The sequence below is a fragment of the Variovorax boronicumulans genome (genome assembly GCF_029892485.1).
Taxonomy (GTDB): Bacteria; Pseudomonadota; Gammaproteobacteria; order Burkholderiales; family Burkholderiaceae_C; genus Variovorax; species Variovorax boronicumulans_B.
The window spans coordinates 54483-98607 of record NZ_JARXVG010000018.1 but is presented as its reverse complement, the minus strand read 5'-3'; the positions used below and the strand labels follow the sequence as shown (position 1 = coordinate 98607).

At 68.4% G+C, this 44125-nt stretch carries 39 protein-coding genes (1 of these 39 running past the window's edge); 18 read left to right on the top strand and 21 right to left on the bottom strand.

The genetic code is table 11. The features are described 5' to 3' along the window. Positions 1-410: 410 nt before the first annotated feature. From M2282_RS28855 to M2282_RS28830, 6 genes are all read right to left on the bottom strand, one after another. The gene (locus tag M2282_RS28855) at positions 411-1541 is read right to left on the bottom strand and encodes a zinc-binding dehydrogenase (RefSeq protein ID WP_280812213.1); all 1131 of its coding nucleotides are present in this window, start codon (positions 1539-1541) and stop codon (positions 411-413) included. A gap of 90 nt (positions 1542-1631) precedes the next feature. After that, a complete protein-coding gene (locus M2282_RS28850) occupies positions 1632-2174 on the bottom strand; it encodes a dual specificity protein phosphatase family protein (RefSeq protein WP_280812212.1) in 543 nt (180 codons plus the stop codon). Continuing rightward, the gene (locus M2282_RS28845) at positions 2171-2665 is read right to left on the bottom strand and encodes a hypothetical protein (RefSeq protein WP_280812211.1); all 495 of its coding nucleotides are present in this window, start codon (positions 2663-2665) and stop codon (positions 2171-2173) included. The genes M2282_RS28850 and M2282_RS28845 overlap by 4 nt, the downstream gene beginning before the upstream one ends. Further along, the gene (locus M2282_RS28840) at positions 2662-3804 is read right to left on the bottom strand and encodes an MGDG synthase family glycosyltransferase (protein WP_280812210.1); all 1143 of its coding nucleotides are present in this window, start codon (positions 3802-3804) and stop codon (positions 2662-2664) included. The genes M2282_RS28845 and M2282_RS28840 overlap by 4 nt, the downstream gene beginning before the upstream one ends. 330 nt (positions 3805-4134) lie before the next feature. Further along, positions 4135-5580: a nicotinate phosphoribosyltransferase gene (locus M2282_RS28835; RefSeq protein ID WP_280812209.1), complete on the bottom strand. Its 1446-nt coding sequence runs from the start codon at positions 5578-5580 to the stop codon at positions 4135-4137. Positions 5581-5644: 64 nt separating this feature from the next. Further along, a complete protein-coding gene (locus tag M2282_RS28830; protein ID WP_280812208.1) occupies positions 5645-6715 on the bottom strand; it encodes a bifunctional nicotinamide-nucleotide adenylyltransferase/Nudix hydroxylase in 1071 nt (356 codons plus the stop codon). Positions 6716-7060: 345 nt separating this feature from the next. Here M2282_RS28830 and M2282_RS28825 point away from each other — a divergent pair, with 345 nt between their 5' ends. The 6 genes from M2282_RS28825 (at position 7061) to M2282_RS28800 (ending at position 12963) form a co-directional block, all read left to right on the top strand. Next, a complete protein-coding gene (locus M2282_RS28825; RefSeq protein ID WP_280812207.1) occupies positions 7061-8263 on the top strand; it encodes a hypothetical protein in 1203 nt (400 codons plus the stop codon). Between the two features lie 129 nt (positions 8264-8392). Beyond that, positions 8393-9226 (top strand): pseudouridine synthase, encoded by an 834-nt coding sequence (locus M2282_RS28820; RefSeq protein WP_280812206.1) that lies wholly within the window; start codon positions 8393-8395, stop codon positions 9224-9226. 10 nt (positions 9227-9236) lie between these two features. After that, positions 9237-10340, top strand: a complete 1104-nt coding sequence (locus M2282_RS28815; RefSeq protein WP_280812205.1) for a winged helix DNA-binding domain-containing protein — start codon at positions 9237-9239, stop codon at positions 10338-10340. A gap of 122 nt (positions 10341-10462) precedes the next feature. After that, the gene (locus M2282_RS28810) at positions 10463-11119 is read left to right on the top strand and encodes a response regulator transcription factor (RefSeq protein WP_280812204.1); all 657 of its coding nucleotides are present in this window, start codon (positions 10463-10465) and stop codon (positions 11117-11119) included. Beyond that, entirely contained in the window at positions 11116-12498 is a 1383-nt protein-coding gene (locus M2282_RS28805; protein WP_280812203.1) for a sensor histidine kinase, read from the top strand. Before M2282_RS28810 ends, M2282_RS28805 begins: the two co-directional genes overlap by 4 nt. Before the next feature lie 126 nt (positions 12499-12624). Further along, complete coding sequence (locus tag M2282_RS28800; protein ID WP_280812202.1) at positions 12625-12963, top strand: hypothetical protein; 339 nt, start codon at positions 12625-12627, stop codon at positions 12961-12963. 26 nt (positions 12964-12989) lie between these two features. On the opposite strand, the gene aqpZ is transcribed toward M2282_RS28800, so the two are convergent. Both aqpZ and M2282_RS28790 read right to left on the bottom strand, forming a co-directional pair. Next, positions 12990-13697 carry an aquaporin Z gene (aqpZ, locus tag M2282_RS28795; protein ID WP_280812201.1) on the bottom strand — a complete coding sequence of 236 codons (708 nt, stop codon included), beginning with the start codon at positions 13695-13697 and terminating at the stop codon, positions 12990-12992. A gap of 179 nt (positions 13698-13876) precedes the next feature. After that, entirely contained in the window at positions 13877-14887 is a 1011-nt protein-coding gene (locus M2282_RS28790; RefSeq protein ID WP_280812200.1) for a zinc-dependent alcohol dehydrogenase family protein, read from the bottom strand. 101 nt (positions 14888-14988) lie between these two features. Between M2282_RS28790 and M2282_RS28785 the strand changes: the two genes are divergently transcribed. Beyond that, entirely contained in the window at positions 14989-15909 is a 921-nt protein-coding gene (locus tag M2282_RS28785) for a LysR substrate-binding domain-containing protein (protein ID WP_280812199.1), read from the top strand. 59 nt (positions 15910-15968) lie between these two features. Then, the gene (locus M2282_RS28780; RefSeq protein WP_280812198.1) at positions 15969-17009 is read left to right on the top strand and encodes an ABC transporter substrate-binding protein; all 1041 of its coding nucleotides are present in this window, start codon (positions 15969-15971) and stop codon (positions 17007-17009) included. Positions 17010-17040: 31 nt separating this feature from the next. Here M2282_RS28780 and M2282_RS28775 read toward each other — a convergent pair whose 3' ends face one another. Genes M2282_RS28775 through M2282_RS28750 form a run of 6 tightly spaced genes read right to left on the bottom strand, consistent with a single transcriptional unit; the run spans position 17041 to position 22685 of the window. Then, positions 17041-17721: a hypothetical protein gene (locus M2282_RS28775; RefSeq protein ID WP_280812197.1), complete on the bottom strand. Its 681-nt coding sequence runs from the start codon at positions 17719-17721 to the stop codon at positions 17041-17043. Beyond that, positions 17718-18545: a COG1470 family protein gene (locus tag M2282_RS28770; RefSeq protein ID WP_280812196.1), complete on the bottom strand. Its 828-nt coding sequence runs from the start codon at positions 18543-18545 to the stop codon at positions 17718-17720. The genes M2282_RS28775 and M2282_RS28770 overlap by 4 nt, the downstream gene beginning before the upstream one ends. After that, positions 18542-19054: a hypothetical protein gene (locus tag M2282_RS28765; RefSeq protein ID WP_280812195.1), complete on the bottom strand. Its 513-nt coding sequence runs from the start codon at positions 19052-19054 to the stop codon at positions 18542-18544. The genes M2282_RS28770 and M2282_RS28765 overlap by 4 nt, the downstream gene beginning before the upstream one ends. 2 nt (positions 19055-19056) lie before the next feature. Then, on the bottom strand, positions 19057-19734 hold the full coding sequence (locus tag M2282_RS28760; protein ID WP_280812194.1) for a hypothetical protein: 678 nt from the start codon (positions 19732-19734) through the stop codon (positions 19057-19059). Then, positions 19734-20357, bottom strand: coding sequence for a hypothetical protein (locus M2282_RS28755; protein ID WP_280812193.1), 624 nt, complete (start codon positions 20355-20357; stop codon positions 19734-19736). Before M2282_RS28755 ends, M2282_RS28760 begins: the two co-directional genes overlap by 1 nt. Before the next feature lie 54 nt (positions 20358-20411). Beyond that, positions 20412-22685 carry an SdrD B-like domain-containing protein gene (locus tag M2282_RS28750; RefSeq protein WP_280812192.1) on the bottom strand — a complete coding sequence of 758 codons (2274 nt, stop codon included), beginning with the start codon at positions 22683-22685 and terminating at the stop codon, positions 20412-20414. 281 nt (positions 22686-22966) lie between these two features. Here M2282_RS28750 and htpG point away from each other — a divergent pair, with 281 nt between their 5' ends. From htpG to M2282_RS28710, 8 genes are all read left to right on the top strand, one after another. Beyond that, complete coding sequence (htpG, locus tag M2282_RS28745; protein WP_280812191.1) at positions 22967-25021, top strand: molecular chaperone HtpG; 2055 nt, start codon at positions 22967-22969, stop codon at positions 25019-25021. Then, the gene (locus M2282_RS28740) at positions 25018-25626 is read left to right on the top strand and encodes a hypothetical protein (RefSeq protein ID WP_280812190.1); all 609 of its coding nucleotides are present in this window, start codon (positions 25018-25020) and stop codon (positions 25624-25626) included. Before htpG ends, M2282_RS28740 begins: the two co-directional genes overlap by 4 nt. A gap of 52 nt (positions 25627-25678) precedes the next feature. After that, complete coding sequence (locus M2282_RS28735) at positions 25679-27028, top strand: SWIM zinc finger domain-containing protein (protein ID WP_280812189.1); 1350 nt, start codon at positions 25679-25681, stop codon at positions 27026-27028. Beyond that, the gene (locus tag M2282_RS28730; RefSeq protein ID WP_280812188.1) at positions 27025-28569 is read left to right on the top strand and encodes a DUF5691 domain-containing protein; all 1545 of its coding nucleotides are present in this window, start codon (positions 27025-27027) and stop codon (positions 28567-28569) included. The genes M2282_RS28735 and M2282_RS28730 overlap by 4 nt, the downstream gene beginning before the upstream one ends. Then, positions 28566-29645: an ATP-binding protein gene (locus M2282_RS28725; protein WP_280812187.1), complete on the top strand. Its 1080-nt coding sequence runs from the start codon at positions 28566-28568 to the stop codon at positions 29643-29645. The genes M2282_RS28730 and M2282_RS28725 overlap by 4 nt, the downstream gene beginning before the upstream one ends. Before the next feature lie 25 nt (positions 29646-29670). After that, entirely contained in the window at positions 29671-32004 is a 2334-nt protein-coding gene (locus M2282_RS28720; protein WP_280812186.1) for a DUF5682 family protein, read from the top strand. A gap of 151 nt (positions 32005-32155) precedes the next feature. Further along, on the top strand, positions 32156-33373 hold the full coding sequence (locus M2282_RS28715; protein ID WP_280812185.1) for a VWA domain-containing protein: 1218 nt from the start codon (positions 32156-32158) through the stop codon (positions 33371-33373). A 12-nt stretch (positions 33374-33385) separates the two neighbouring features. After that, positions 33386-34372, top strand: a complete 987-nt coding sequence (locus tag M2282_RS28710; RefSeq protein ID WP_280812184.1) for a Bug family tripartite tricarboxylate transporter substrate binding protein — start codon at positions 33386-33388, stop codon at positions 34370-34372. Here the strand turns inward: M2282_RS28710 and M2282_RS28705 are convergent, their stop codons facing one another. From M2282_RS28705 to M2282_RS28690, 4 genes are read right to left on the bottom strand one after another with little or no spacing between them, the layout of a single operon-like run. Beyond that, positions 34373-35506 carry a hypothetical protein gene (locus M2282_RS28705; protein WP_280812183.1) on the bottom strand — a complete coding sequence of 378 codons (1134 nt, stop codon included), beginning with the start codon at positions 35504-35506 and terminating at the stop codon, positions 34373-34375. It lies immediately after the preceding gene. An 8-nt stretch (positions 35507-35514) separates the two neighbouring features. Then, the gene (locus M2282_RS28700; RefSeq protein WP_280812182.1) at positions 35515-36276 is read right to left on the bottom strand and encodes a hypothetical protein; all 762 of its coding nucleotides are present in this window, start codon (positions 36274-36276) and stop codon (positions 35515-35517) included. Next, positions 36266-37264: a hypothetical protein gene (locus tag M2282_RS28695; RefSeq protein WP_280812181.1), complete on the bottom strand. Its 999-nt coding sequence runs from the start codon at positions 37262-37264 to the stop codon at positions 36266-36268. Before M2282_RS28695 ends, M2282_RS28700 begins: the two co-directional genes overlap by 11 nt. Next, positions 37261-38292: a glycosyltransferase gene (locus M2282_RS28690; RefSeq protein ID WP_280812180.1), complete on the bottom strand. Its 1032-nt coding sequence runs from the start codon at positions 38290-38292 to the stop codon at positions 37261-37263. The genes M2282_RS28695 and M2282_RS28690 overlap by 4 nt, the downstream gene beginning before the upstream one ends. Before the next feature lie 96 nt (positions 38293-38388). Here M2282_RS28690 and M2282_RS28685 point away from each other — a divergent pair, with 96 nt between their 5' ends. Then, positions 38389-39729: a UDP-glucose dehydrogenase family protein gene (locus M2282_RS28685; protein WP_280812179.1), complete on the top strand. Its 1341-nt coding sequence runs from the start codon at positions 38389-38391 to the stop codon at positions 39727-39729. On the opposite strand, the gene M2282_RS28680 is transcribed toward M2282_RS28685, so the two are convergent. From M2282_RS28680 to M2282_RS28670, 3 genes are read right to left on the bottom strand one after another with little or no spacing between them, the layout of a single operon-like run. After that, positions 39715-40857 carry a CaiB/BaiF CoA transferase family protein gene (locus M2282_RS28680; RefSeq protein ID WP_280812178.1) on the bottom strand — a complete coding sequence of 381 codons (1143 nt, stop codon included), beginning with the start codon at positions 40855-40857 and terminating at the stop codon, positions 39715-39717. The genes M2282_RS28685 and M2282_RS28680 overlap by 15 nt on opposite strands. Positions 40858-40879: 22 nt before the next feature. Then, on the bottom strand, positions 40880-41866 hold the full coding sequence (locus M2282_RS28675) for a Bug family tripartite tricarboxylate transporter substrate binding protein (protein ID WP_280812177.1): 987 nt from the start codon (positions 41864-41866) through the stop codon (positions 40880-40882). 25 nt (positions 41867-41891) lie between these two features. Further along, positions 41892-43613 (bottom strand): acyl-CoA dehydrogenase family protein, encoded by a 1722-nt coding sequence (locus M2282_RS28670; protein WP_280812176.1) that lies wholly within the window; start codon positions 43611-43613, stop codon positions 41892-41894. 91 nt (positions 43614-43704) lie between these two features. On the opposite strand from M2282_RS28670, the gene M2282_RS28665 reads away from it, so the two are divergent. Then, positions 43705-44125, top strand: the start of a protein-coding gene (locus M2282_RS28665) for a LysR family transcriptional regulator (protein ID WP_280812175.1). Its footprint extends 467 nt past the window's final position; 421 of the gene's 888 nt are visible here — the first part of the coding sequence; it begins with the start codon at positions 43705-43707; its stop codon lies beyond the right edge, outside the window.

The window sequence follows — 44125 nt, the reverse complement described above, 5'->3', positions numbered from 1 at the left end:
TTCCGCTCAAACAGCGGCGAGCCCTGATCCGCCCGTCGCTGCGCTGCTCGGCGGTGCCTCAACGGCCGCCCAAGGGCACAGCACCCATCGCCGCAATGAGCGCGGTTGTCGATCACCTCACTTTGGAGTCCGCTTCGGGTCTTGGTCCCTCTCCCTCTGGGAGAGGGCTGGGGTGAGGGCAGACGGCATCAACTTCACGACAGGCGCCCGGTATGCGGTGCGGCGCAGTTGGCCCCTCTGTGCCGCCGAGGAGCGCAGCGTTTCGCGGATCAGGGCTCGCAGCTGTTTGAGCGCAGCGAGTTCTGCGAGACCCCGCGAAACGCGAGCACCGCAGGGAAGCCCGAAGGGCCGGCACAGTGGGGCCGGCTGCGCCGCACCGTGTACCGGGCGCCCTCCGCCAAGGAAAAGAATCAGGCCGCGATGCCCTTGTTGGGATTCAGCAAGAACTTCTCCCCCGTAGCTTGCTTGCCATACACCCCGATAGCATCGAGTTGCAGCGCTTCGAATAACGAGACTTCACGCGTGTACTTGCTGGCGAACGTCGTCTTCAGTTCAGCGACCACACGCGCCTTCAGCCGCTGCGTCCCCTCAGCCCCCAGCTTCTGCAGGAACGGAAACAGCAGCCACCCGCCCATCCCCCATGCCATGCCGAAGTTGCGCACGAACTCCGTCGGGTTGCGGTCCAGGCCGCCGTAGATGTAGACCTGCTTGTGCGTGGTCGAGCCGTAGCGGCTGTATTCCTTGGCGGTGCGGTTCAGCGCCGCTTCCATGCAGCCGAGGATCTGGCCCGCGAGCTTGCCGCCGCCTGTCGCGTCGAAGGCGAGCGTGGCGCCGGTGTCGACCAGCGCCTGCGTCAGGTCTTCGAGAAAGGTCGGCGAGGTCGCGTTGCACACGTACTTCGCGCCGAGGCCGCGCAGCAGCGCTTCCTGCTCGGGCTTGCGCACGATGTTGACGAGGTCGATGCCGTCCTTCTGGCAGATCTTGTTGAGCATCTGCCCCAGGTTGGAGGCGGCCGCCGTGTGCACCAACGCCGTGTGGCCTTCGCGCCGCATCGTCTCGACCATGCTCAACGACGTGAGCGGGTTGACGAAGCACGATGCGCCTTCGGCCGGCGTCGTGCCGGGAGGCAGTTCCAGGCATTGCGCAGCGGAAAGGGCGCGGTACTGCGAGTACATCGCGCCACCGATGGCGGCCACGGTCTTGCCGAGCAGCGCCTGCGCGGCCGGCGACGAACCAGCCTTGACCACCACGCCCGCGCCTTCGTTGCCGACCGGCATCGACTGGTCGAGCCGCGCGGCCATCGAAGGCCGCGCGCGTTCGGGGACGATGGCGGTGACGACCGGGCGGTCTGCGGTGCCCGATGCCCTCGCCGTGCTCATGTCGGCGGCGCCGAACAGGAGGCCCAGGTCCGACGGGTTCATCGGCGATGCCTCGACGCGCACGATCACTTCATCGGCCTTGGGTTCGGGGATCGGTTCGTCGTGCAGCGAGAGTTCGAGTTCGCCGTTCGAGCGGACGAGAGAGCGGAGTTGGAGCGCCATGGAAGAAGCCTCTTAGAAAGGTCGTTCGGAGATGGCCATCGGCCACGGGGCGGCCAGTATAGGAGCGGGTCCTGAAAACTGCAGGCGCCTTCAGGACACCACCGGAATCACCGGGGCATGGGCCAGGGCGTGCCGCATCCTGTGCGGATCGAGCCGCTCGATGTAACGCGGAATGTTGCGCCACAGCGTGTGATAGCCGTAGCCGCCGCGCAGCATTTCCTGGCGCGCGCTGTCCTTGTCCCAGTCCTGCACAGCCATGCGGTAGACGGCGGCCACCACGCCCGTGCGGTCGGCGCCGTGCATGCAATGGATCAGCACCGGCCCCTGCTTCTCGGCCTCGCGAATCGCGACCAGTGCGCGCAGCACCTTGGCATCGTCGATGGACCAGGTGTTGATCGGCACGCGCACCAGCCGGATGCCACTGCCCGCGAACACCTTCTTGTCGTCGTTGAACGATCGCAGGCTCACGATGGTGCGGATGCCCAGCGACTGCAGCGCCGCCACGTTCGCGCGCCGCGGCTGAGCGCTGCGGTACAGCGTGGGCGTGATGCGGTGCAGGTTCTCGACCTGCAGTTCGTCCAGCGGATCGGCCCAGTGGCCGGGGCGCAGGTCGTCGTTCTTCGCTGCCGTCATCGCGCGCGCCGACGCCAATGGCGCACCGTGAGAATCAGCGCGGCCACGGCGAGGCCGCCCCAGTAATCGACCGGCGCGCCCCACAGCCAGTGCTTGTGCCAGAACGCATCGACCGGGTTGAAGCGTGCCCAGCCGAAGGCCGGGTTGATCAGGAACCACAGGAAGTCTTCGCACACCCAGAACACGATCAGCCCCGCGACCGCGAGCCCCACGTTGCGCCAGGTCCACCGGCCGTTGAACGCCAGCGGCGAGAAGAACACCAGCGCCATGAAGGTGAAGACCCAGGCGTGGTAGCCGGTCATCGCGCGCCCGCCCCAGAACAGGTCCAGCCAGATGCTGTTCTCGATGCGCCAGGTGGGCAGCGACGTGGCCCAGCCCGCGCCGCCTTCGATCTGGATCTCGGCGTTGGCGAAGAAGAAGGCCATCACGACGACCCATGCCAGGTAGCCCAGCGTGCGGCCCACGCCGGTCTTTTCGACCTCGCCGCTCACGCTACGGCACCCAGCACGTGTTGCAGCACCGCCCGCGCCGCCTGCGGCTTGCCGAGCGCGCGGCTGCGCGCGGCCATGTTCGCGAGCTTGGCGGGGTCGGCCATCAGGCGCGCCACCTTGTAGTCGAGGCCGATGGCGTCGTAGGCGAGCCAGGCGGCGCCTTCCTCCATCAGGAAGCCGGCGTTGTGTTCCTCCTGTCCGGGAATGGGCGAGATCAGCAGCATCGGCTTGCCGAGCGCGAGGCACTCGGACACCGTGAGGCCGCCCGGCTTGGTCACGACCAAGTCGGCCGCTGCCATCATCTTGTGCATCTCGTTGGTGAAGCCGATGGCGACCACGCGGCCCGGATGGCGCCTGGCCAGTGCCTCCAGCTTGCCGTGCGCCTCGACGTTGCGGCCAGCGACAGCGATCACCTGGAAGTCGCCTTCACCGCCGAGACCGAGCACGCGCTCGACCATGCTCGGCAGGTCGCCCACCCCTGCGCCGCCGGAAGCCATCAGCAACACGGGCCGCGAAGGATCGAGGCCAAGCTCGGCCACACAGGCATTGCGCGAGAGCGCCGGCACATCGGGCTCGGAAAAAGCCGGCATCACCGGAATGCCCGTCACATGGATGCGGTCCGCGGGAATCCCGCGCGCCCGCAAGCGGAACGCCACCTCTTCCGTGGCCGCGAGATAACCCGCCATTCCGGGGATCAGCCACATGTTGTGCAGGTCGTAGTCGGTGATCTGCAGCCACACCGGATAGTCGATGCGCCCGCGGTTCCGCTCGCGCATCAGCAATTCGGCCGGCAGGAAGTGCGTGCAGATCACCGCATCGGGTTTCTCGCGCCGGATCTCGCGCACCAGCGCGCCGGTGCTCAGCCGTTCGATGCCCCGGCGCAGCCGCTGCGAGGGTGCGTGGTGCGGCGTGGTGTCGGTGCGCTGGTGCAGGTACGACCACAGTTCGGGTGCGCGGTTCACGAGCTGGATGTACCAGTCGGTGTAGACCTTGCGAAAGCCCCCGGCCACATGGGCCATGGCGTCGATGTGGACCGCCGTGCAGGGCGGGGCGAGGTTCTGGGCGGTGGCGGCGAGCGCCTGTGCTGCACGCACGTGGCCGTTGCCGGCGCTTACGCTGAGGATCAGGAGTTTGGTCATGGATTCGGCGGTCTGCGCGGATTATGAACATGCCATGTGGCACTGCTTCGAGGCCTGCTGTTCAGGGCGGCACTCACGCCGACGGTGGGCTCTGTTTCGCGAATGTCCCCCGCCTTCGGCTCCTCCTTGATTTCGCGAAACAGAGCCCACCGCCAGCGCGAGCGCTTTCAGAGCGGTTGTTGATCGGCCGTTCACTCAGAGCGTGCCCCAGTGCACAGGGCATCGGGTGCTCCCCGCAGCGAAATCAAGGGGGAGGCCGCAGGCCGGAGGACATTCGCGGAGGGGAGTACCCGGTGGCCTGCGCACCCGCCCTGAAGGAGCACTGAAAACTCAAAGCGGCGCCCGCGAAGTGACGAACTGATTCACCCCAATGGCCGCCCGCTCACGTATCGCATCGAAGGTGGTGTTCGCCACGATGCGCCCGTTCTCGAACACCGTTTGCAGCAGATCGACTTGACCATCCGCGAGCGCTTCTTCGCGCACCGTCTGCACCTCACCGCGCGCAGTCCGCACCAGCGCGAGCCGCCCCTTCTTCGACGCCTTGCTCACATCGCCCACTGGCGACTTGTAGACATCGCGCCACTCGCCGTTCACCTGCATCGCCGAGCACTTCATCGCCCACTGCATGGTGTCGCGGTTGACCTGCTGAAGCAGCCCGCCACCCATGCCGAAGGAAATGTTCTCCGTCGAGAAACCGTTGTGGAAGAAGTTCGAGAGGCACAGCCGCAGCGAATCGAGGTTCACGCCATCGCCCTGGATGATCCGCACGTTGTTCAGCACGCGAAATCCCTTGGCATTGGTCGTGGTGCCGAAGCGGTCGGCCAGGATCTGCGCCACCTTCAGCGTGGTCTCGGCCGGATCGCCCGAATCGGGCCGCACCACCAGCGTTGCGCCCGAGGCCACCACCTTCGCCTTGAGCTCGCCGCCCCAGATCCGCGCGCAGGCATTGAAGATGTCGTAGCTGTCGCTCACCACCGCAAACGTTGCGCCGGGCTTGCCGAACTGGTCGACCATGTTGCTGTACGCGTCGGACTCATGGTCGCGGCCCCAGCCCGTGATGGTGCTGTGCTCGGCCGCGGGAATCGAGAAGCCCGCCACGTCGCAGTCGTAGTACCGACGCGCCGCCACCAGCGCGGCGAGCGTGTCGGTGCCCATGAAGTTGACCAAATGCGCCATGCCGCCGAGCGCCGCCGATTCGAGACTCGACACCCCGCGCGCGCCGAAGTCGTGCAGCCTGAAGGCGATCTGCCCCTGCGGGTCGTCGCAGGTCGCTTCAAGGTAGCGCAACAACGTCGTGCGCGCCGCCGCAGAGAGCGTGGCCACCGTCGTCGGATACCAGATCGCGCGCAGCAACTCGGTCTCGAGAAAACTCGTGACCCAGAAGAACTCGGGGTCGGTGTTCTCGATGGTCGCAAGCACGTTGTGCACCGGCAGCACGCTGCCCTCGGGCACGGCGCGGATGCGCACCGGCATCAGCCCGCCGTGCTTCTCGATCAGCCGGAGCCACCCTTCGCGGTTGAAGGGCTCGCCGTGCACCGCCATCATGGCCGCGGCTTCGTCGACATCGGCGAGCGTCACCGGCGTCTGCAGGTATTCGCGCAGGTAGGCCTGCAGGCCGAAGAACAGCGAGTGGCTGAAGATGCCGCCGCGCGATTCGATGTAGCTGTGGACGGTCTGCGTGCCGGGCGGATATTGCATCCAGTGCGACACCTTGTAGGAGTCGGTGCGCAGCAGCAGGTTGTTGCCCAGGGGCGAAGAGGTGAGGTTGCGGTTCATGTGAAAGCTCCTTTCACGTTGGCCCCGTCAACCGGGGCCGTTCTTGCTGACAAAGCCTGGTCGTTCAGTTCTTGCCCAGGCCACCCAAAAAATGATTCGCGATGAAGAAGTGGTCTTCGTAGATGCGGTCCTGCATGTCGAGGAATTCTGCAATCGGCACCCAGCGCACTTCGGCCGCATCGTCGTCGGCGCGCACTTCGGACAGGCCCGTCCACTGGTTGTGCGCCAGCTCGAAGAAGAAGCCGTGCGTGATCGTGCGGCCGCGCTGCGAGCGGTCGGGCGCATCGAACACGTGGCTGGCCTTCATGCTGCCGTTGAGCACGGGCACGGGCACCTTGAGGCGGGTTTCTTCCTTCAGCTCGCGGATGGCCGCGTCCTGCAGCCGCTCGTGCTGGCCGACGAAGCCGCCGGGCAGCGCCCAGGTGCCCTTGCCGGGATGGAACTTGCGCTGCACCAAGAGGATGTGGCCGGCCTCGACCACGATGGCATCGACCGTGGTGTAGATCGGTGGAAAGTCGCTGCCCGCATAGCGGTACTTGTCGCGGTAGTCGACGAGGAAGGCGCGTTCTTCGCAGAGATCGGCGTAGTCGGCGGTGTGCGTGAACTGTTCGAGAAACGCCGCGGTGCCGTCGGGCAGGTCGGCCGGTGCGAGCTGGCCGCGGTTCTCTGGGTCGAAGTAGAGGCTGCGCACGTCGGTCGCGTTGAGGCTTTCCACGCTGTGCTGGCCGACGAACTCCCAGTGCGGGAAGAGCTTGAGGTAGTAGCTCGATGCGTCTTTCAGATGGCCCACCAGCGCGACCTTGGCCTTCGCCGGTGCATGGCCGTCCTGCTGGATCAGCCGCTCGACGGCGGACTGGATCGACGCGATCCAGAGCTGGTCGTTGTAGGGCGAGTCGCCCACGCCCACGACGCTCACGCGCATCTGCTCGGTGCCGCGCAGACAGGCGCGCACCATGCGCTCGCGCTCGTCGAAGGTGAAGGGGTTCTTGACGCTGCGGGGCTTGCGGTCGGAGCCGACCACCACGATGACCCGATCGGCGGCGCGAAGGCCCTCTTCGATGAGTCGTTGGTGACCGAAATGGACGGGCTGGAAACGCCCGATGACGATGGCGTACTGGTACTTGCGTGTACTCACTTGGGAATCCCCCAAAAAGGGCGCAATCAACTTGCGCTTGGGTTCAAGGTTAGCACCGGTCTGACACATCGATCAAGTCTTTCCGAGACGTGGAGATTGTGTTTGCGTTCGCAATTTTTCCGCATTCGTCCCGACTGATTGCGAAAAGCAACGGCTGTTTGACCGTTGTTTGCAAACCCTGAAGCCTGTGTGCCGCAGACTTTCTGTTCGCTGCAAGTCAGGTCCTTCGCATGTAGCGGGCCCTCTCCAAACCGCTGACTGCGATCAAGACAGAACGTCCCCGAAATGGCGCGCTGCGCCGATGCAGCCGGCCTCCACGCCATTCCATCATCCAGGCTATTCATCATGTTCACCAATGCCACCCCCGTTCTCGATCAGCTGCTCGTCGGCCAGATCATTGATCAGGCCGCCCACGAAGCTGCAACGCAAAAGTTCGAAGAACTTGCTTTGCCTCGAGAACCATTCCACACGCTGGGCACCGGATTGTTCTGGTTGCTCGAAAACGGGATCCTGTCTGCCGAAGCGCTTGATGAACTCGAAAGCCTCTCTGCACAAGAGCAGGAGGGAGCTTCTGCCGTCAATGCCATTCGCAAGCAGGCCGTAGCCGAACTTGCAACCCACATCTCGGCGCAGCAACTCGCAAGCTTCGACCGGCAGTTATGGGCGAGCATGTTCCCCGGGCCCCGCTGGGCTTGGCTGACGGGCGGCAGCGTCGCCACCTTGTTTGCCGGTTGGTTCTTCCTGGCTCCGGATGCCACGCCGCCGTGTGCCGACAAGCGTGTTGAAAGCGCTCTTAAAAGTGCGCTGGTCGATGTCGCGTTCGGAGACTCCAGCAAGCCATGGTTCGGCGCGGCAAAGGATCGGCCCAATCCGCTATCGGCAAGATTCACCGATATCAAGGAGATTGGCTATATCAAGGCAGAGCGCTCGCGCGGTTGTTCGGCCATGCTTACCATGGACCAAACCTCCGTGCCGATGGCCTTCACTGTGGGCCCCGAACACGGTAGCTCGGAGATCATTGTGCGTGGCGGCGATCGGCGGATGATCGAGGCCAAATATGGCCGTGCCAACAAAGATGGCACCGCGCCCAAGCTCGGCGCACCGATTGGCAAGACGCAGCTGGCCGCTGCATTTTCAAGCGGCGTGGAAGATTTCGAGAAAAGGACTGCCTCCGTCAGTACACCGGCGCTGAAGGAAATGGACCGTCGCCGCGGCGTCGACACCGGCAGAAAAACAATCCAGTCCGTAGAGCCGCTGGCAGATTGCCTGGCCATCGAGCCGGGCAAGAAGTACACATGCCGTCTGCAGGTTCAGTACATCGATCGCGTCCTGGCCGTTTTCGGCAAATCGGACATGCAGGTTGTTCAAGGCGATTTCGATTTCGTGAAACAAGGCGAGGGCTGGGCCATGTCCGACGATTTCTCGAGGCAATACACGGATGCCATCGTGCGCGGGCGCTTGGGCGCACTCAAGGGTGATGAAGCAGCCCAAGAATTGGAAGACATCCAAAAGAATCGTGGCAAAGAAGCCGCATCCGCGGATAAATGATGCGTTGATTGATCACCAGCCTGGATCTCGGGGGCAGTGCCGGGGCGCTGCAGCCAGCGAAGGAAGCGAGTGCCGGAATCGAAACGGCAAGACACCTGGGAGAAGCGTTTTGCTAGGATCTGCCCCCCGATGACCGAGCCCTCCACCTCCCCCAACGCGCCTGTGCGCCTCAACAAGCGCATGGCCGAACTGAAAATGTGCTCGCGCCGCGAGGCCGACGAGTGGATCGCCAACGGCTGGGTCAAGGTGAACGGCAAGCCGGCCGAGATGGGCGTGAAGGTCACGCCGTCGGACCGCATCGAGATCGACAAGGCCGCCAAGGGCCAGCAGGCGAACCAGGTCACCATCCTCATCAACAAGCCCATCGGCTATGTGAGCGGGCAGGCCGAAGACGGCCACGAACCCGCGGTCACGCTGTTCACGCCGCAGAACCGCTGGGCCGAGGACAACGCGCGCTTCTTCTTCAGCCCCCAGCAATTGCGCGGCCTTGCGCCTTGCGGCCGGCTCGACATCGATTCCATCGGCCTCCTGGTGATGACACAAGACGGCCGCATCGCGCGCCAGCTGATCGGCGAAGACTCGGTGATGGAGAAGGAATACCTGGTGCGCGTGGCTTACTACGGCCCGGGCCAAACCGCACCGACGGGGCAGCTCATCCGCATGGACGATGACGATCCCGTCACGCAGAACGTGCAGGCGGTCTTTCCGCCGGCGATGCTCGCCAGGCTGCGGCATGGCCTGAGCCTCGACGGCCAGGCGCTCAAGCCCGCGCGGGTCGAATGGCAGAACCCCGAGCAGTTGCGCTTCGTGCTCACCGAAGGCAAGAAGCGCCAGATCCGCCGCATGTGCGAACTGGTCGGCCTCAAGGTGGTGGGCTTGAAGCGCGTGCGCATCGGCAAGGTGATGCTGGGCAACCTGCCTGTCGGGCAGTGGCGCTACCTCGGGCCGCACGAGAAGTTCTGAGCCTTCGCCGATGGCCGCCCTGCTGAGCCAGCGCGCGCTGAACCGGGCCACGCTGGCGCGGCAGATGCTGCTGGAGCGGCGCAAGGCGACGGTCGTGCAGGCCATCGAAAAACTGGGCGGCCTGCAGGCGCAGGCGCCGAACCCACCCTACATCGGCCTCTGGAGCCGGCTCGAAAGCTTTCGCCGCGAGCAACTCACCGACGCGCTGAAGAAGCGCCGCATCGTGCGCATGTCCACGCTGCGCGCGACCCTGCACCTGATGACGGCCAGCGACGCGCTGGCGTGGCGCCCGCTGCTCGAGGCCGTGCATCAACGCGGCCTGTCGGGCGAGCACGCGCGAGCCCTCGAGGGCATCGACCGCACCGCCGTGGTGAAGGCCGGATGGGCGCTGCTGGACGAAGGACCGCTCACCAGTACCGAACTCGGGCAGGCGCTCGCGGCGCGCTGGAAGGACCGGGCGCCGGCCTCGCTCGCCGCGCTCATCCGCAACAACGTGCCCCTGGTGCACCTGCCGCCCGCGGGCAGCTGGAACTCGCACCAGAACGCACAGCTGCAGCCCATTCGGCAATGGCTCGGCGAATCCGACGACGAAGCCACCTCCGCCACGCAGGACGACCTGCTGCTGCGCTACCTGGCCGCCTTCGGCCCCGCCACGCTCGCCGATGCCGGCGCGTGGTCGGGCCTCGCCGGATGGAAGGCGGTGGCCGAGCGCCTGCGGCCGCAGTTGCGCGTGTTCACCGGCGAGCAGGGCCAGGCGCTGTTCGACCTGCCGCGCGCGCCGCGCCCCGACCCCGACACGCCCGCGCCGCCGCGCCTCGTCGCCGAATGGGACAACCTGCTGCTCTCCCACGTCGACCGCGGCCGCGTGATGAGCGAGGCGCATCGTGCCCGCGTGTTCACCGTCAACGGCATCGTGCGCGGCACGGTGCTGCTCGACGGCTTCGTCGCGGGCACCTGGAAGATCGAGCGGGCGAAGAACGCGGCCACCGTGGTGCTGGAGCCTTTCACGCGCTGGTCCAAGTCCGACCGGCTCGGCGTGCAGGAGGAAGCGATGCGCCTGCTGGCCTTTGCAACGGACGGCGAGGGCGAGCGGCACGGCATCCGCGTGCTGTGACCCTTGTGCCCGCACGGCGGCTAAGCGCCGCCTAAGACTTCGCCCCTACGCTGCGCCGCGGCGCAGGGCCACTACCGATCATCCCGATCGCGTGCTACCTTGCGGCTGAAGGAGTCGCCGCAATGCGCGTGCTTTTGGTGGAAGACGACGAAATGATCGGGCGCAGCCTGAAACAGGCGCTCGAGGGCGCGGGCTGGTCCGCCGACTGGGTGCGCGACGGCGAGCTCGCGCAGAGCGCCTTGGGCGACGGCGGCTACACCTGCGTGCTGCTCGACCTGGGCCTGCCCAGGCAGGACGGCACCGACGTGCTGCGGCGCGCGCGCGAACGCGGCGACGCAACGCCGGTGCTGGTGCTCACCGCGCGCGACGGCCTGGACGACCGCATCAACAGCCTGGACCTGGGCGCCGACGATTACCTGCTCAAGCCTTTCGAATTCCGCGAGCTGCTCGCGCGCATGCGGGCCGTGGTGCGCCGCCGCGACGGCGCCGCGCATTCGCTGGTGGGCAGCGCCGCGTTGCAGCTGGACCTGACGACGCGCGAGGTGCTGGTGAATGGCGAGCGCGAGGCGCTCACCGCGCGCGAGTTCGCGCTGCTGCATGCGCTGCTGGAGCGGCCCGGCGCGATCCTCTCGCGCGAACAGCTGGAGAACCGCATCTACGGCTGGGGCGAGGAAGTGACGAGCAACGCCATCGACGTGCTGATCCACGGCATGCGCCGCAAGCTGGGCGCGGAGTCCATCCGCAACGTGCGCGGGCTGGGTTGGCGCGTCGCCGCATGAAGGACGGCGCTGCGCAGGCCGGCCGCTGGTGGCGGCCGCATTCGCTGCGCACGCAGCTGCTGTTGTGGCTGATCACGCTGCACCTGGTGGGCGCGGTGGTCACGGCGTGGTTTTCTTTTCTCGCGTACGGCAACCTCGTCCACAACGCGCTGGACGACCAGATGCGGCTGGTGGCCGAGTCGTACGCGGGCGGCGATCCGCCCAAGATACCCCGCGCGGTCGATAGCGAAGCCGCCTTCACGCGCGGCGCCTTCGTCGTGCAGATCTGGAGCGCCGATGGCATGGCGCTGCGCGCGAGTTCCTACCCCGCGCTGACGGTGCCGCTGCAATCCGGCCAAGGCTTTCGCAACCTGAGAACCGGCACCCAGTCGAACGCGAGCTGGCGCGTCTTCACCGCCGAACCCGGTCCGCGTGCCGACCAGCCGCGCGTGCAGGTGCTGCAGAACGAGGACTACCGCCGCCGCCGCGCGTTGCGCCGCGCGCTGCTCGAAGGCCTGCCGATCGCGCTGCTGCTGCCGGCTGCGTTGCTGATGCTGTGGCTCATCGTCTCGGCGGCCTCGCGCTCGCTGCGCGGGGTGGCGCGCGATGTGGCCTCGCAGGACGAGCGCAGTCCCACCGATCTCTCGCTCGCGCGCGTGCCCGAGGAGATCGCGCCACTGGTGGGCGCCTTCAACCACCTGCTCGGGCGTGTGCGCAGTGCGTTCGCCACGCAGCGGCGCTTCGTGCAGGACGCGGCGCACGAGTTGCGCACGCCGATGGCCGCCATCGGCCTGCAGATCGAGAACCTGCGCGCGCACGTGCCGGCGGGTGAGGCCACCGACCGCTTCAACCAGCTCGAAGCCGGGGTCACGCGTGCGCAGCATCTCATCGAACAGCTGCTGAGCCTCTCGCGGCAGGACGCACCGCAGCGCGCCATGGCACGCGAGGCCATCGACATCGAGGTGCTGCTGCGCGAAAGCGTGAGCCAGCTGATGGTGCTGGCCGATGCGCGGCGCGTGGACGTGGGCTTCGAAGGCAGCATCACGCCGGTGGTGTTCGCGCCCGCGGCCGAATTGCGCAGCGTGTTCGACAACCTGATCGACAACGCACTGCGCTATGCGCCCGAAGGCGGCGTGGTCGATGTGCGGCTGCACGAGATCGAGGGGCATGCGGTGGTCGATGTGCTCGACAACGGACCGGGCATTCCCGAGGCCGCCATGGATCGCGTGTTCGACCGCTTCTTTCGCGTGCCGGGCGCGGCGGCCGGTGGCAGCGGGCTCGGGTTGGCGATTGCGCAGACAGCCGCCGAGCGCAACGGGATGCGCATCGAGCTGCGCAACCGCGGCAACGGCCCGGGGCTCATGGCGCGCGTGCACTTGCCGCTGCCGCCGGCTGGCTAAGCCGCAACTAACTCTTCGCTCATCCTGATCTCAGTCTGGCTGCCTAGAGTGCGTCCAGGTCCTGCCGCGCGCAGTCTGCACGATGGCAGCGAGACCGGAGACAACCAGCCCTCAGGAGCACACACCATGCGCACTTCTCTCAAGCTTCTCGCCGTTGGGTCCTTCGCCGCATTCGCAGCGCTGAGCGCCGTCAACGCATCGGCCGAAACGACCGATGGCTCGGACTTCCATCCCTTGCAGATGAACTCGCCAGAAAGCGCCGATGTGCAGGCCGGTGCAATCGCCGCTGCGCATCCGAGCGGCACCGAGGCCGTGGGCCAGTCGACCGGAGCGCCCGCGATGCTGTCGACCGTGTCGGACACCGACGTGCAGGCCGGCGCCTTTGCCGCCTCGCACGCCAGCGGCTCCGAGGCCATCGGCCAGTCGACCTCGCTGCCGCTGGTGAAGTCGGCCAGCGGCAGCTGACCGACTCCTTGGCCCGGTGACGATGCTCAGTCGTCGTTGCCGTTGCTGAGCAGGGCGCGGTAGATCACCGCGCCGATGATCGCGCCCGCGATGGGCGCGACCCAGAAGAGCCACAGTTCCGACACGGCATAGGACGGACCGAACAGAGCCGGTCCTGTGCTGCGCGCCGGGTTCACCGAGGTGTTGGTCACCGGGATCGAGACCAGGTGGATCAGCGTCAGGCACAGGCCGATGGCCATGCCCGCGAAGCCGCCGGCTGCGCGCTTGGCCGTAGAGCCGAGGATCACGATCAGGAACACGGCGGTCATCACCACTTCGCACAGCGCCGCGGCGTACAGGCCGTACTTGTCGGGCGAGTGCTCGCCGTAGCCGTTGGTGGCGAAGCCGCCGATGTCGGCGCCCGGCTTGCCCGTGGCGATGAGATAGAGAATGCCGGCCGCCGCAATGGCGCCGAGCACCTGCGACACGATGTAGCCTGCAAGCTGCGAAGCCTTGAAGCGGCCTGCGGCTGCGAGGCCGATCGACACGGCCGGATTGAAGTGCCCTCCGGAAATCGGCCCCAGCGCATAGGCCCCTGTCACCACCGTGAGACCGAAGGCCAGCGAGACCCCGAGCAAGCCGATGCCTACACCCGGAAAGGCCGCGGCCAGAACTGCGCTTCCGCAGCCTCCGAGCGTGAGCCAGAAAGTACCAATGAACTCGGCCGACCATTTTTTGTAGGTACTGTGTTCCATAACGCTCCATCCTGAAGTTGAGAAAGCGCGCCGGTCCGGGACCGAGCGCGGGCGCATTCTGGAACGGGAAACGCAGGGCGTCGAGCACCGTGTTGCGGTGAACGGAACCTCTTCACGGATCGAACGGTTTTTGTTCGCTGCCGCAACTGCGTTGCATGTGAACGGAAGGCCTCAATACTTCAAAGCGCGATGACGATCTTCCCGAACGGACCGCGTTCCAGGTGGTCGAGCGCGGCGGGCAGCGCATCGAAACCGTACTGCGCCGCGATCACCGGCTTGACGGTGTTGATGTCGATGGCGCGCACCAGGTCTTCGAGCGCGCGCCGATGGCCGACGCCGATGCCCTGCACCGTCACGCGGCCGAGCACCATCGCGTAGAACGACGCGTTCAGCGTCTCGCCGCCCAGCATGCCGATGATCGACACGCGTCCGCCCTGTCTTGCGGCCTGCAGCGAGCGATCGAGGTTGGGGCCGCTCGACAGTTCGAGCACGTGGTCCGCGCCGCGTCCGTTCGTGAGCCGGCGCACTTCGGCGGGCCAGTCGCTGTCGCGCAGCAGCACGTGCGAGGCGCCGAGCGCGAGCGTCTGTTCGCGCTTGTCTTCGCTGCCCGTGACCACGATCGTTTGTGCACCGTGCAGCCGTGCGATCTGCAGGCCGAACAGCGCGACGCCGCCGGTGCCGTGGATCAGCACCGTCTCGCCCGCGCGCAGCCCACCGGTCTCGGCGAGCGCGAACCATGCGGTGAGGCCCGCGCACGGCAGCGTGCTGGCTTCGGCGAGGCCCAAGGTCGTGGGCGCGGCCGCGGCCCAGGCCGCGTCGATCAGCACATGCGATGCGAGCATGCCCGGTCCCGGGCCGCCGGCGAGCACGGCTTCGTCGTGCCAATGGCTGTCGATCCATCCGCCCCAGAAAGTGTTGACGACGCGGTCGCCCGCGGCGAAGCGCGTGACGCCCGCGCCGGTGGCCACCACCGTGCCCGCCATGTCGGAGCCGGGCGTGAAGGGCAGCTCGAGCTTCATGCCCATGCCGTCGCGAATCATCAGAAGGTCGCGGTAGTTGAGCGAGACCGCACCCACCCGCACGAGGATCTGGCCCGCGCCCGGCGCAGGCAGCGGCGCTTCGGCCTGTTCGAGATGGGCGCGGCCGAATTGGGGAAGCTGCCAGCGGCGCAGCGTTTCAGGTTCTTGCATCGAAAAGGCTCCACGGAGAACAACGAAGTCTTGATGCTATTGAGGATGAAAACTATCCGGTGGCGGATAATTTTCTTCATCATGGTTCCTGAAAGTATCCAATGAGCCAGCGCCTGCAAGGCATCGAGGAATTCGTCGCGGCGGTGGAGGCGGGCAGCTTCGCGCTCGCGGCACAGCGCCTGCACGTCACCCGCTCGGCGGTCGCCAAGAGCATCGCGCGGCTCGAGGCGCGGCTGGACACGCGGCTCTTCCTGCGCACCACGCGCAGCCAGAGCCTCACCGAGGAAGGCCACGGCTACTACGAGCGCTGCCGCCGCGCGCTGGCCGAGCTGGACGCGGCCGAGGCGCTCACCGACGAGGCGCGCAGCACCGCAGCGGGCCTCGTGCGCCTGAGCATGCCGGCGATGCTGGGCCGCCTCAAGATCGGGCCGCTGATGCTGGCGCTGGCGCGTCGGCATCCGGAGCTCTCGCTCGAACTCGGGTTCAGCGACCGGCGTGTGGACTTGGTCGAAGAGGGCCTCGATCTCGCGATCCGCAGCGGCGAGCTGCCCGATACCGCGGACCTGATCGCGCGGCCGGTCGGCACCCAATGGATGGCGCTGTGCGCCGCGCCCGCGTACCTGGCCGAGCGCGGGCATCCCCGCGGCATCGATGCGTTGCAGGCACCGCAGACGCCGCATGAAGCCGTGCTGTATGCGCGCGACGGCCAGGTCTCGACCTGGCGCTTTCACGATGCCGAAGGCCGGCTCGTCGAAGTGACCCTGCCTTCGCGCCTGCGCTGCGACAGTGCCGAGGTGCTGCTCGAAGCCGCCATCGGCGGCATGGGCCTCGCACGCCTGCCCGCATGGCTCGCGGCCGATGCGCTCGCCGCCGGCGCGCTGGTGCGCGTGTTCGAGGAGCCCAGGCCCTTCGGCTTCGAGCTCCACGTGATCCGCTCGCGCAGCCGCTACCTGCCGTTCAAGACGCGCGTGGTGATCGACTGGCTGGCCGAGCACCTGCCGCCGCTGCTGGCCGTGCCGTGATCCACCGCGCGGGCGCTATCCTGCGCCTTCGAACAACACCAAGCCCCGAGGAGAAGCGCATGCGCACCCCTGCCATCCGGAACATCGCGGCCGCCGCCGCCTTTGCGGCCCTTCTCCTGTCGACGTCGCAGAACGCGGTTGCGCAAGGCACGGTCAATGCGCTGTGCAGTACCGACGCGGGCTGGTGCGAGGCGGCAGCCGCGGCCTTCACGCGCGAGACCGGCATCAAGGTGCAGCAGGCCCACAAGGGCACCGGCGAAATCGGTGCGCAGCTGCGCGCCGAGGCGGCGAACCCCAAGACCGACATCTGGTGGGGCGGCACCGGCGACCCGTTCCTGCAGGCGGCAGAGCAGGGGCTGCTGGAGCCCTATCGCCCGGCCTACATCAACGACCTGCACGACTGGGCGGTGCGGCAGTACGCGCTGTCGCAGAACATGGTGGGCGGCTTCTACACCAGCGCGATCGGCTTCGGCTTCAACACCGACGTGCTCAAGAAAAAGAAGCTGCCTGAACCGAAGTGCTGGGCCGACCTGGTCAAGCCCGAATACAAGGGCGAGATCGAGATCTCGCACCCGGCGTCCAGCGGCACGGCCTACACCATCATTGCGGGCCTCGTGCAGCAGATGGGCGAGGACGCGGCCTTCGAGTACCTGAAGAAGCTGCACAGGAACGTGACCAGCTACACCCGCAGCGGCCAGGCGCAGGCGCCCAACGTGGCCAAGGGCGAGGTGGCCATCGGCGTCAGCTTCATCTTCGGTTTCGAACGCTGGCGGTACGACAAATTTCCGGTGAAGACGGCCGCGCCCTGCGAAGGCACGGGCTACGAGATCGGCGGCATCGCGCTCGTGAAAGGCGCGCGCAACAAGGAAAACGCCCGGCGCTATTACGACTGGCTCATGAGCCGGAAGGGCCAGGCCATCGGCGGGCAGGCGGGCAGCCTGCAGTCGCCGGCCAACAAGACCTTCAAGCCCGATGCGCGCATTCCGTCGATGGCCGATGTGAAGCTCATCAAGTACGACTTCCAGAAGTACGGGCAGGCGGCCGAGCGCAAGCGGCTGATCGACCGGTGGACGCGGGAGGTCGAGTCGCAGCCGCGCTGATCCTGGCCGCGCGGTGCTTCTTGAAAAAGACTCAGGGCGAACTGGCCGTGAAAGTGATCTGCCCGGTGTAGGTGCCGGCGGGGCGGTTCGCTGAGTTGGCGTAAGAGAAAGTCCAATCCGCCGCGCGTTGGGTCACCTGCGTGAAGCCGACTCCCGGGCCACCGCTCGAAACATTGACCGTGGGGCCCGGGCCGGTCGCCGGAATCGTGGGCGCAGGCAGCGCACTGTCGCTCGATGCCACGGTGATTTCCGACATCGGAATGGTGTTGCCGCCCGTGTTGGTGAGCGGGCCGGTCGTGGTGGCGCGCAGCGTGATCTGGCCAGCGTTGCTGCGCACCTCGACCGGCAGCACGTTGCCCGTGGCACCGACGCTGAAGATCGGCGCCGTGCCGTTCCAGCTCGTGGCCCTGTTGTTGCCGGCGGTCGGCGCACCGCCGCCGGGGATCGAGGTGGCGAGCGCAAAAGCCACCGTGTTGACCGTGCCGCTCTGGACAGGCCAGGCACCATCGCCGATGCGAAAGAAGATGAACTTGTCGATGCTGATCGTGAAGTCGAGATTCACCGACGTGCTGCGCGGTATTCCCCCCGTGCCCGAAGTCGACTGTGCCGCCCGGACCACGTCGGGTGTCGCCACCCAGGCCAACGCGCACCCGGCCGCGATCGCGCACGCCCGGCGCGCGATCCGTCCGTGCGGCGCGCTCCTCGTGTTCACTTGAGCTCCGCGTCCACCTTGAAGCTGCCCTTGTCCCAATCGATCATGCCGCTGGCCTTGACCGGATAGCTGGGCTCGGGCGCGGGTTGTCCGGGCTCGCTCTTGGGCATCAACGCCAGCGTGCGGGTCTGGCCCGGCAGGATCGGCGCGCCCTCGGGCACGAGTTCGAAGACGCGGCCCTGGCTGTCCTTGGCATCCAGGCCGCCTTCGAGACGCCCGTGCGCATCGCCGGTGTTCGTCACCGTCACGATCGCGCCGCGCTTGCCCGCCACGGTGCGGGTCGCGATCTGCTTCATCTCGAGCTTGGGCTCCGCGCCGTTGAGCATCACGTAGACCGCCACCGCGATGCGGCCGGTGACCGGCAGGCTCAGGCTCGCGCCTCCCCCCTGGATGACGGTCTGCTGCGCGGGCTCGGTGCCTTCGATGGCGATCATGAAGCGGCACTCGCCGCGCGGCGCATCGGCTGGCGGATCGATCTGGAAGCGGAAGCTCTTCTTGCTGCGCGCGGGCACCGAGAGCGTGCGCCGCTCGAGCGTCACCCAGGGCCGGCAACTGCCGGGCAGCAGCTCGTCGTGGTAGCCGATGTTGCCTTCGGGCGAGTAGCTCCAGTCGATGGTGCGGATAGCGACCTCGGTCGATGCGGCGCCGAGGTTGTGGATGTCGAGCGATTGCCCGACGCGCGCGCCGCTCTTGCCTGCGACTTCGAAGCGCGAGGGCGAGATGGCGATCTCGAAGGGGGCGGCGATGGCGGCGGCCGTGCCGGCCGTTCCCGCGATCGCCAACGCGAGCGACAGCACGCGGGAGAGAAGTTTGTCGATGTTCATGGCAGGGTTTCGATTTCGAAGGTCGACTCGAAGCTCAGCGAAGCGCCCGTGGGCAGCCGCACTTCGCGCGGATCGATGCGCAGGGTCAGCTCGAAGGTTTCGTTCATCCACGGCGCCTGGATCACGCCACTCCATACCTGCACGCGGTCGCCGGGACGGCCCATGCCGCTCGCGAAGACGCCGCTTGCGCTGCGCCATTGCACCTGCAGGCCGGCGGGCGAGCGCAGGCCTGCGATGGCCGGCGGAATCACATAGAAGATGCGGGCGCGGTGGCCGAGATAAGGCGCGGTCGCGAGCCGGTATTCGACGCGGCCGAAGGGCAGGACGATGGTGACGCCGTCCTGCGTCTGCGCGTTGCGCGAGTCGGTGTTGACCTGCGCGCGCGGCGAGGTCGAATCGTCGAGTCTGGCGACCACGGCGCCCGCCTGCGAGGCCGCAGCCAGCGCGATGGCACAGGCGATGCAGCGTGCGCCGATGCGCAGCGGGTGAAGAAGCTTGTTGCCGCGCATGGTCACTCCATCGTCGCGGTGAAACGCACCGTGCCCTTGTAGGTGCCGGCGGGATAGATCACGTCGTTGGCGTAGATGAACTGCATTCGCGTCGCATTGATGGTGTTCGACTGGTAGTTGCAGAAGATCAGGAGGAAGCAGGCGGTGGCGTTGGCATTGAAGCCCGAAGCGGGCCCGGTGATCGACTGCTGCGTGTTCGTCGGATCGAAAGTGCCGCTCTGGATGTCGCCCGAGCTGGCGTTGCTGTTGTTGCTGGCGATCCAGCGGATCTTGCTGAATGGAATCACCGTGAGGCCGCAGCCGGCCGACTGGCACAGAAGGCCTGCCGAAGAATCCACCCGCAGCGTGACCTGGCGCGTTTCGCCCGAACTGAAGAGCGACGCGGGTCGCGCAGGCGTGACCCAGACGTCGATCGCGGGCGTGCCGGTGACCGGGGCAGGCGTCAGTCCGGCGTTGTTGCCGTTGACGTCGAACTGCACGTTGTCGACGCCGCTGGCCGAACCCACGCGCAGCACGATGCTGTAGGTGCTGCCGCTGTCGCCGACGGTGGTGATGACCGCGCCGGCCGGCAGGGCGAGCAAGGCCGCCAGTGCGGCCGTTGCCGCGATGCGCGCGCGGCGCCAGGTCCCGCGCACCAGGGGGCGTGCAGGGGCGGGAGGCGTCGTGCGCACAGGCGTCATCAGAGGCTGGTGGCGGTGTAGGTCACGGTCGAGGTGTAGGTGCCGGCCTGCCAGGTGCCAGGCGTGCCCGCGAGCGCGTAGGTCCAGTTCGAGTTGGACAGCGCGTTGGGGTTGAAATGGGTGACTGTCGTACTGGCGGTGGCCAGTGCTGCGGGCAGCGGGTGATTGAGCGCGGCGCCGGTGGAGGCGGCCGAGGTCACGGTGATGTTGGCGAGCGTGGGGCCACCGGTGCCGAAGGCCGTGGCCGTGTAGCTCAGGTCGCCGCCACCGCTGCTGTTGGTCCAGGCCGAAGCGAGCAGGGCGCCGGGATTGGCGCTGGTGGTGGCAACCGGTGCAGCGCCGCTCCAGGCGTAATTCTGGTTGCTGTTGGCCACCGGCGTCGGGGGAATGTCGAAGCCGGAGGTCCATCCGAGCGTGTCGCCGCCTGCGGTGGTCGAGCCCACGCGCAGCAGGATCAGCTTGGGGACCACGATCGACAGGTTGACGCGCGCGGTGGCAGTCACTTGTGCACCGACGGTCGTCGTGTAGCCGTACTGGCTTTCGGCCATTGCAGGACCGCCAACGAGTGCCAGGGCAGCGGCCGAAATCACCAGCAGGCGGGGAAGAGCGAATGCATGAGTCATGAACAACTTTCGATTCAAAGTGAGAGTGGAGGGGAGAGAGAAAAAAAGCGCTGCCTACTCCCCCACCTTGACCACTGGGATCGAGGTGGTGGCCTGGCCACGCAGCGGGACATCGACGCTCACGCCGCCATCGCCTGCCGTGCCCCAGGGCAGCGGCACGCTTTCGGGCGTGAGGGAGAGCTGATGGCGACCGGTCGTCACCAGCGGGAATTCGAAGCGGCCATCTCGGTCGGTGGTGGTGCGGTAGCGGCCATCGAGTTGGACTTCGACATTCGCTGCACCGCCTTCGCCCGACTGCTGTTCGCCGTCGCGGTTGGCGTCGAAGAACACGCGCCCTGCAATGCTGCCGCCGCCCGCGCCGCTGCCGTTGCGCAGGCCCGCCATCGGAAAGGCGCTGCCGGCATTGCCTTCCCAGCGCAGGTAGATGTAGGCGGTCTTGTCGTTGCTGCGAAAGACCTGGGGGCCCGACTGCGAGAGCGACAGCGCTGCGGCGCGCGCCTGGTTGAAGTTGGCGGCAAAGCCCACGCGCCAGCCGCGGCCCAGGTTCTTCTCCGCCGTGAGCGAGCCCGACAGGCCGCGGCTGGTGTACAGGCCGCCGCTTTGCGAGGTGTAGCGCAGGTTGCCGCCGACGTTGAAGCTGCTGTCGATCCAGTAGCGGAACTGCACGCCCGCCGTCGGGTAGCTGCGCGCGGTGCCGCCGCTGCGGTCTTGGGCGTAGCCGAGCGTGGTGGTCACTTCGGGGCGCAGGGTTTCGTAGCGGCCGCCGATCCAGTCCTGTTCCCACTGCAACTCCTGGCCGGTGGCGCGGTCGCCGCCGATCACGATCTGCTCGTTGCGCCGCACGGTGAGGCTCAAGCGGCTGCGCGGCCATTCGAAGAAACGCGTCTGATAGAAGGCGTTGCCGTAGAGGCTGCGCGCATTCGGCGTCGCGCTGGTCGTGCCGGGCGTGGTGTCGTAGCGCGTCTGGTAGAGGCTGAGGCTGCCGCCCACCGAGGTGTGGCGATCGAACAGGTATTGCAGGTTGCCGCTCGCACCGGTGCGGGTGCTGCCCGCCAGGCTGAAGCTGGTGTCCGGCCGGGTGCGCTCATGGTCCAGGCCGAAGCCCCAGTTCATGCGGCTCGAACTCTGGTCCACGCGCCAGTAGGCGCCGCGCGCCCCGGCCAGCGCGTAGTCGCCGAAATACAGATTGGGCTGGGTGCTGTACGCGCCGAACTCGTGGCGGAAGCGCCCGGTGCGAGCACTGCCTTCGACGAACACGCCCTGCGAATCGCCAACGGGCGTGCCGGCCGTGGCCGACGCGATGCGGCTGCCGATCAGCGTGGCGCGCAGCTTGAAGTCGCCGTCGTTGCGGACCTCCCGGCCGTAGCCCAGCGAGGTTGCCCAGCTCATGACGTCCTTGCTGCCGAAGCCGCGCGCGGTGAGCGGGTCGTAGTAATAGGCCGGGATGTCGCGCGCCTGGTCGACCTGGGCCGAGGCCGACCACAGTTCGCCGAAGCGCCGCGTGAGGCCGAGCCAGCCGAGCGTGCCCTGGCTTTTCTCGAAGCCCGGGTACGGCCCGCCTGTGAGGCTGCCGCGCTCGCCGAAGCCCGCGCGAAGGTCGATGTCCGGGTTGAAGACGCGCGTGGACACGCCGCGCACCGTGGTCGTGCCGAGCGACAGCCGGTAGTTGCGGCCCAGCCCTTCGGTCAGCTCGCTCGAGATGTCGCCCACGGCGCTGTCGGCGAAAGTCCGCTCGGTGAGCGGAAAGCCCAGGTTGCGCAGCGTGAGGCGCTGGCTGGTCGCTTCCCTGGCGTAGCTGAGCGACCCTACGCTCCCGCCGCTCGCCTGGCCGTCACCACTCAGATGCCGCCCATCCGCCTGCAGCACGAACTCCCCGTAATTGAGCGTTTCCTGGCGGTATTCCAGGCGCTGGCCGAGCTCGGTCGCGCGCTGCCGGCTGTAGCCGGAGGCGGCCGAATCGCCGAAGCCGATGCGGCTCTCGACCAGCCAGGCGCGAAAGCCCTGCGGTTGCTCAGCTTCGGGCGTGTCGTCGCCGGCGGAGGCGGCGCCGGCTTCCGGGGCGCCCATGAAGTTGTCCTGGTAGGCCTTCGGGGCGGCTTCGATGAGCGCCTTCAGGCGCGCCTGCTCGGCCTGGGCGCGGTCCATCGACTGTATGCGCGCATCAGCTGCGGCGGGTTGCACGGCCGTCGCCTTCCCTGGGTCGGACTGCGCCATCGCCTGCGAAAGACAGGCCAGCGCCAACAGGCAGCCGGCGCCCATCCCGACGACGGCACGACGCCACGGCATGCCGGCCGGGCCGGCGGCAATCGACAGTGCCACGCGCGTCATCCAACAACATCTCCGTTCCTTTGGGCTGTGCGGCCCGGTTGCAATCAGGGGGCGGAGAGTAATTGACAAATGTTAATTTGGGTAACTTTTGTGGGTCTTAAGTACTCATTTAGGAGGTTCCTGCCAAATTGTTCCGGGCGCGACGTGAAAAGCTGCGCTGTTTAAAACCCTTCCGCCGTTGTTTTTTGGACACCACGCCTTACCTGAAGAAGTTGGTGGCGCGGCGTCATTAGCTCGCCGGGCCGACTTAGAATTTTTTCGATCCGACCTCACTTTTCCCAATGGCTGATACCTCCAACACCAAACTCCCGTTCCAGGCTGAAGTCGCGCAACTGCTGCACCTCGTCACGCATGCGCTCTACTCCAACAAGGAAATCTTCCTGCGCGAGCTGATCTCGAACGCGTCCGACGCGTGCGACAAGCTGCGTTTCGAGGCGCTCGACCATCCCGAGCTGTACGAAGACCAGCCCGACCTGGACGTGCGCCTCTCGTTCGACAAGGCCGCGCGCACCCTCACCATCACCGACAAGGGCATCGGCCTGTCGCGCCAGGAAGCCATCGACAACCTGGGCACCATCGCCAAGAGCGGCACCAAGGACTTCATGAGCAAGCTCAGCGGCGACCAGAAGGCCGACGCCCAGCTCATCGGCCAGTTCGGCGTGGGCTTCTATTCGGGCTTCATCGTGGCCGACAAGATCAGCGTCGAATCGCGCCGTGCCGGTTTGCCGGCCGACCAGGGCGTGCGCTGGGTCAGCGGCGGCGCCGGCGACTTCGAGGTGGCCGACATCACCCGCGCCGAGCGCGGCACCAGCATCACGCTGCACCTGCGCGACGATGCCGACGAATACCTCAACGCCTGGAAGTTGAAGCAGATCGTCGGCAAGTACTCCGACCACATCTCGCTCCCGATCCTCATGGAAAAGGAAGAGTGGAAGGAAGGCGAGAACGACCAGCCCGGCGACATGGTGAAGACCGGCGAGTGGGAAACGGTCAACAAGGCCAACGCCCTCTGGAGCCGCCCCAAGAAGGACATCACGCCCGAGCAGTACGAGGACTTCTACAAGAGCATCAGCCACGACTACGAGGCGCCGCTCGCCTGGAGCCACAACCGCGTGGAGGGCAGCACCGAGTACACGCAGCTGCTCTACATCCCCGCCAAGGCCCCGTTCGACCTGTGGAACCGCGACAAGAGCGCGGGCGTCAAGCTCTACGTCAAGCGCGTCTTCATCATGGACGACGCCGAGGCGCTGCTGCCGAGCTACCTGCGCTTCGTCAAGGGCGTGATCGACTCGGCCGACCTGCCGCTGAACGTGAGCCGCGAGCTGCTGCAGGAAAGCCGCGACGTGAAGGCCATCCGCGAGGGCAGCACCAAGCGCGTGCTCTCCATGCTCGAAGACCTGGCCAAGAAGCAGAAGACCGCGCCCGAGAGCAGCGAAGGCAAGATCGACGTGGGTTCGGGCGAATCGGTGCCGGCCCCCGAGCCGACCGAAGCGCTCGCCGACAGTGCGGGTGTCACCGACGTGGTCGACAAGAACGTCACCCCGGCCGCCGAAGCTGCCGCCGCGCATGCCGATGAATCGGGCAAGTACGCCAAGTTCTACGCCGAGTTCGGCGCCGTGCTCAAAGAGGGCCTGGGCGAAGACATGGGCAACCGCGACCGCATTGCCAAGCTGCTGCGCTTCGCCTCGAGCACCAGCGACGCCGTGACCGTGAGCCTGGCCGACTACAAGGCGCGCATGAAGGACGGCCAGGACGCGATCTACTACATCACGGCCGACACCCTGGCCGGCGCCAGGAACAGCCCGCAGCTGGAGGTCTTCAAGAAGAAGGGCATCGAGGTGCTGCTCATGACCGACCGCGTGGACGAGTGGGCACTCAACTACCTCACCGAGTTCGACGGCACGCCTTTGCAAAGCGTGGCCAAGGGCGCGGTCGATCTGGGCAAGCTGCAGGACGAGGCCGAGAAGAAGGCCGCCGAGGAGGCCGCCGAATCCTTCAAGCCGCTGCTCGAGCGCCTGAAGGAAGCCCTCAAGGACAAGGCCGACGACGTGCGCGTGACCACCCGCCTGGTCGACTCGCCCGCCTGCCTCGTGGTGCAGGACGGCGGCATGAGCACGCAGCTCGCGCGCATGCTCAAGCAGGCCGGCCAGCCCGCGCCCGACCTGAAGCCGGTGCTCGAAGTCAACGCCGAGCATGCGCTGGTGAAGAAGCTCGAAAGCTCCGAGCACTTCGACGACCTTGCCAACATCCTGTTCGACCAGGCACTGCTTGCCGAAGGCGGGCTGCCGGCCGACCCCGCGGCCTATGTGAGGCGCGTCAACGCGCTGCTGGTGTGAACGCCCGGCCGCCCACCTTTCGTGCAGCAGCAGCCGTCGTTCCGGCGGCGCTGCTGGCGATGCTCCTGGTGAGCGGCTGTTCGCACTATCACATCGGCATTCCGCTGGTGCCCGGGCTCTCGCTCGGGCTCGGCGCGACCAAGGATGGCAATTTCTCCGTCGGCCTGAACACCGGCTGGGGACCGCTCGGCGCGGGCGTCTCGGTCAACAACACCGGCGTGGTCGCCGGCACGGCAGGCGTGGGTGTCGGCGTCGGTGTCGGGCCGATCGGCACCGGCGTGGGCGTGGGCAAGAGCGTGGTGCTGCACGATCCCAATGCGGGGAAAGCCGGGTACGCGCCCGCGGGCGGCGCCGCGCCGGTCACCGCGGCGGCGGTCGGGGCCACGGTGCCGATCTCCGGCACGTCCGGTGTCACCGCCGTAGCGCCCGTGGCGGCGATTCCGCCCGCTGCGCCGGTCACGGTATCCAAGGGCGGCGTGACCCGGCCGGTCGCCGCCTCCACGCCGCAGCAATCGCCTGCGGTGCGTGTTTCCTACAGCTCACCGGCCCCTGCCGCCATTCCGGCCGGCAGCTTCGGCACGCCGGGCAATCCCGTCGCGCCTTGATGGCCGCGTCTTTCCATTCATCCGCGCCGCGGGGCGGCGCGAGGGTGCCCCGATGACTCTCAGCACAGAAGCCGTCCTGGCGCTCGCGCCCGACGATGCGTCGGCCAAGGCCGCCAAGGGCCTGCTCGCACCGGCCAAGTGGCCCACGCTCGGGTATTCCGACGAGGCCGTCTGGGGCGAATGCCAGGGCAGCGGCAGCAAGCCGTACCAGACGCAGGTCGATCTCTCCGGCCCCGTTTTCCGCTGCTCCTGCCCGAGCCGCAAGTTCCCCTGCAAGCACGGCCTCGCGCTGATGCTGTTGCGCGCGCAGAGCGGTGCCAGCTTCACCGCCGGCACGCCGCCACCGTGGGTGGCCGAGTGGATCGCCTCGCGCCGCGACAAGGCCGAGAAGAAAGAAGCGCGCGCCGCCGAACCCGCGGCCGCGCCCGATCCCGCAGCGGCCGTCAAGCGCGATGCCCAGCGCTGGAAGCGCATCGAGGCCGGCGTGCAGGAGCTCGCGCGCTGGCTCGACGACCAGACCCAGCGCGGCCTGGCATCGCTCGGCAGCGAGCAGCAGCAGGCGTGGGGCGCGATGGCGGCGCGCATGGTCGATGCGCAGGCGCCGGGGCTCGGCCAGCGCATCACGCAGGCGGCCGAGCTCATCGGCGCGGGCGAAGGCTGGCCGGCGCGGCTGCTCGACCGACTGGGGCGTCTTCAACTGATCGTCGATGCGGTGCCGCGCCGCGAGTCGCTTTCGCCCGCCACGCTGGCCGACCTGCGCATCGCGCTCGGCTGGCCGCAGGACCGCGAAGGCCTGCTCGCGGACGGCGAACGCATCAGCGACCACTGGCTCGTGCTGGGCCAGTGCACCGACGAGCGCGACGCGAAGCTGGTCGAGCGCCATGTATGGCTGCAAGGCCGCGCGAGCGGGCGGCGTGCGCTGCTGCTCGATTACTCGCATGGCGGTCGCGGTTTCGAAACCGGGTGGGTCAGCGGTAGCGAGCGCGCCGCGGTGCTGTGCTTCTATCCTGGCCACGCTTCGCAGCGCGCGCTGGTGGCCGAGCTGCTGGGGGATGCGCCCGCATCGACGCAGCCCGCGACCGATACCCCCGACGAGTGGCAACGCATGGCACAGCAGATCGCCGCCAATCCCTGGCAACCGCTGCTGCCGATGGTGTGGGCCGAGGCCGTGCCCGCGCGGCACGGCGACCAATGGTGGCTGCGCCTCGATGCCGCGCCACAGGCCTTGCCGATGCAACTGGCGACGCAGGAAGCCTGGCAACTGATGGCGCACTCGGGCGGCGCGCCGCTGCGCGTCTTCGGCGAATGGGACGGCGAGCAGTTCGCGCCGCTGACCGCCTGGACCTCGGGTGCCGCGGCGGGCAGCGCGCCGGTCTGGACCCTGGCTGGAGTTCGCACATGAGTCACTGGAATACCTTGCTGCAGAGCGCGTTGGTCGGCACTGCCCGCCAGCCCGTGCCGGCGGCCGAGGGCATGGGGGGCGAATTCGGCGGATTGCTGCAGGCGATCCAGGCCGGCGAAGCACAGGGCCAGCTGCTGCGCGTCGCAGGCGCCGTGGCCATCGGCCGCCGTGCCGGCTTCGTGGCGCCGGGCCTTTCGTCTTCCGAGGCACCGGTCGCCGTCGCCGACGAGCGCCCGGTGCTGGACGATCCCGCACTGCAAGCCGCCATCGCCGATGCGCTTGCGAGCGGCCCGCTGCGCCTGCAGCACGAAGGCCTCGCCGCGGTGACCGCCGCCGGCCTGCGCCTGCCCCACAACCTCTTGCCCACCGCGCTCGACGCCGGCCGCCGCGCCATCGACCTGCGGCCCGCCGTGGTCCCGGCGCTCGGCGAGCGCGGCCTCTGGCTCGCCGCGCGCAACGACGACTGGCGCTACGCCGTCGGCGCCAGCGAGCAGGCCGATGCGCAGACGCGCTGGGACGAGGGCAGTCTCGAACAGCGCCGCGCGGTGCTCGCCGAGCAACGCCGCAGCGACCCCGCCGCCGCGCGCGAACGCCTCGCCGCGGAGCTGCCGCAACTGCCCGCCAAGGAGCGCGCCGCGCTGCTCGGCGCGCTGGCCGAGAACATCGGTCCCGACGACGAAGCCCTCATCGACGCCCAGCTCAAGGACCGCGCCCGCGATGTGCGCCAAGCCGCGGTCGAACTGCTGCAGCGCCTGCCTGACAGCGCCCATGTGCGGCGCATCGAAGCCTTCCTCGCGCCGCTGCTGTCGCAGGCAGGCGGCGCATGGCAGCTGAACGCCCCCGAGGCCGCCGACCCGCGCTGGAAGGACGACGCCATCGACGCCGCCCGCCCCACCCACGAAAGCCTGGGCGAGCGCGCCTGGTGGCTCTACCAGCTCGTGCGGCAAACGCCGCTCTCGTGGTGGACCGCGCATACCGCCATGACCGCCGCCGCACTGCTCGAGTGGGCCGCCAAGAGCGACTGGAAAGACGCCCTGCTGCGCGGCTGGAACGAAGCCGTCCTCGCCGTGCCCGATGTCGACTGGTGCGACGCGATGCTCGATCGCCCGCGCAGCCAGCGCGCATGGGTCGGCCAGCTGCTCGCGCTGCTGCCCCGCGAACGGCGCGAGCGCCACTGGGCGAGCGAGCTCGGCGAATCCGGTAACGGCGTGCAGGAAGTCGTCGCCTATGCCGACCAGGCCTGCGCGCCCGGCGAAACCCCTTCCGCCGAACTCTCGCTCAAGCTCGCTCCCGCGCTGCGCCTGCGTGTGGAACGCGGCGACCTCGTCAACGACTACGTGCTGCGCCAGGTGCTCGGCAACGCGGCCGCGCTGCTGCATGCCGATGCGCTGCACCTGCTGGCCGACCTGCCGCGCGCCGCCGAGGAAAGCCCCGGCCTCGCGAGCGCCCTGAGCGACACCGCGCGCATCGTGCGTGCGCGCCAGCTGTTTTCAACCCTTCGTCTTTCGTCCACTTCTTCTCCATCCCAAGGCCGTCCATGAGCAATGTCCTGCGCCAGCATGCCGAACAGCAATTCGCCGAAGAACTCGATGCGCTCCAGAAGGTCGACGACCGCCAGCGCCCGGGCAACTGGAAACTCTCGCCCTGGGCTGTGCTCACCTACCTGATGGGCGGCAAGCTCGCCAACGGCTTCGAGGTCAGCCCCAAGTACATCGGCAATTCGCGCTTGATGGAGATCGCCGTCTCCACGCTCGCGACCGATCGCGCGCTGCTGCTCTACGGCGTGCCGGGCACGGCCAAGTCGTGGGTGTCGGAGCACCTGGCCGCGGCCGTGAGCGGCGACTCGACCATGCTGATCCAGGGCACCGCTGGCACCAGCGAAGAGCAACTGCGCTACGGCTGGAACTACGCCGAGCTGCTGGCCCACGGCCCGTCGGAAAAGGCGCTGGTGCCGAGCCCGCTGGTGCACGCCATGCGCCTCGGAAAGATCGCGCGCGTCGAAGAACTCACCCGCATCCCGGCCGACGTGCAGGACACGCTGATCACCGTGCTCTCCGAAAAGACGCTGCCCATTCCCGAACTCGGCAGCGAGGTGCAGGCGGTGCGCGGCTTTTCGGTGATCGCCACCGCGAACAACCGCGACAAGGGTGTGAACGAACTCTCCAGCGCGCTCAAGCGCCGCTTCAACACCGTGGTGCTGCCGGTGCCGGCGAGCGAGGCCGAGGAAGTGCAGATCGTGGTCAAGCGCGTGTCCGAACTGGGCCGCGCCCTCGCGCTGCCGGCCGAGCCGCCCGCGCTGCAGGAAGTGCGCCGCGTGGTGCAGATCTTTCGCGAGCTGCGCAACGGCCAGACCGAAGACGGCAAGACGCGCATCAAGTCGCCCAGCTCCACGCTCTCCACCGCCGAGGCCATCTCGGTCATCAACAGCGGCATGGCGCTGGCCGGCCATTTCGGCGACGGCGTGCTGCGCTCGGCCGACGTGGCCTCGGGCCTGATCGGCGCCGTCATCAAGGACCCGGTGCAGGACCATGTGGTGTGGAAGGAATACCTGGAGACCGTGGTGAAGGAGCGCACCGACTGGAAGGATCTCTATCGCGCCTGCCGCGAGCAGCTCTGAGACTCGCAAGCCACCGCGATTGCACATGGCATCACCGCTGCATTACTTCGGCATCCGCCACCACGGGCCCGGCTGCGCGCGCAGCCTGCTGCGCGCCTTCGAGTCGCTGCAGCCCGACTGCATCCTGGTCGAGGGCCCGCCCGAGGCCGAGGGCCTGCTCTCCTTCATGGCGCATGCCGACCTGCGCCCACCGGTCGCGATGCTGGTGCATGCGAACGACGACACGCGCCTGGCCGCCTTCTATCCGTTCGCCGAGTTCTCGCCCGAGTGGCAGGCGTTGCAGTGGGGCGTGAAGCACGCGCTGCCCACGCGCTTCATCGACCTGCCGCAGGCGCATCGCATGGCCATCGAACAGGCGGCGCGCGCAGCCGACGAGGCCAAGGCCGAAGCGCCCGCCGAAACGCCGCTCGACGATGACGAGACTGACAAGGGGCCCGTTTCCGACACTGTCGAAGCCATCGAGGAAGAACAAACCGCCAACGCGCTGCCCGACGACCCCTTCGACTGGCTCGCCCACGCCGCGGGCTATGCCGACGGCGAGAGCTGGTGGAACCACATGGTCGAGGAGCGCGGCGACGGCGAAGACCTGTTCGGCGCCATCGCCGAAGCCATGACCGCCGTGCGCGCCGAGACGCCCGAAGACCGCCGAGGCCAGCGCGCCATGGAGCGCGAGCAACTGCGCGAAGCCTTCATGCGCCAGTCGATCCGCGAAGCCGTCAAGGCCGGCCACCAGCGCATCGCCGTGGTCTGCGGCGCATGGCACGTGCCGGCGCTGCAGGGCACGGTCACCGCCAAGGCCGATGCCGCGCTGCTCAAGGGCCTGCCCAAGCTCAAGGTGCTCGCGACCTGGGTGCCGTGGACCTACCGCCACCTGACGAGTGCGAGCGGTTACGGCGCGGGCATCGATTCGCCCGGCTGGTACGAGCACCTGTGGCAGCAGGGCGACCGAGTGGCGGGCCGCACGACCGGCTGGCTCGCGCGCGTGGCGCGGTTGCTGCGCGAACACGACCTCGATTGCTCTTCCGCCCACCTCATCGAAGCCACACGCCTCGCTGAAACGCTCGCCGCGTTGCGCGAGCGCCCCGCGCCCGGCCTGCCCGAGCTCGACGAGGCGGTGCGCAGCGTGATCTGCATGGGCGAGCAGGCGCCGCTCACGCTGATCCGCGAGCGCCTCACCGTCGGCGACCGCATGGGCAAGGTGCCCGCCGACGTGCCGACCGTGCCGCTGCAGCGCGACATCGAGCAGGCGCAGAAAAGCCTGCGCCTCAAGCCCGAGGCGACCGCGAAAACGCTCGACCTCGATCTGCGCCAGCCCAACGATCTCGCGCGCAGTCATCTGCTGCACCGCCTGCGGCTGCTCGACCTGCCGTGGGGCGAGATCACCGCCGGCCAGCGCGCGAGCCGCGGCACCTTCCACGAAGTGTGGCAACTGCAATGGCAGCCCGAGTTCGCGCTGCGCATCATCGAAGCCAGCCGCTTCGGCGCGACCGTGGCGCATGCCGCGAGCGCGCGCGTGATGGAAGAACTGGCCGCGGAAACCTCACTTACCGCCCTGGCCGAGCAGGTCGACATCGTGCTGCTCGCCGACCTGCCGGTCGCGGTGCAGGCCGTGACCCGCGCGCTCGAAGACCGCGCCGCGCTCACCGGCGACGCGGTGCAGCTCATCGGCGCGGTGCCGCCGCTGGCCAACGTGTTCCGTTACGGCAGCGTGCGACAGACCGACAGCGCGCTGCTCTCCCATGTGCTCGACAGCCTGATCGTGCGCGGCGCCATCGGCCTGCCGATTGCCTGCGGCGCACTCGATGCCGAAGCCGCCGAGGCGCTGCGCACCCGGCTCATCGCCACGCACGACGCGGTGCGCCTGCGCGATGGCGAGGAAACGACCGCCGCCTGGCGCGCGGCATTGAAGTCCATCGCCTTCGGCGAAACCGGCGCGCCGCTGCTGCGCGGCGTGAGCTGCCGGCTGCTGCTCGACGACGCGCAGATCGACAGCGACGGCGCCTCGCAGCAGCTAGGCCGCAACCTCTCGGCCGGCGCACCGCCGACCGAGGCGGCTGCGTGGCTCGAAGGTTTTCTCAACCGCAATGCGATGGTGCTGCTGCACGACGAGGCCGTCTGGTCGCTGGTCGACCGCTGGCTTTCGGGGCTCGGCGAGGAACACTTCGTGCAGGTGCTGCCGCTGGTGCGGCGCAGCTTCGCGGACTTTTCAGGTTCGGACCGGCGCGCGCTCGGCGAGCGTGCGAAACGCGGCGCGGTCGGCGGCACGCTGCCGGCTGCCGTGGCCGCCACCGATTGGGACGAAACACGCGCGGTGCTCGCGTTGCCGCTGCTGCGGGAACTGCTGGGAGTGAAAGCATGAACGTTCGCTCTTGTTCCCTTTCCCCCTGGGGAGAGGTCTGGGGTGAGGGCATGGGCCTTCGCACCTGCACCGCCTTCGCTGTCGTCGCTGGCCCTCACCCCCGCCCTCTCCCCAAGGGGAGAGGGAGCAACACGAGCACAGAGGTGACTCCATGAGCGCAAATCTTCAAGACCCCGCCGACACCGAAGAAGCGACGTTGCCCCCCACCGACCGCCTGCAGCGCTGGCGCCTCGTGCTCGGCAGCGAGGCCAACGCGAGCTGCGGCGCCGTCGAAGGCCGCGTGCGCGAAATCGACCAGGCGCTCGCCGCGCTCTACGAAGCCGACGGCCGGCGTGGCCTGGGCAATGGCGGCCAGCGGGGCGGCCGCGGCGATTCGGCGCCCAGCGTGGCGCGCTGGCTCGGCGACATCCGCAAGTACTTTCCGAGCCAGGTGGTGCAGGTGATGCAGCGCGACGCGATGGAGCGGCTCAACCTGCGCCAGATGCTGCTGCAGCCCGAGATGCTGGAGAACGCGCAGCCCGACGTGCACCTGGTCGCCAATCTCGTGGCGCTGTCGAGCGTGATCCCGGCCGGCACCAAGGACACCGCGCGCGCCGTGGTGCGCAAGGTGGTCGACGAGCTCATGAAGAAGCTTGAGGAGCCGATGCGCAGCGCGGTGAGCGGCGCGCTCAACCGCAGCCAGCGCAACCGCCGCCCGCGCCACTCCGAGATCGACTGGAACCGAACCATCCGCGCCAACCTGCGCCACTGGCAGCCGGCATACCGCACCGTGGTGCCGCAGACGCTGGTCGGCTACGGCCGCAAGGCCCGCCAGCCGCAGCGCGAGGTGATCCTGTGCATCGACCAGAGCGGCTCGATGGCGGCCTCGGTCGTCTACTCGAGCATCTTCGGCGCCGTGATGGCGAGCCTGCCCGCGGTGGCGACCAAGCTCGTGGTGTTCGACACCGCCGTCGTCGACATGACCGAGCAGCTGCAGGACCCGGTGGACCTGCTCTTCGGCGTGCAGCTGGGCGGCGGCACCGACATCAGCGGCGCGGTCGGCTACTGCCAGAGCCTGGTGCGCGAGCCGCGCAACACCATCCTCATCCTGATCTCCGACCTGTACGAAGGCGGCGTGGAAGACAAGCTGCTGCGCCGCGCCAACGAGCTGGTCGAGGCCGGCGTGCAGTTCATCGCGCTGCTGGCCCTCAGCGACGAAGGCGCGCCCGCCTACGACCGCGACCTGGCGGCGAAGCTCGCCGCGCTCGGCGTGCCGTCGTTCGCGTGCACGCCCGATGCGTTCCCGGGGCTGATGGCCGCGGCGATCAAGTGCGAAGACGTCGCCACATGGGCCGCAGGGCAAGGCCTGAAGACCAGCCGCGCCGCATGAGGTGGTGATGTGATGCCCGGCCTGACCCGACGCGAGCTTGCGGCACTGGCCCTTGCGGTCGTGTCGGGCATGTTGGCCAGGTCAGCGCACGCGCAACGCGAATTCCCGGCCCGGCCGATCCGCTGGATCGTGCCGTACCCCGCGGGCACCGTCGCCGACATCGTCGCGCGCACCATCGGCACCCAGCTCGCCATCGACACCGGCCAGCCGGTGCAGATCGAAAACCGCGCCGGCGGCAACACCGCGCTCGGCGCCATCGAGGCCGCACGCGCACCGGCCGATGGCTACACCGTGCTCTCTGCCGACAACGGCACGCTGGTGTTCAACCCGGCGCTCTACCGCAACCTCAGCTACAACCCGGCGCGCGACTTCGCGCCGGTCACGCTGCTCGCCCGGCTGCCGATGGTGCTGCTGGTCGGCCCCGCCAGCGGCGTGAGGGACGCGCGCGCGTTCATCGCGGATGCGCGTGCCTTTCCCGGCAAGGTCAGCTTTGCCTCCGCGGGCACCGGCTCCGTGCAGCACCTGGCGATGGAACTGCTCCAGCGGCAAGCCGGCCTGCGCATGGTGCACGTGCCCTACCGCGGCGCCGCGCCCGCGCTGGCCGACCTGGCGGGCGGCCAGCTGGCCGCGATGATGTCCGACCTGTCCGCCGCCCACCGCTTCATCCGCAGCGGCAAGGTGCGCGCGCTGGCGGTTGCCAACGCCACCCGCCTGCCGCAATTGCCTGCGGTGCCCACCTTCGCGGAACTGGGCATGCCGCAGGTCGAGGCCGCCGTGCTCATGGGCCTGGCGGCGCCGGCCGGCACGCCGCCCGAGGTGGTGGCGCGGCTGCAGCAGTCGGTGGCCAGCGCGATCCACAACCCGGCGGTGCTGCGCAAGCTCGGCGAGTTCGATGTCGAACCGGTGGGCAGCACGCCGGCTCGGTTCGAGGCGCTCATCGGCGATGAAACGGCGCGCTGGCATCCGTTGATCAAGGATCTCGGCTTGTTGCTCGACTGATCAAACCGGCGGCGTTGCCGCCGCCAGGCTGTGGAGCAGCACCGTCCAGTGCTGCAGGCGGGCAATCGCGGCCTCGCGGCCCGTCTGCGCCGCCTGGCGGGCATTGCCGTTGTCGGCCAGCGCGAGCAGCTCGCTCGCGGCGGTCGTCACGGCGCGAGCGAAGTCCCCGGTGCGGCCCTGCCACACCACGATGCGATGGTGCAGGCCCAACTGCGCGGCGCGCTGCGCATTGATCGCCTGCTCGGGCTGGTCGGTCAGGAGCAGCAGGATCGGCTTGCGGTAGACCGCCGCGATCGACAGCGCCGCCATGCCGGGCGCCGAGACGATGAAGGCGCTGCGCGCGGCCATCTCGATCCAGTGCTCGTCCTGCGCGTGCCAGCCCGCGCGCTGTGCATAGCCCTCACCGACGAGGTGCGCCGGCACGCGTGCATCGGCCAATCCGCGTTCCAGGCCCTCGGCGAGCGCGGCCTCCTTGAAATGCGGATTCAGGTAGACCGCGGCCTGCGGCGCGAGGTCGTCATGCGCTTCGGTGTCGGCGCCCATCACCGCCACCGGCGTGGCGAGTTGGTGCCCGCCGCGGCCGTCGTGCTGCGGCTCGCCGTAGGCGAAGTCGTGCGCGATGCGCGCGCGGCTGCGGTCGATCTGCCACGCGACGATGCGGCCGAAGATGCTCGCCATCCACGCCGGCATGCGCCCGCTGAAATTGGTCTCCAGCGCATGCCGCAGGCTCGCGCCGTACACATGCACCACCTTGCGCCGCCAGCCCGGCATCCAGCCCATGAAGAGAAGCGCGGGATGAAAGGAGTCGTTCACCACCAGGTCCGCATCGCGGAACCACGCGCGCAGCCGCAGGATGTCGCGCAGCATGCGTCCGGGGTGGAACATGTAGTGCGCCACGTTGCGGTCGGTCTCGCGGCGCAGCATGTTCTGCTCGCGGTCGAACTGCACTGCGTAGTGGCGCGAGAGCACCGGCGCCTCGATGCCGAAGCCGGCGAGAAAGCGCGCGCCTTCGTCGGAGGTGGTGAGCACCTGCACGCTGGCGCCCGCAGTGCGCAGCGAATGCGCGAGCAGCTGCGCGCGCATCAGGTGGCCGCGCGCGTCCGCGGTCGCGAGATAGACGATGCGCGGCGGCATCGAAGGGCTCAGGCGGCCACCGGCCGTGCACTGCCGGGACGCAGGCGCAAGGCCACGCCCGCGATGTACATGCCCAGGGCGCCGGTGATGCCGAAACCGCGCTCGGTATCGCGCACCTCGTGCATCAACTGCGCGAGCCTTGCTTCTTCATGCGGTGCCACGCAGCGCTGCAGCGTGTGGCTGCAGAGGCGTATGTGGCGGTCTTCATCGGCGAGCACGCGCGTGAGCAACGGATGCAGCGCATGCTGCGGGCCGATCAGCGCGCAGTGGCGTTGCAGGATGCGCGAGGCCATCTGCTCGGCGGCCAAGCCGATCGCATAAGCCGGCACGAGGCCGCTGTGCGCGAAGTGCGGCGCATGGCGCCGGATGAGGCGCTGCCAGCGCGCGAGCTTGCGCTGGCTCAGCCAGTCGGGCTGCGGTGCTTCTTCGGGCGATGCGGCCGCCTGCGCGGTGCCCCCGCGTTCGACGATGGCGTCGGCGAAGAGTTGCGCATGGACTTGCTCGTCGGCCAGGTGCTGGTCGAGCTGGCGCGTGAGCCAATCGGGCGCGCTGGTGCGCAGCTCGCGCTGCAGCGCCTGCTCGGACGATTCTTCGCCGACGAGGTAGAGCCGCAACAACATCACTTCACCGGCGCGGCTCGCATGCATCTGGCGCAACGCGGCGCGCTTGATGTGGTGCACCAGCCGCGCCTGCAGCGCCGGCCAGCCTTGCAATGTCGGCGGCGCGAGGCAGTCGAATCCCGCGCTCGTTTGAGCGGTGTCAGCGTCCATTGGCCTTTGCCAGCGGGGGCTGCGGCTGTTGTTGCTGCTGCCAACCGAGCACGAGCCCGATGAAGCTGTCCTGCAGGAACGCACGCGCCGATGCGTCGGCACCGGCGAACTCGCGCTGCTGGCCGTCGTAGCGCACGTAGCCCTTGCCACCCGCGGCACCGAGCACCAGCTTCTCGTTCTTCTGGAAACCGCGCTGCATCAACGGCTGCAGCAGAGACTGCGATTCGAGTCCATAGAGGAACAGGTCGCGCTGCACCACCTGGCGCGGGATCTGCCCGCTCAGCGCCTGCAGTTCGAGCGACCAGTTGCCTTGCCGCATCGCCTCGGAGAGCTCGCTGCCTTTGGCAGCAGGCGCGCGGAAACGTGCGCGCGCCACCGACTTGGAGGCACGGCTCAAGCCCAGGCCGACGGTGATGTCCGCATCGGTGGCCCCGCTTGTCCGGTTGTCCTGCACCTGCACGATCTCGTTGGCGAGCCGCGCGGCAATCGATGGCTTGGAGAGGGTTTCGCCGATCTGCGCCGGCGTGAACACCACGCGCTCGGTGCTGCCGTCGATCACCACGACCTGGTACGGATCGATGCGAATGTCGCTGAACTCGCCGCCGATAGGCGAATGCGCATGGCTGCTCACCGACCACTCGTTGCCCGAACGGCTCAGGAGCGCATGGAAGGTGAGCGGCACGCGCTGGCCGCTGCTGCGCGACTGGCCGGAGCCCTGCAGCAGCACGTCGCCCACGATGGTCTTCTCGCCGTAGACGCGCGGGTTCGCAAAGCGGATGGTGTGCGTGGCGCTGTCGAGCGCGGCGCGCGTGTCGGCATCGTCCAGCGCGAGGCGGTTGCATTCGTTGGCGGGGCCCGCGAGCGCGGAGAAGGGGCAGCCGCTGTCGGACTTGAAGTTGAAGACGCCGCGGCCTGTGAAATCGGCGGCGCCGGCCGTGGCGCACGCGCCGGCCAGCACGAGAAGGCTGAAGATGTTTTTCTTGTTCATGTCGGGCGATGGTAGGAAAGCGCCTGGGCGTCCGCATTCGTGCGGCCCGTCGTGTGCAGGCCGATGCCGCGTGCGAATGCGCCCAGCATGTCGATGGCCGAGAAGCCCACGATCAGCGCCACGCCCGCGAGCCAGCGCAGGCCGCGCAGCGGAGGCAGATCTTGATGATTGAGCGCGCGCACGCTGAAACCCAGCCGCGTGAACAGCACGCACAGCGGCCCGATCGGCCCGCTCTTCGCAAGCCACTGCCAGCGTGCCGAAACGTAGCTGCGCAAGAGGTGCGGCGTGAGCGAATAGGTGTCCTGCCCGCGCATCCAGCGCAGCTTGAGCGCCTCGGCGCGCGTGTCGGGCAGGCGGTGTTCGGTGTGGGCCGCGGCCGCGTAGTGGATGGGGACGTTGGCCGCCTTCAGGCGCATGCCCAGCACCTGGCAGTGCGCGCGGTACACGCCATCGAGCGCCTGGTAGCTGTGCTGCTCGAACACGTCGCGGCGAAAGGCCACGTTGTTCGCGTAGAAGTTGCTCGTGGCGCCCGCGTGGTCGGCGTTGGGGAAGTACATGAAGTCGATGGTCGTGAGCGCGGTGCCCACGATGTTGGCCGCGTAGCTCGTGCGGCCGGCCACCACCGCGGGCGCATCGGCGCCGCGCGTGAAGGGCGTGAGCATCTGCAGCAGCCAGTCGTCGTCGGGCAGGCAGTCGGCATCGGCGAACACCACGTGGTCGCAGCGCGCGGCATCGGTGGCCGCGAAGCCGAGGTTCTTGGCGTCGTAGTAGCCGGTGGTGGTGTCGATGCGCACGAAATCGACGGGGCGGCCCGCCAGTGCCGCGACGGCCTCGCACGATGCAGGGCTCAGGCCGTCGTGTGTGATGACCACCTGTGCCAGTGCCGTGAGCGGCAGCTTCTGCCTGGCCAGCAGGGCGGTCAGGCGCTGCAGGCTGGTGCTTGCGGCGGCTTCGGCATCCGCTCCGCCGCGCAGGTTGTTGGTCTCCAGGACCAGCGCGCAACGCGCGGCAACTTGATCGGGCATCATCGAATTTTCCTGTCCGGACATTGTTTTGAAGGCTTGCATCCTGCTTTTATCTCACAACCGCCGCTGCGGCCAGTGCCTTAGGGAAGGGGCGCGCGCATGAAGGTGAGCATCTTCGGTGCCGGCTATGTGGGCCTGGCCTTCGCCGCCTGCCTGGCCGAGGCCGGGCACGAGGTGCTGTGCGCGGACGCCGATGCAGGCCGCATAGAAGGGTTGCAGCAGGGCCGGATGCCGCTGCATGAGCCGGAGCTGGAGGCGCTGGTGGAAGCGGGCCTTGCCGCGGGAACGCTGAAGTTCACCGGGGACGAGCGCCTGGCGAGCCAGCATGGAGAAGTTCTCTTCATCGTAGTCAACACGCCGGCCGATGCACAAGGCGATGTCGACCTGCGTCATGTGATGGCCGTGGCCCGCAGCATCGGGCAGCACCGCGACCGCGATGCCGTGGTCGTCTGCAAGTCCACCGCGCCGGTGGGCACCGCGGAGCAGGTCGAGGCCGTGCTGCATGCGGAGCTTTCGCAGCGCGATGCTGCACATCGGATCGCGGTGGCCGTGAACCCCGAGTTCCTGCGTGAAGGCTCGGCGGTGCGCGATTGCCGGCAGCCCGACCGCGTAGTGATCGGTGCTACCGACACCAAGGCGATCGACCTGCTCACGCGGCTCTATGAACCTTTCATGCAAGACCCCGCGAAGCAACTGCTGGTGATGGACCACCGCTCCGCCGAACTCACCAAGTACGCCGCCAACGCGATGCTCGCGACCCGCATCAGCTTCATGAACGAGATGGCGCGCGTGGCCGAACATGCGGGCGCCGACATCGAGATGGTGCGGCGCGGCATCGGCTCGGACCCGCGCATCGGCCCCGATTTCCTGCAGGCCGGCGCGGGCTATGGCGGTTCGTGCCTCGCGAAGGATGTGCGGGCGCTGCGGCATGCGGCCGATCGCGAGGGGCTGGCGCTGCGCATCCTTCCGGCCGTCGAGGCTGCGAACCATGAACAGAAGGGGCGCCTCTTCGACCTGATGACGCACCATTTCGAAGGCAACATCGCGAACAAGACCATCGCCCTCTGGGGCCTGGCCTTCAAGCCCGACACCGACGACATGCGCGATGCGCCGAGCCTGGTGCTGCTGGAGCGGCTGTGGGCGGCCGGTGCGCGCGTGCAGGTGCACGACCCGGCAGCGATGCCGAATGCGCGCGCCATCGTCGGCGAGCGCTCCGATGTGCGGTGGTGCGATACGCCGGAGGGTGCGCTGCAGGGCGCCGACGTGCTGGCGCTCGTGACCGAATGGCCGGTGTTCCGCCGCCCCGATTTCACGCGCATCGCAGGCACGCTCAAGACGCCCGCGATCTTCGACGGCCGCAACATCTACGACGCTGTGGAAGTCGAAGCCGCCGGCATCGCGTACTACGGCATCGGCCGCGGGCGTTCAGTGCTGCGCTGAACCGTCTTCAGCGGACAGGAACGCGTCGCCTGGCGTCAGCGGCGCGTGGCGATAGCTCGCCGGCGTACGGCTCAGCTTGACCGGGGCGCCGATGCCGCGGTAGCCGCCGGGCATCTCCACCACCATCTCGCGGTGCAGCGTGTGCGGATGCTGCAGTGCATCGGCCACCGGCAGCACCGGCGCTGCGGGCACACCGGCGGCCATCAACTGATCGACCAGCGTGCGTCCGTCGAAAGCCGCCATCGCCGCTTCGAGCCGCTGCTTGAGCCCGTCGCGGTGCACCGAGCGCGCGCCGGCCGTGCGGTAGAGCGGATCGTCCGCGAGCTCGGGCAGGCCGATGCAGCGGCACAGGCTCGCGAACTGCCGGTCGTTGCCCACCGCCACGAACACGGGGTCGGTGCCTGTGGCGAGCGCGTCGTAGGGGTAGATGTTGGAATGTGCGTTGCCCGTGCGCCGCGGCGCCGTGCCGTCCATGAACCAGTTGGCTGCGTGTGGATGCAGCAGCGAGAGGCCGCTGTCGTACAGCGCCGCTTCCACGAACTGCCCGCGCCCGCTGCGCTGGCGTTCCTGCAGCGCGAGCAGCACGCCGATCACCGCGTTCAGCCCCGTCACCATGTCGACCACCGGAAGGCCCACGCGCAGCGGTCCGCCGTCGGCCTCGCCGTTGATGCTCATGATGCCGGTCATGGCCTGTACCGCCGCGTCGTAGCCGGGCAGTGCGCCCAGCGGACCGTCGGCGCCGAAGCCCGAGACGCGGCACCACACCAGGCGCGGAAAGCGCTGCGACAGCGCCTCGTAGCCGATGCCCCAGCGCTCCATCGTGCCGGTCTTGAAGTTCTCGATCAGCACGTCGGCCTCGGCCACCAGCGCGAGCAGCGCCTCGCGGCCTTCTTCGGTCGAGAAGTCCAGGTGCTGCACGCGCTTGTTGCGGTTGAGCCCGTGGTAGTACGAGGCCACGCCTTCCTTGAACGGCGGGCCCCAGGTGCGCGTGTCGTCGCCCTGCGGCGGCTCGACCTTGAGCACGTCGGCACCGTGGTCGCCGAGGATCTGGCCGCAGTACGGGCCGCCGAGGATGCGCGAGATGTCGAGAACGCGGATGCCCGCGAGGGCGCCTTGGGTCGATGTCATGCGAGTACTCCGTGCGTGGCCATCAATCGAGCTGCGCGCCGGACTTCTTCACGACGTCCTTCCACTTGGCCGATTCGCTCACGATGAACTGGCCGAGCTTCTGCGGCGAGGTATCGGCCGAGGCTTCCAGCCCTTGGGCGGCGAACATCTGCTTGACCTTGGGCGAGTTCAGCACTTCCGCGAATGCATGGTTGAGCTTGGCGACGCGTTCCGCGGGCGTGCCGGCCGGCGCGACGATGCCGAAGAACACGCTCACGTCATAGCCCTTGTAGCCCTGCTCCGAAATCGTAGGCACCTCGGGCAGTGCCTGCGAGCGCGCAACCGTCGCCACGCCCAGCGCGCGCAGCTTGCCGGCCTTGACGTAGGGCAGCGCGGTGAGGATGTCGGTGAAGGTCATGCTGACCTGGTTGCCGAGCAGGTCGTTGAGCGCCGGGCCCGTGCCCTTGTAGGGGATGTGCTGCAGGTCCGTACCGGCCACCGAGTTGAACAGCACGCCCGCCAGGTGCGACGAGGCGCCATTGCCCGACGACGCATAGCTCAACTTGCCGGGGTTGGCCTTGGCGTAGGCGACGAGTTCGGGCACGGTCTTCACCGGCAGTGCGGGGTTCACCACCAGGATGTTCGGCAGGTAGCCGACCTGGATCACCGGCGCGTAGCTCTTCACCGGGTCGTAGTTGATCTTGCGGTAGAGGCTCGCATTGATGGCGAGCGGGCCCGAGGTGCCGAACAGCAGCGTGTGGCCATCGGCCTCGGCGCGCGCCACGTATTCCGCGCCGATGTTGCCGCCGGCGCCCGCGCGGTTCTCCACGATCATGGGCTGGCCGAGGCGGTCTTTCATCTCGGCAGCGAGCGTGCGCGCCATCGCGTCGGTCGGGCCACCCGGTGGGAAGGGCACGACCAGCGTCAAGGGCTTGGAAGGGAAGGGGCCTTGGGCTTGCGCAGCGGGTGCTGCGCTCAGCAATGCGGCGCAGGCGGTGACTGCGGCGAAGAGATGGGTGAGGTGTCGCAAGAGGATGTCTCCGTTTTTCTATGAATCAGGCAGTGATTTCCGCGGCGCGCGTCGCGGTGGTGTTCCAGTCCGCGGGCATCGCATCGGGCGCAAGCGGGTCGCGCGGCAACACGCGGTGCAGCAGCACCAGTTGCGCCCAGCGCAGGCGCGCGGATGAACCGCAGCGAGAGGCCTCCCAGGCCATCGCGATGCTGCTCGTGCAGTGGTAGAGCGCCGAGGCGGCCTGGCGCGCGAGCACGTCGCCGCCTTCGCGTGCCGCGGTCTCGGCCAGCGCTGCGGCGCGTGCCAGCGCATCGCGCAAGGCCTTGGCGAAAGCAGGCGCGAGCGTCGCATCGTCCAGCAGCTTTTCGCAGTGCGCGCGCAGCACCGGCAGCGAGCCTTCGCGCTTCACCGCGCGGATCACATCCAGCGCCACGATGTTGCTGGTGCCTTCCCAGATCGAGCCCAGATGCGCATCGCGCACGAGGCGCGGATCGCTCCACTCCTCGATGTAGCCACAACCTCCGCGCACCTCCATCGCATCGCCCGTCACCTTGCGCGCATCGCGGCAGGCGCGGAACTTGATGAGCGGCGTGAGGATGCGCAGCAGCGCATAGGCATCGGGCTCTGCGGCGTCGGAGCGCGCGAGCGCGAGCGCGGTCTGGCACACCATCGTGCGCGCTTGCTCGGCCGGAACGCGCAGCTTGTCGAGTTGGCGCTGCATCAGCGGCATCTGGGCTAGCGTGCGGCCGAAGGCGCGACGCTCGGCCGCGATGTATTCGGCCTCGGCCACCGCGCGGCGCATGAGGCCCGCGGCGCGCACGCCGTTCGACAGGCGCGAGTTGTTCACCATGTCGGCCATCTGCACGAAGCCGCGGCCTTCTTCGCCCACCAAGTACGCGACCGCGCCTTCGAGCCGGATCTCGCCGCTGGCCATCGAGCGCGTGCCCAGCTTGTCCTTCAGGCGGATGATCCGGTAGTGGTTGAGGCTGCCGTCTTCGAGCCGGCGCGGCAGCAGGAACAGCGACACGCCCTTCATTCCCGCTGCGCCGTCTTCTGCGCGCGCGAGCACCATCGCAAAGTCGGCATCGGGGTTGGAGCAGAACCACTTGTCGCCGGTGATGCGCCAGCTGCCGTCGCCTTCGCGCCGCGCCATCGTCGCGGTGGCCGCGATGTCGGAGCCCGCGGCCTGCTCGGTCATGAACATCGCGCCTTGCGCGAGCTCGTCGAAATCAAGCGAGGTCAGGCGCGGCAGGAAGCGCGCGACCAGCTCGGGGCTGCCGAATTTCTTGAGCGTGCGCGTGAGCGAATCGGTCATCGAGACCGGGCAGCACAGGCCGAATTCGGCCTGTACGAAGAGGTAGGTCAGCACGTACTTGACCAGTGGCGGCATCTTGCCCTTCCAGCCCAATGTCTCCTCGCGGTGCGAGATCGCGGCGAGGCCGAATTCGCTGAGCGCGAGGCGCTCCATCTCCACGTAGGCCGGGTGCTTGACGATCGTCTGATCGTCCAGGCCTGTGCGCGTCCGCTGCTTCAGCGTGGGCGGGTTGCGGTCGGCGGTGCCTGCGAGTTCATCGAGCAGGCCTCCCGCGAGGTCGCCCAGGCGCTCGAAGTGCGGCTGCATGTGGGCGCGCAGGTCCTCGGGCAGGTAGAGCGCGAGCAGGGCGTGCAGTTCGCTGTCGACGGTGAACAGGTTCTGGCCGTGACGGTCGGGAATGGGATGGGCGTGCGCGGCTGGCGGCGCGGCGTGAGCGGCGGTCTCGGACATGTGTCTTGTCTCCTGGTTCGTCGCATTGTTGAAGCCGCGACGATCCGTGTCTAATATCGAATTGGTCTTGTTCGATTCGATTTGCCTATTCATGGAACTGCGACACCTGCGCTACTTCTCCGTGCTGGCCGAAGAGCTGCACTTCGGTCGCGCGGCGCGGCGCCTGTCGATCTCGCAGCCGCCGCTGTCGGTCGCGATCCGGCAGCTTGAGGAATCGGTGGGCGTGCGGCTGTTCGAGCGCAACAGCAAGGAGGTGCGGCTCACGCATGCGGGCGAGGCGCTGCGCATCTCGGCACGGCGGCTGCTGCAGCAAGCGGAAGAAGCGGCGACGGAAGCGCGCGATGTGGCGAGCGGCTCGGCGGGCCGGCTGCGCATCGGCTTCGTCGGCGCGATGCTCTATCGCGGGTTGCCGCCCGCGTTGCGTGCGTTCCAGGCGAAACACCCGGCGGTGCGCGTCACGCTGAACGAACTCAACTCGGGCGTGCAGATCGCCGAGTTGCTGCACGACCGGC

What these genes read in the sequence shown, in the direction of transcription:
- M2282_RS28790 (WP_280812200.1), bottom strand. Translation starts at nt 14,887, where the DNA reads ATGCAAGAACCTGAAACGCTGCGCCGCTGGCAGCTTCCCCAATTCGGC.
- M2282_RS28670 (WP_280812176.1), bottom strand. Translation starts at nt 43,613, where the DNA reads ATGTCCGAGACCGCCGCTCACGCCGCGCCGCCAGCCGCGCACGCCCAT.
- M2282_RS28725 (WP_280812187.1), top strand. Translation starts at nt 28,566, where the DNA reads ATGAGCAATGTCCTGCGCCAGCATGCCGAACAGCAATTCGCCGAAGAA.
- M2282_RS28810 (WP_280812204.1), top strand. Translation starts at nt 10,463, where the DNA reads ATGCGCGTGCTTTTGGTGGAAGACGACGAAATGATCGGGCGCAGCCTG.
- M2282_RS28730 (WP_280812188.1), top strand. Translation starts at nt 27,025, where the DNA reads ATGAGTCACTGGAATACCTTGCTGCAGAGCGCGTTGGTCGGCACTGCC.
- M2282_RS28835 (WP_280812209.1), bottom strand. Translation starts at nt 5,580, where the DNA reads ATGAACCGCAACCTCACCTCTTCGCCCCTGGGCAACAACCTGCTGCTG.
- M2282_RS28685 (WP_280812179.1), top strand. Translation starts at nt 38,389, where the DNA reads ATGAAGGTGAGCATCTTCGGTGCCGGCTATGTGGGCCTGGCCTTCGCC.
- M2282_RS28715 (WP_280812185.1), top strand. Translation starts at nt 32,156, where the DNA reads ATGAGCGCAAATCTTCAAGACCCCGCCGACACCGAAGAAGCGACGTTG.
- aqpZ (WP_280812201.1), bottom strand. Translation starts at nt 13,697, where the DNA reads ATGGAACACAGTACCTACAAAAAATGGTCGGCCGAGTTCATTGGTACT.
- M2282_RS28840 (WP_280812210.1), bottom strand. Translation starts at nt 3,804, where the DNA reads ATGACCAAACTCCTGATCCTCAGCGTAAGCGCCGGCAACGGCCACGTG.
- M2282_RS28735 (WP_280812189.1), top strand. Translation starts at nt 25,679, where the DNA reads ATGACTCTCAGCACAGAAGCCGTCCTGGCGCTCGCGCCCGACGATGCG.
- M2282_RS28690 (WP_280812180.1), bottom strand. Translation starts at nt 38,292, where the DNA reads ATGATGCCCGATCAAGTTGCCGCGCGTTGCGCGCTGGTCCTGGAGACC.
- M2282_RS28705 (WP_280812183.1), bottom strand. Translation starts at nt 35,506, where the DNA reads ATGCCGCCGCGCATCGTCTATCTCGCGACCGCGGACGCGCGCGGCCAC.
- M2282_RS28815 (WP_280812205.1), top strand. Translation starts at nt 9,237, where the DNA reads ATGGCCGCCCTGCTGAGCCAGCGCGCGCTGAACCGGGCCACGCTGGCG.
- M2282_RS28760 (WP_280812194.1), bottom strand. Translation starts at nt 19,734, where the DNA reads ATGACGCCTGTGCGCACGACGCCTCCCGCCCCTGCACGCCCCCTGGTG.
- M2282_RS28770 (WP_280812196.1), bottom strand. Translation starts at nt 18,545, where the DNA reads ATGAACATCGACAAACTTCTCTCCCGCGTGCTGTCGCTCGCGTTGGCG.
- M2282_RS28755 (WP_280812193.1), bottom strand. Translation starts at nt 20,357, where the DNA reads ATGACTCATGCATTCGCTCTTCCCCGCCTGCTGGTGATTTCGGCCGCT.
- M2282_RS28820 (WP_280812206.1), top strand. Translation starts at nt 8,393, where the DNA reads ATGACCGAGCCCTCCACCTCCCCCAACGCGCCTGTGCGCCTCAACAAG.
- M2282_RS28805 (WP_280812203.1), top strand. Translation starts at nt 11,116, where the DNA reads ATGAAGGACGGCGCTGCGCAGGCCGGCCGCTGGTGGCGGCCGCATTCG.
- M2282_RS28720 (WP_280812186.1), top strand. Translation starts at nt 29,671, where the DNA reads ATGGCATCACCGCTGCATTACTTCGGCATCCGCCACCACGGGCCCGGC.
- M2282_RS28710 (WP_280812184.1), top strand. Translation starts at nt 33,386, where the DNA reads ATGCCCGGCCTGACCCGACGCGAGCTTGCGGCACTGGCCCTTGCGGTC.
- M2282_RS28855 (WP_280812213.1), bottom strand. Translation starts at nt 1,541, where the DNA reads ATGGCGCTCCAACTCCGCTCTCTCGTCCGCTCGAACGGCGAACTCGAA.
- M2282_RS28825 (WP_280812207.1), top strand. Translation starts at nt 7,061, where the DNA reads ATGTTCACCAATGCCACCCCCGTTCTCGATCAGCTGCTCGTCGGCCAG.
- M2282_RS28800 (WP_280812202.1), top strand. Translation starts at nt 12,625, where the DNA reads ATGCGCACTTCTCTCAAGCTTCTCGCCGTTGGGTCCTTCGCCGCATTC.
- M2282_RS28780 (WP_280812198.1), top strand. Translation starts at nt 15,969, where the DNA reads ATGCGCACCCCTGCCATCCGGAACATCGCGGCCGCCGCCGCCTTTGCG.
- htpG (WP_280812191.1), top strand. Translation starts at nt 22,967, where the DNA reads ATGGCTGATACCTCCAACACCAAACTCCCGTTCCAGGCTGAAGTCGCG.
- M2282_RS28680 (WP_280812178.1), bottom strand. Translation starts at nt 40,857, where the DNA reads ATGACATCGACCCAAGGCGCCCTCGCGGGCATCCGCGTTCTCGACATC.
- M2282_RS28765 (WP_280812195.1), bottom strand. Translation starts at nt 19,054, where the DNA reads ATGCGCGGCAACAAGCTTCTTCACCCGCTGCGCATCGGCGCACGCTGC.
- M2282_RS28785 (WP_280812199.1), top strand. Translation starts at nt 14,989, where the DNA reads ATGAGCCAGCGCCTGCAAGGCATCGAGGAATTCGTCGCGGCGGTGGAG.
- M2282_RS28850 (WP_280812212.1), bottom strand. Translation starts at nt 2,174, where the DNA reads ATGACGGCAGCGAAGAACGACGACCTGCGCCCCGGCCACTGGGCCGAT.
- M2282_RS28695 (WP_280812181.1), bottom strand. Translation starts at nt 37,264, where the DNA reads ATGAACAAGAAAAACATCTTCAGCCTTCTCGTGCTGGCCGGCGCGTGC.
- M2282_RS28750 (WP_280812192.1), bottom strand. Translation starts at nt 22,685, where the DNA reads ATGACGCGCGTGGCACTGTCGATTGCCGCCGGCCCGGCCGGCATGCCG.
- M2282_RS28700 (WP_280812182.1), bottom strand. Translation starts at nt 36,276, where the DNA reads ATGGACGCTGACACCGCTCAAACGAGCGCGGGATTCGACTGCCTCGCG.